Annotated in this window: 47 protein-coding genes and 1 pseudogene (2 of these 48 only partly in view); 11 read left to right on the forward strand and 37 right to left on the reverse strand. The window is 62.5% G+C overall.

Going from position 1 to position 57,671, the window contains the following annotated elements:
- The 4 genes from capA to AB7M23_RS19615 form a co-directional block, all read left to right on the forward strand.
- Positions 1 to 1,708 carry the 3' portion of a caprolactamase subunit alpha gene (capA, locus tag AB7M23_RS19600; RefSeq protein WP_454241769.1) on the forward strand. It extends 383 nt beyond the left edge of the window, so 1,708 of the gene's 2,091 nt are visible here — the last part of the coding sequence; its start codon lies beyond the left edge, outside the window; its stop codon occupies positions 1,706 to 1,708.
- 95 nt (positions 1,709 to 1,803) lie between these two features.
- The gene (locus tag AB7M23_RS19605; protein WP_065762027.1) at positions 1,804 to 2,769 is read left to right on the forward strand and encodes an AraC-like ligand-binding domain-containing protein; all 966 of its coding nucleotides are present in this window, start codon (positions 1,804 to 1,806) and stop codon (positions 2,767 to 2,769) included.
- Between the two features lie 267 nt (positions 2,770 to 3,036).
- A complete protein-coding gene (locus tag AB7M23_RS19610) occupies positions 3,037 to 3,786 on the forward strand; it encodes an electron transfer flavoprotein subunit beta/FixA family protein (protein ID WP_454241770.1) in 750 nt (249 codons plus the stop codon).
- Entirely contained in the window at positions 3,786 to 4,727 is a 942-nt protein-coding gene (locus AB7M23_RS19615) for an electron transfer flavoprotein subunit alpha/FixB family protein (protein WP_454241771.1), read from the forward strand. Before AB7M23_RS19610 ends, AB7M23_RS19615 begins: the two co-directional genes overlap by 1 nt.
- A 431-nt stretch (positions 4,728 to 5,158) precedes the next feature.
- On the opposite strand, the gene AB7M23_RS19620 is transcribed toward AB7M23_RS19615, so the two are convergent.
- The 18 genes and pseudogenes from AB7M23_RS19620 to AB7M23_RS19705 all read right to left on the reverse strand — a co-directional run bounded on the left by AB7M23_RS19620 (position 5,159) and on the right by AB7M23_RS19705 (position 25,111).
- A complete protein-coding gene (locus tag AB7M23_RS19620) occupies positions 5,159 to 6,199 on the reverse strand; it encodes a Rieske 2Fe-2S domain-containing protein (RefSeq protein ID WP_099775128.1) in 1,041 nt (346 codons plus the stop codon).
- A gap of 216 nt (positions 6,200 to 6,415) precedes the next feature.
- On the reverse strand, positions 6,416 to 7,828 hold the full coding sequence (locus AB7M23_RS19625) for a DUF1329 domain-containing protein (RefSeq protein WP_454241772.1): 1,413 nt from the start codon (positions 7,826 to 7,828) through the stop codon (positions 6,416 to 6,418).
- Between the two features lie 101 nt (positions 7,829 to 7,929).
- Positions 7,930 to 9,139, reverse strand: a pseudogene (locus AB7M23_RS19630) (LuxR C-terminal-related transcriptional regulator).
- Between the two features lie 84 nt (positions 9,140 to 9,223).
- Complete coding sequence (locus tag AB7M23_RS19635) at positions 9,224 to 11,635, reverse strand: efflux RND transporter permease subunit (RefSeq protein WP_454241773.1); 2,412 nt, start codon at positions 11,633 to 11,635, stop codon at positions 9,224 to 9,226.
- Between the two features lie 8 nt (positions 11,636 to 11,643).
- Positions 11,644 to 12,618, reverse strand: a complete 975-nt coding sequence (locus tag AB7M23_RS19640) for a WD40/YVTN/BNR-like repeat-containing protein (RefSeq protein WP_454241774.1) — start codon at positions 12,616 to 12,618, stop codon at positions 11,644 to 11,646.
- A 147-nt stretch (positions 12,619 to 12,765) separates the two neighbouring features.
- Positions 12,766 to 13,974, reverse strand: a complete 1,209-nt coding sequence (locus AB7M23_RS19645; RefSeq protein WP_454241775.1) for an acetyl-CoA C-acyltransferase — start codon at positions 13,972 to 13,974, stop codon at positions 12,766 to 12,768.
- A gap of 8 nt (positions 13,975 to 13,982) precedes the next feature.
- On the reverse strand, positions 13,983 to 14,453 hold the full coding sequence (locus AB7M23_RS19650; protein WP_099775131.1) for a MaoC family dehydratase: 471 nt from the start codon (positions 14,451 to 14,453) through the stop codon (positions 13,983 to 13,985).
- A 10-nt stretch (positions 14,454 to 14,463) separates the two neighbouring features.
- Positions 14,464 to 15,249, reverse strand: coding sequence for an SDR family oxidoreductase (locus AB7M23_RS19655; RefSeq protein WP_454241776.1), 786 nt, complete (start codon positions 15,247 to 15,249; stop codon positions 14,464 to 14,466).
- Between the two features lie 125 nt (positions 15,250 to 15,374).
- Positions 15,375 to 16,253 carry an SDR family oxidoreductase gene (locus tag AB7M23_RS19660; RefSeq protein ID WP_454241777.1) on the reverse strand — a complete coding sequence of 293 codons (879 nt, stop codon included), beginning with the start codon at positions 16,251 to 16,253 and terminating at the stop codon, positions 15,375 to 15,377.
- 69 nt (positions 16,254 to 16,322) lie between these two features.
- A complete protein-coding gene (locus tag AB7M23_RS19665; protein ID WP_099775134.1) occupies positions 16,323 to 17,474 on the reverse strand; it encodes an acetyl-CoA C-acetyltransferase in 1,152 nt (383 codons plus the stop codon).
- A 3-nt stretch (positions 17,475 to 17,477) separates the two neighbouring features.
- Positions 17,478 to 18,536, reverse strand: coding sequence for an acyl-CoA dehydrogenase family protein (locus AB7M23_RS19670; RefSeq protein WP_099775135.1), 1,059 nt, complete (start codon positions 18,534 to 18,536; stop codon positions 17,478 to 17,480).
- A gap of 10 nt (positions 18,537 to 18,546) precedes the next feature.
- Positions 18,547 to 19,710, reverse strand: coding sequence for an acyl-CoA dehydrogenase family protein (locus tag AB7M23_RS19675; protein WP_099775136.1), 1,164 nt, complete (start codon positions 19,708 to 19,710; stop codon positions 18,547 to 18,549).
- Positions 19,711 to 19,719: 9 nt separating this feature from the next.
- Entirely contained in the window at positions 19,720 to 20,472 is a 753-nt protein-coding gene (locus AB7M23_RS19680) for an enoyl-CoA hydratase family protein (protein ID WP_065761509.1), read from the reverse strand.
- Complete coding sequence (locus AB7M23_RS19685) at positions 20,469 to 21,593, reverse strand: NAD(P)H-dependent flavin oxidoreductase (protein ID WP_099775137.1); 1,125 nt, start codon at positions 21,591 to 21,593, stop codon at positions 20,469 to 20,471. Before AB7M23_RS19685 ends, AB7M23_RS19680 begins: the two co-directional genes overlap by 4 nt.
- Positions 21,590 to 22,507, reverse strand: coding sequence for an enoyl-CoA hydratase (locus AB7M23_RS19690; protein WP_102051472.1), 918 nt, complete (start codon positions 22,505 to 22,507; stop codon positions 21,590 to 21,592). Before AB7M23_RS19690 ends, AB7M23_RS19685 begins: the two co-directional genes overlap by 4 nt.
- 16 nt (positions 22,508 to 22,523) lie before the next feature.
- The gene (locus tag AB7M23_RS19695) at positions 22,524 to 23,321 is read right to left on the reverse strand and encodes a CoA-transferase subunit beta (protein WP_065761512.1); all 798 of its coding nucleotides are present in this window, start codon (positions 23,319 to 23,321) and stop codon (positions 22,524 to 22,526) included.
- A gap of 12 nt (positions 23,322 to 23,333) precedes the next feature.
- The gene (locus AB7M23_RS19700) at positions 23,334 to 24,209 is read right to left on the reverse strand and encodes a CoA transferase subunit A (RefSeq protein ID WP_454241778.1); all 876 of its coding nucleotides are present in this window, start codon (positions 24,207 to 24,209) and stop codon (positions 23,334 to 23,336) included.
- Between the two features lie 11 nt (positions 24,210 to 24,220).
- Positions 24,221 to 25,111 carry a VOC family protein gene (locus tag AB7M23_RS19705; RefSeq protein ID WP_065761514.1) on the reverse strand — a complete coding sequence of 297 codons (891 nt, stop codon included), beginning with the start codon at positions 25,109 to 25,111 and terminating at the stop codon, positions 24,221 to 24,223.
- Between the two features lie 202 nt (positions 25,112 to 25,313).
- On the opposite strand from AB7M23_RS19705, the gene AB7M23_RS19710 reads away from it, so the two are divergent.
- Together AB7M23_RS19710 and AB7M23_RS19715 are read left to right on the forward strand one after the other, a co-directional pair.
- A complete protein-coding gene (locus AB7M23_RS19710) occupies positions 25,314 to 26,486 on the forward strand; it encodes an acyl-CoA dehydrogenase family protein (RefSeq protein WP_454241779.1) in 1,173 nt (390 codons plus the stop codon).
- On the forward strand, positions 26,483 to 27,676 hold the full coding sequence (locus AB7M23_RS19715; protein ID WP_454241780.1) for an acyl-CoA dehydrogenase family protein: 1,194 nt from the start codon (positions 26,483 to 26,485) through the stop codon (positions 27,674 to 27,676). Before AB7M23_RS19710 ends, AB7M23_RS19715 begins: the two co-directional genes overlap by 4 nt.
- 882 nt (positions 27,677 to 28,558) lie before the next feature.
- Here AB7M23_RS19715 and AB7M23_RS19720 read toward each other — a convergent pair.
- From AB7M23_RS19720 to AB7M23_RS19730, 3 genes are read right to left on the reverse strand one after another with little or no spacing between them, the layout of a single operon-like run.
- Positions 28,559 to 29,194, reverse strand: coding sequence for a nuclear transport factor 2 family protein (locus tag AB7M23_RS19720; RefSeq protein ID WP_371918199.1), 636 nt, complete (start codon positions 29,192 to 29,194; stop codon positions 28,559 to 28,561).
- The gene (locus AB7M23_RS19725) at positions 29,194 to 29,967 is read right to left on the reverse strand and encodes an SDR family NAD(P)-dependent oxidoreductase (RefSeq protein WP_330523402.1); all 774 of its coding nucleotides are present in this window, start codon (positions 29,965 to 29,967) and stop codon (positions 29,194 to 29,196) included. The genes AB7M23_RS19720 and AB7M23_RS19725 overlap by 1 nt, the downstream gene beginning before the upstream one ends.
- A gap of 14 nt (positions 29,968 to 29,981) precedes the next feature.
- On the reverse strand, positions 29,982 to 30,716 hold the full coding sequence (locus tag AB7M23_RS19730; protein WP_454241781.1) for an SDR family NAD(P)-dependent oxidoreductase: 735 nt from the start codon (positions 30,714 to 30,716) through the stop codon (positions 29,982 to 29,984).
- Positions 30,717 to 30,985: 269 nt separating this feature from the next.
- Between AB7M23_RS19730 and AB7M23_RS19735 the strand changes: the two genes are divergently transcribed.
- Positions 30,986 to 31,819 (forward strand): alpha/beta fold hydrolase, encoded by an 834-nt coding sequence (locus AB7M23_RS19735; RefSeq protein WP_454241782.1) that lies wholly within the window; start codon positions 30,986 to 30,988, stop codon positions 31,817 to 31,819.
- Positions 31,820 to 31,928: 109 nt separating this feature from the next.
- Here AB7M23_RS19735 and AB7M23_RS19740 read toward each other — a convergent pair whose 3' ends face one another.
- The 5 genes from AB7M23_RS19740 to AB7M23_RS19760 all read right to left on the reverse strand — a co-directional run bounded on the left by AB7M23_RS19740 (position 31,929) and on the right by AB7M23_RS19760 (position 38,918).
- Positions 31,929 to 33,161 carry an NADH:flavin oxidoreductase gene (locus tag AB7M23_RS19740; protein WP_102051889.1) on the reverse strand — a complete coding sequence of 411 codons (1,233 nt, stop codon included), beginning with the start codon at positions 33,159 to 33,161 and terminating at the stop codon, positions 31,929 to 31,931.
- Between the two features lie 79 nt (positions 33,162 to 33,240).
- Positions 33,241 to 34,902: a DUF1302 domain-containing protein gene (locus AB7M23_RS19745; protein ID WP_454241783.1), complete on the reverse strand. Its 1,662-nt coding sequence runs from the start codon at positions 34,900 to 34,902 to the stop codon at positions 33,241 to 33,243.
- A 99-nt stretch (positions 34,903 to 35,001) separates the two neighbouring features.
- Positions 35,002 to 36,609 (reverse strand): FadD3 family acyl-CoA ligase, encoded by a 1,608-nt coding sequence (locus AB7M23_RS19750; protein WP_454241784.1) that lies wholly within the window; start codon positions 36,607 to 36,609, stop codon positions 35,002 to 35,004.
- A 20-nt stretch (positions 36,610 to 36,629) separates the two neighbouring features.
- The gene (locus tag AB7M23_RS19755; RefSeq protein ID WP_454241785.1) at positions 36,630 to 37,652 is read right to left on the reverse strand and encodes a 2Fe-2S iron-sulfur cluster-binding protein; all 1,023 of its coding nucleotides are present in this window, start codon (positions 37,650 to 37,652) and stop codon (positions 36,630 to 36,632) included.
- Between the two features lie 78 nt (positions 37,653 to 37,730).
- A complete protein-coding gene (locus AB7M23_RS19760; RefSeq protein ID WP_102051892.1) occupies positions 37,731 to 38,918 on the reverse strand; it encodes an acyl-CoA dehydrogenase family protein in 1,188 nt (395 codons plus the stop codon).
- A 226-nt stretch (positions 38,919 to 39,144) separates the two neighbouring features.
- Here AB7M23_RS19760 and AB7M23_RS19765 point away from each other — a divergent pair, with 226 nt between their 5' ends.
- The 4 genes from AB7M23_RS19765 to dmpG all read left to right on the forward strand — a co-directional run bounded on the left by AB7M23_RS19765 (position 39,145) and on the right by dmpG (position 42,794).
- Entirely contained in the window at positions 39,145 to 39,918 is a 774-nt protein-coding gene (locus AB7M23_RS19765) for a glucose 1-dehydrogenase (RefSeq protein ID WP_065761214.1), read from the forward strand.
- A gap of 77 nt (positions 39,919 to 39,995) precedes the next feature.
- Positions 39,996 to 40,787, forward strand: coding sequence for a fumarylacetoacetate hydrolase family protein (locus tag AB7M23_RS19770; RefSeq protein ID WP_454241786.1), 792 nt, complete (start codon positions 39,996 to 39,998; stop codon positions 40,785 to 40,787).
- A 38-nt stretch (positions 40,788 to 40,825) separates the two neighbouring features.
- Positions 40,826 to 41,755 (forward strand): acetaldehyde dehydrogenase (acetylating), encoded by a 930-nt coding sequence (locus AB7M23_RS19775; RefSeq protein ID WP_065761216.1) that lies wholly within the window; start codon positions 40,826 to 40,828, stop codon positions 41,753 to 41,755.
- A gap of 10 nt (positions 41,756 to 41,765) precedes the next feature.
- Entirely contained in the window at positions 41,766 to 42,794 is a 1,029-nt protein-coding gene (gene dmpG, locus AB7M23_RS19780; RefSeq protein WP_454241787.1) for a 4-hydroxy-2-oxovalerate aldolase, read from the forward strand.
- Between the two features lie 89 nt (positions 42,795 to 42,883).
- Here the strand turns inward: dmpG and AB7M23_RS19785 are convergent, their stop codons facing one another.
- The 11 genes from AB7M23_RS19785 to AB7M23_RS19835 form a co-directional block, all read right to left on the reverse strand.
- A complete protein-coding gene (locus AB7M23_RS19785) occupies positions 42,884 to 43,717 on the reverse strand; it encodes an SDR family NAD(P)-dependent oxidoreductase (RefSeq protein WP_065761218.1) in 834 nt (277 codons plus the stop codon).
- Between the two features lie 11 nt (positions 43,718 to 43,728).
- Positions 43,729 to 44,496, reverse strand: coding sequence for an SDR family oxidoreductase (locus AB7M23_RS19790; RefSeq protein WP_065761219.1), 768 nt, complete (start codon positions 44,494 to 44,496; stop codon positions 43,729 to 43,731).
- A 133-nt stretch (positions 44,497 to 44,629) separates the two neighbouring features.
- On the reverse strand, positions 44,630 to 45,862 hold the full coding sequence (locus AB7M23_RS19795; protein ID WP_454241788.1) for a helix-turn-helix transcriptional regulator: 1,233 nt from the start codon (positions 45,860 to 45,862) through the stop codon (positions 44,630 to 44,632).
- A gap of 266 nt (positions 45,863 to 46,128) precedes the next feature.
- Positions 46,129 to 48,504 carry an efflux RND transporter permease subunit gene (locus AB7M23_RS19800; protein ID WP_454241789.1) on the reverse strand — a complete coding sequence of 792 codons (2,376 nt, stop codon included), beginning with the start codon at positions 48,502 to 48,504 and terminating at the stop codon, positions 46,129 to 46,131.
- A gap of 10 nt (positions 48,505 to 48,514) precedes the next feature.
- Positions 48,515 to 49,486, reverse strand: a complete 972-nt coding sequence (locus AB7M23_RS19805) for a WD40/YVTN/BNR-like repeat-containing protein (RefSeq protein ID WP_454241790.1) — start codon at positions 49,484 to 49,486, stop codon at positions 48,515 to 48,517.
- Between the two features lie 255 nt (positions 49,487 to 49,741).
- Positions 49,742 to 50,689 (reverse strand): bifunctional OB-fold nucleic acid binding domain-containing protein/MaoC family dehydratase, encoded by a 948-nt coding sequence (locus AB7M23_RS19810; RefSeq protein WP_330523390.1) that lies wholly within the window; start codon positions 50,687 to 50,689, stop codon positions 49,742 to 49,744.
- A 5-nt stretch (positions 50,690 to 50,694) separates the two neighbouring features.
- Positions 50,695 to 51,906 carry a thiolase family protein gene (locus AB7M23_RS19815; protein WP_454241791.1) on the reverse strand — a complete coding sequence of 404 codons (1,212 nt, stop codon included), beginning with the start codon at positions 51,904 to 51,906 and terminating at the stop codon, positions 50,695 to 50,697.
- Between the two features lie 108 nt (positions 51,907 to 52,014).
- A complete protein-coding gene (locus AB7M23_RS19820; RefSeq protein WP_102051897.1) occupies positions 52,015 to 53,682 on the reverse strand; it encodes a DUF1302 domain-containing protein in 1,668 nt (555 codons plus the stop codon).
- Positions 53,683 to 53,749: 67 nt separating this feature from the next.
- Entirely contained in the window at positions 53,750 to 54,835 is a 1,086-nt protein-coding gene (locus AB7M23_RS19825; protein ID WP_454241792.1) for an MBL fold metallo-hydrolase, read from the reverse strand.
- Positions 54,828 to 56,681 carry a long-chain-acyl-CoA synthetase gene (locus tag AB7M23_RS19830; RefSeq protein ID WP_102051899.1) on the reverse strand — a complete coding sequence of 618 codons (1,854 nt, stop codon included), beginning with the start codon at positions 56,679 to 56,681 and terminating at the stop codon, positions 54,828 to 54,830. Before AB7M23_RS19830 ends, AB7M23_RS19825 begins: the two co-directional genes overlap by 8 nt.
- Positions 56,678 to 57,671, reverse strand: the 3' portion of a protein-coding gene (locus AB7M23_RS19835; RefSeq protein WP_454241793.1) for an alkene reductase. It continues 92 nt past the right edge of the window; only the last 994 of its 1,086 coding nucleotides appear in the window; its start codon lies beyond the right edge, outside the window; it ends in the stop codon at positions 56,678 to 56,680. Before AB7M23_RS19835 ends, AB7M23_RS19830 begins: the two co-directional genes overlap by 4 nt.

A 57,671-nucleotide genomic window follows, 5' to 3' on the forward strand; every position in this document is an offset into this window, starting at 1 on the left:
GCGCCGCCCTGTCGGTGGCCGCATCCTCAGCGACGGCAGCGAGTACAGCCCGCTTGACGAAAACGCCATCCGGGAAGCCATCGACTACTTCCGCGAACAGGACGTCAAGGCCGTGGCCATCTCGTTCGTCTGGTCGGTGCGCAACCCCAGCCATGAACAACGCGCTGCAGCCATGGTCCGTGACGCCCTGCCCGGCGTGTTCGTGTGCACCGGCAACGAGGTGTTCCCACAGATTCGCGAATACACCCGTACCTCGACCACCGTGGTCAACGCTTACCTGAGCCCGGTCATGGGCCGTTACATCGAACGGATCGATGCGCTGTTCGAAGAGCTCGGTGCGCAACAACCCACCCGCTACTTCCAGTCCAATGGCGGCCTGGCGCCGGGTGTCGTGATGCGCGAGCGCGCGGTCAATGCGATCAACTCAGGCCCGGCGTCCGCCCCACAAGCCGGGCTGTGCGTGGCGGCGCCGTTCGGCATCGACAACGTGATCACCGTGGACATGGGCGGCACCTCGTTCGATATCACGCTGAGCAAGTCCGGGCGAACCAACTTCAGCAAAGACACCGACTTCCTGCGTTACCGTATTGGCGTACCGATGATCCAGGTCGAAACGCTGGGCGCTGGCGGCGGCTCGATTGCCTACCTGGATGACTTTGGCATGTTGCAGGTTGGCCCGCGCAGTGCCGGTGCCAACCCTGGCCCGGTCTGTTATGGCAAAGGTGGCGTCGAACCCACCGTCACCGACGCCAACCTGGCACTCGGCTACCTGGCCGACGGTGCGCTGCTGGGCGGCAGCATTCGCCTGAACCGGCAAGCGGCGATTGATGCCATTCGCCACAAGATCGCTGAACCGCTGGGCATCAGCGTCGAGCGTGCGGCCATCGGTATCATTACCCTGGTCAACCTGAACATGGTCAGCGGCATCCGCCGGGTATCGGTCGAACGCGGCTACGACCCCCGTGACTTTGCCCTGATCGGCGCCGGTGGCGCAGCGGGCATGCACGTCATGCGCCTGGCCGAGGAAATCGGCAGCAAGGTGGTACTGATCCCTAAAGTCGCCTCCGGCCTGTGCGCGTTCGGGCAGATCCTCTCGGACATCCGTTACGATCAGTTGAGCACCCTGCCCATGCGCCTGGACGACGACCTGGTCGACCTGCCACTGCTCAACCAAACCCTGCGCACCCTGCGCGAGCGCGGCCTGAACAACCTGCGCGATGATGGCTTCAGTGCGGGCAATGCGGTCGAATGCCTGTACAACCTGGAAATCCGCTACCTGGGCCAGGTTCACGAGTGCAGTGTCGAACTGGACTGCGATCAGCTGGATCATGAGCGCCTTCAAGCCTTGCGCACGGCGTTCCATGAGCGACACAAGGCACTCTTCTCCTACAGCGAGCCGGACAGCCCGGCAGAGCTGGTCAACCTGGAGTGCTCGGTGATCGCCCGCCTGCAGCGCCCACCCATGCCGGAACTGCCCGTGCAGGCCAACCTCGATCCGGCCAGCCCGATCGCTCACCGGGCCATGCTCTTCGACGCGCAAGACGCCTGGCAGGAAACCCCCGTGTACAACGGTGATCGACTGCAGGCCGGGCACACGGTTCAAGGCCCCTGCGTGATCGAGGAAGCGACGACCAACATCGTCGTGCCACCGGGCTGGCAAGCCACACTGGCGCCTTCGGCTACCTACCGGCTGACGCCCAGTGATTGACCTTAGCTAAGCATTGGCAAATTATGGCAAAGCAACGGTGCCGGGGCTTACTCCCCGGCACCGTCCTCACAATAAAAAAGACACGAGGATCGGCCATGGCAATCACACTCAGCAGCCGCTATTGGCCCGACAACGAACGCCAGGCACGTTGGGCCGCGGCGATCGGCAGTACCTATTTCCCGCTGTCACTGAATTTCGATCCCGGCGCACGTTTCAGTGGCAACCTGCAAGTGTGGGAAACCCAAAGCACCGCGTTGACCCTGTCACGGCTGCGCTCCACCCAAATGGGCTACTCGCGCAGCAAGGCCCAGGTCAGCGAAGACCGCGAGGCGTGCTACCTGGTCACGGTACCGCGCCGCAGCGAGGTGCACTTCGAGCAGGATGGCCGCGTACTGCACTGCCAGCCTGGCGGGTTTATCTTTGAGCGCGGTGATGCGCCCTACCGCTTTCACTACGCCAGCGACAACGACCTGTGGGTGTTCAAGCTTCCCGAACGCGCCCTGCATGGCCAACTGCGCGGCGCCGAGCGCTATACCCGCCTGTGCTTCGATGCCAAGCGCGGGCTGGGGAGAATCTTCGTCGACCAACTGGCAATGTGCGCGGCACGCTTCGATGAATGCGACGATACCGCCCGCCATATGCTGCTGGAGCAAGCGCTCTCAACCTTGCTGATGGCGCTACGCGATGACCAGCGGGTACTCAACAGCGAAAGTTCAAGCCTGGCTGCCCTGCATTTGCAGCGTATTGAACACTACGTCGAGCAACAGTTGGGCAACCCGGATCTCGCCCCGCAAATGATCGCTGACGCCTGCAAGCTGTCGGTGCGTTATCTGCACAAACTGTTCACGGCCACCCCCTACAGCCTCAGCGAGTGGATCCGCCTACGGCGTCTTGAAGCGGTGCACAGAGACCTGCATGACCCTTACTGCCACTTGTCCATCGGCGAACTGGCAATGCGCTGGGGCTTCAGTGATCAGGCTCAATTTGCCCGCAGCTTCCGCCAACGCTTCGGTTGCACCGCCAAGGAAGTACGCGCCGCCGCCAGCGGGCACCCTCACTGAAAAAGGCCACGCCGCCTGCTGGCGGCGGCATTGCGCCAGAAAACAAGGCCTGACCTGATCCGAACGGACGATTCGGACACCGCAGGGGCGTCGGTATCGTAAACGGCGCCACGGCAGTACGGCTGCGGCCCTGAAACACACTAACGAACGCCTGCCCGACGCACTCTGTCGGCACCACCCACCGCGATCTGATTCGCGATCCACGCGGGGCGGCCCACTGCTGCCGTCACTGCCCGCTATCACGATGCACCACCTTTGGAGAGCGCTATGAAAGTGCTGGTAAGCGTCAAACGAGTGGTCGATTACAACGTCAAGGTTCGCGTCAAGGCGGACAACTCCGGCGTCGACCTGACTAACGTGAAAATGGCCCTGAACCCCTTCTGCGAGATCGCTGTGGAAGAGGCCGTACGCCTGAAGGAAAAAGGCGTGGCGACCGAGATCGTCGTCGTTACCATCGGCCCGAGCACGGCTCAGGAGCAACTGCGCACCGCGCTGGCGCTGGGCGCCGACCGTGCGATCCTGGTCGAAGCCGATGAAGCGCTCAATTCCCTGGCCGTGGCCAAACTGCTCAAGGCGGTTGTCGACAAGGAGCAGCCACAGCTGGTGATCCTTGGCAAACAAGCCATCGACAGCGACAACAACCAGACCGGCCAGATGCTGGCAGCGCTGAGCGGTTTCGCCCAGGGCACCTTCGCCTCCAAGGTTGACGTGACAGGCGACAAGCTCAACGTGACCCGTGAAGTCGATGGCGGCCTGCAGACCGTTGCACTGAGCCTGCCCGCTATCGTCACCACCGACCTGCGTCTGAACGAGCCGCGCTACGCGTCCTTGCCGAACATCATGAAGGCCAAGAAGAAGCCGCTGGAAACCGTCACCCCGAGCGCCCTGGGCGTATCCACTGTCTCTACCCAACAGATCCTGCGCGTCGACGCTCCAGCTAACCGAAGCGCCGGCATCAAGGTCAAATCGGTGGCTGAACTGGTCGAGAAACTGAAAACTGAAGCGAAGGTGATCTGATGGCTATCCTGGTTATCGCTGAACACGAAAACGGTGCCGTTGCCCCGGCTACCCTGAACACTGTTGCCGCTGCTGCGAAAATCGGTGGTGATATTCACGTACTGGTTGCTGGCCAAGGCGTTGGCGCCGTAGCGCAGGCCGCTGCGAACATCGCTGGCGTCAGCAAGGTGCTGGTTGCCGACAACGCTGCCTACGCGCACCAGTTGCCAGAGAACGTTGCGCCGCTGGTTACGCAGCTCATCCAGGAGCAGGGCAAGGCCTACAGTCACGTGCTGGCACCTGCGACCTCCAACGGCAAGAACATCCTGCCGCGGGTTGCCGCACTGCTGGATGTTGACCAGATCTCCGAGATCATCTCGGTTGAGTCGGCCGACACCTTCAAGCGTCCGATCTACGCGGGCAACGCCATTGCCACCGTGCAGTCGAGCGCTGCGGTCAAGGTCATCACCGTGCGTGCTACCGGCTTTGACGCCGTTGCTGCAGAAGGCGGTTCGGCGGCTGTGGAAGCGGTTGCCGCTACCCACGACGCGGGCAAGTCGGCGTTTGTCGGTGAAGAGCTGGCCAAGTCCGATCGTCCCGAGCTGACCGCTGCCAAGATCGTCGTTTCCGGCGGCCGTGGCATGCAGAACGGTGACAACTTCAAGCACCTGTATGCGCTGGCCGACAAGCTGGGCGCTGCGGTCGGTGCTTCCCGTGCCGCCGTCGACGCCGGTTTCGTACCCAACGACATGCAAGTCGGCCAGACCGGCAAGATCGTTGCGCCGCAGCTGTATATCGCTGTCGGTATCTCCGGTGCCATCCAGCACCTGGCGGGTATGAAAGATTCCAAGGTGATCGTTGCGATCAACAAGGATGAGGAAGCGCCGATCTTCCAGGTGGCCGACTATGGCCTGGTGGCGGATTTGTTCGAGGCCGTCCCGGAACTGGAAAACCTGCTGTAGGTTCACGCACAAACGCTGTTTACAGACGAAAAAAGGCTCGGAGAAACTTGACTCCGAGCCGAACAGCGCCGGGCCCTGCCCGTGCTGTTTGCATCAGCCAGATGCCGTGCGAACGTTGGCGTTAGCGCACGTTCGGCCAGCCCTGGAAGCTTGGCGTCACCCCAACGCAGGCCGGGGACGTCTTGCAGGCCCAGGGACTGTGCGCTTCCGGTGGCACCGAGACAAGCACGGTGAACACCAGGAAAAGCAGGATCAACAGAGGAACGGAATAGGCTAGAAGGCTTTTTATTTTCATTGTCGGCTTTCTCGTGACCTTTGATTCGGACCTACGTCGTTACAACGTGACGAAGTACAGGTTCACCCTCCCTGGCCGGAGCCCGTCAAACGGCAAGCACGCATTGCCCGCTCGCCGTTCACGGCCCCGCTACAACTCAGCGCTCGTCGACAGTGACGATCTCACGACGCTCGGCCATGCTCGCGGGCACCAGGTCTTCATCGGTGAAGAACTGCTGGTACCACTCGCGCAGCTGGTACACCGGGCCGTCGTTTTCCGCCAGTACCGGCTTGTCGATACGGATCTTGTGCTTCCAGATGTCCACGTCCTGGTAGAACGAGGCGCGGTTACCCATGACATAGGCCTTGGCCACTTCGAGGTTCTGCTCCTCGCTCCAGCCCGGTATCCGCTTGACCATGCAACCAAAGCGCAGCTCAAAGCTGTCCGGGGTCACGGGCACGTGGCTGTTGAGCAGAATGGCATGCACTCGAACGTCACCGAACATCGAGCTCAGGTGAGTGAAGTGGGTAGCAGGACCGTAGTAGGCCGACGGCGCGATCAAGTCACCGCCCAGGCGCTCGGAATCGCCATGGAAAATCTGCCGGCCGATATGCCCTTCAAAGACGTTGGCGAAATATTTGGTCGGGGTGCCATGCACAGGCCCGAAGTGCTGGGCGTCCACCAGGTTGTCGACCAACTCGCGCGGGTTGGTTTCGATCAGCATGGTGTCGATGTTCCAGTCGTGAATCCACTCGGGATCGTCCATCTCGGCCAGGTGCGGGATGATCACGCCGTCTTTCGGCGGACGCCCCTCAGGGTTGTTCCAGACGAACAGCAGGTTGTTCTCCTCGCAGGTCAGCCAACTGCGGGTCTTGGCCTTGGGCGGAATACGCTTGCAGTAAGGGATTTCGACGCACTTGCCGGTGGTGTCGTACTTCCAATGGTGGAAGGGGCACACCACGGTATCGTTCTCGATGGTGCCCTGGGACAGGTCGGCGCCCATGTGCGGGCAATGGGCGTCAAGAATGCTGATCGCGCCCTCGCTGTTAGCAAACGCCACCAGACGGGTGCCAAAGATATTCAGGGTGTGCAGCTTGCCATCGCGGTAATCGTCGGCCACGCCCAGGCAGTGCCAGCCACGGGCATAACGGTGAGTACGCTGGGCGTTCTCGATCGAGAGTTCAGCGAGTTTCGTCATTGTTGTTGTTCCTCTGTTGGAAACTCTGGGGGAGCAATACCCCCTGAAAAAACAGGGTGAATCCATGGCAGACATCATTGAGCAGCCTGAGCAAGGTGCTCATCCTCCAATTGGACTAGATCAAGCGAGATCGACTCTCAACACGCCACCCCATGATGGATTCGCCCCTGTCACCACACTGCAGGCGAAGCGCCTGAACGGCGCCCCACTCAAGCACTACTGACCGAAGCGACGTGCGGCCTCCGGGCCAAAGTCGCGCGGGCTGAAGCCTGGCTTGTTCAGTTGATAGCCGTTGCGCTGCTCGTTGATCAGGTTGAAGGCCAGGTAGCTGCCCGCGTTGAGGTCGTGGTAAAGCCCCACACCCGCTTGCTGTGCCTGGCTTTCGTAGGCATAGAAGTAGTTGACCATCGAGGTACGCCACAGCTCGCCACGGTTGTCGTAGTTGTCCGCAAGCATCGGGAACCAGGTGTCTTCATCGATGTACAACTTGCGCTTGCCATACAGATGGCGGTAACCCGGCTTGAGGGTGCCTTCCAGCTCCCACACGCGGTGGCGCTCGTAGCGCATGGCCTGCGGGTTGATGTGGCCTGGGGTGAGCAGGTCGGCGTACTTCAGGTTAGAGGCGTGCAGCCGGTAGGCGTTGTAGGGGATGTACATCTCGCGCTTGCCGACGATCTTCCAGTCATAGCGTTGCCCCGAACCGTTGAACAGGCGTACCTCGTCGACGGTGATCGAACCACCACTGCCCGGGAACGACATGTCGAAGCCATACCCCGGCGACTGCCGCACGCGGCGGGTGCCCGGGTCGTAGCGCCAGCTCTGGCGGGGTTCGGTCTTGTCGTTCCAGAATTCGGTACCGGTGTTGATCTCGCCCTTGTCACGCTGCGGCAGCAAGGTTTCGTTCAAGTAGAACGAGGAGTTGCCAACGGTGTCACCGATCTTGCCCGGCTCCAGTGCCGGCGCCAGGTTGCGTGAATGCACGCGACCCCAGTTGATGTTGCCGTCCTTGAGCACGTAGGCGTTGTCGGAGGTGTATTCCTCGGTCCAGGCACGCAGGGTGAAGGTCGAGGCGTTCTTCAGCAGTTCCAGGCCACTGCGGGGTACCGGGAACGGCGTACCGCCGGTTTTGCCGACCACACCCTCTCCGTCATCGACCAGGCGGGCAACGCTGGCGTTCTCGCGGGTCGCCTGGCACACCGAGTCGGGGACGCGGAAGTCCCGGTGCGACGGATAGACCGGCATGTTGAAGGTTGCGGGGTAAAGCTTGAACAAGGCTTTCTGCCCGTCGGACAAGTAGTCACTGTATTGCGCCAGGTTGGCTGCGGTGATCACGAACAGCGGTTTTTCGTCCGGGTAAGGGTCAACCGGGTGGTTGCCAGTACCCTTGAAGTCGACATGCGGCGGAACCCCCAGCCACTTGCCACTGTACGGCGGGATGCTGCCGTCGGCGTTACCGCTCTTGTCAGCCCCCAAACAGGTCAGATCCTTGCCCAGGCGTGCCAGATCTTCCGGCGCCGCACTGGCCGTGCCAATCACACTGCACCCCAGCAACAGCGCTAACGTCCACCTATGCGTGACATTGGCAGTCCGCGAAACAGAACAACGAGAGGCCAGATTACTGCCGGTCATTTCTTATTCTCCTTGGTTACCGATAGCGGTCCCTCAGTATCAGCAGCCAATGGAGCCAGGAGCATCGTCCGCACGGACTAACGCATTTTTACGGCGACACGCTAGCCAACGCTTACCGCCACCGGTAACGCGCCCGGCTTACCCAGTGCAACAACGCTGTTGAGCATGATCCGCACCAGTTCGGTCTGGCGCCGCACACCGGTCTTGGAGAAAATCGAGCGCAGGTGCGCCCGTGCCGTATTGCGGCGGATGTTCAGGGTCTCGGAGGCTTCCTCCAACGACAGGCCGTTGGCCAGCTCCAGCGCCAGCGCCGTCTCTGCCGGCGTGAGGTTGTAGAGCTGCGAGGTCACTGCATTGCTGACCAGCGATTTGCTCACGGCATCACGCACATACACCATGACCGTGGGCTTGCCCTTGCCCTCGACCAGTTCCTGTGACGGGATCAGTTCCACCACGACCCCCAGGCTGACCTGCCCGGATGGCCGGGAGATCGACATCGCCTCGGCTCCTTGCAACACATCGCCGCCTTGCCTGGCCCGCAGGAACGCATTGCGCACCAGCCGCAGTAGCTCTCGGTTATCGCTCGGGTAGGTGGCCTCCAGCCGGCCCACCGACCACTTTGAGGCCGTCATTACTGTCGAGGATCTCCCGCGCCACCGGGTTCAGTTGCAGTACGTTGCCGCCCTCGTCGAGCACAATCGTCGCCACCGACAAGCGGCTGATGGTCTGCGAGTACAGGCTACCCAGCGACTCGCTGCGGTCCAGCAATGAGTGCATGTGCAAGGCGCGACGCAAATGCGGCAGCAACATCGCGCACATGGCCCGTTCGGCGGCCGAAAAACGCGGGTGGTCCTTGGGCCGGTTGATGCGGAAACGCAAGGTGCCGCCATCGGGCATGCCGATGTCGGCGCCTAGCATCTGGTAGCAGCCGTAGGGCTCGCAAAACAGCAGGTAGAACGATGAACTGACCCACTCGGCATCGCTCATCAGGTCATCAATGGTGAACACCTGATCCGTGGGCAGGTTGTTGAACAACGTGGACTTGGCGTAGTACGCGTAATGGTTGATCCCACCCTCCCCCAGTTCGATATCGCCGGCGACCATCATCGGCGACAGGAACGGCTCATCCATCACCCGCAGGATCAGCGTGACGAAATTGGCCTGGAACAATGTCCGGATCTGCTGCAGCGATTCGGTCATGTGGCGGGTATCCAGGGCCGAATCGTACATATTGCCGATGATCTGTTCGTATTCGGCCAACTCAAGCCCCATTTCCGCCAGGACCTGAGTATTGGGCACGCTAGTTTGCATAGACACTCCCCAAGCGCAGGCCCTGTGGTGGTCTGAACCACCAGGGCCTGCATGATTTTTTATTGTGATGGGTTAGCTGCGCGCTTAACGACCTGCGAGCACACCGGAGAACGGCGGCGACGCCTTGGTGCCGAGTGAAGCGGCTTTCACAGCAACCAGTGGCCGGCCACGATTGAACCAGGCCGCAAGCGCGGGCAACAGGAAGATGGCGCCAAAGACATTCACCAGGAACATGAACGCCAGCAAAATGCCCATGTCGGCCTGCAGCTTGAGGGGGGCAAAGGCCCAGGTACCAACCCCGATCGACATGGTCAGGGCGGTGAACACCGCTGCCGTGCCACGCTGGCACATGGCGCGATAAAAGGCATGACGCAGGTCCCGGCCCTCAGCCATTTCATGCTGGATGCGCTCATACAAGTAAATGCCGTAGTCCACCCCGACCCCGACGCCCAGCGCCATCACCGGCAAGGTGGCGACTTTCAGGCCAATACCGAGCATGGCCATCAGCGCATTGCAAAGAATCGCCACGATGCCCATCGGCACTAGAATGCACAGCACTGCGCGCAACGAACGGAAGGTCAGCAGGCAGAAAAACGCCACCGAGCAGAACAACGCCGCGAGCATCCACACTTCGGCACGTTTCACCGCTTCGTTGGAGGCTGCCATGACCCCGATGTTGCCGCCAGCCAGCTTGAACTCAACCCCAGGGGCCCGGATACCGGCGATAATCCGCTTGGCCTCATTGACCACATGGAACACCGTCGCGCCCTCATGGTCATTGAGGAACACCAGGATCTGCATGCGCTTGCAACCATCGGTGACCAGCCCGGAATCCGGTGAATAGGCCATCGAACCCTGCTGCAAGCCGCGCGACGAACCCGGGATGGCCGACCAGCGCGGGTTCCCTTCGTTATTGCCGGCAATCATTTCCTTGCCCATGCCGGCAACGCTCTGCACCGACTGCACGCCCGCGACATTGCGCATCTGGAAGTCAAAGGCCTCGACCGCACGCATGACACCCGGGTTCAGGCAGGCTTCGTCGATACCCTGGGTCTGCAGGAAGACCGCCAGCACATCCAGGCCGATCGAGTAGCTGTCGATAATGCGCTGGTTGTCCTGGTTGTAGCGCGAGTCGGCGCGCAGCTCAGGGGCACCCGGGCCAATGTCGCCGACCGCCAGTTCCCGCGCCTTGAACACGCCGAAGCCGAGCAACACCAGGCTGATGGCGAACACCACCAGTGCCGGACGCGGCTCAGCCAGCGCCGACAACCGCCACCACAATGGGTGGCGAGCTTCGTCATGCGTCGGTCGTGCTGCACGCGCAGACGATCCCAGGGACAAATGAGAAATGATCAGTGGCAACATCATCTTGTTGGTGATGATCATCAACATTACGCCCATGCAGGCAGTCACCCCCAATTCATGCACGATGGGGATATCGATCAGCATGATCACCGCAAAACCCAGGGCATTCATCAGCAGCGCCAGGGACCCTGGAATGAAGATCTTGCAGAACGCCGAGCGCGCCGCCTGCAGCGAGGAACTGCCGGCCAGCACGTCCTGCTTCCAGGCGTTGGTCATCTGTACCGCATGGGACACGCCAATGGAGAAGATCAGGAACGGCACCAGCACGGACATCGGGTCGATGCCCAGCCCCAACAGTGGCAGCAGCCCGAGCAACCAGACCACGGGCAACAGCGCTACGATCAGGGCCACGACGGTCAATGACAAGGAACGCGAGTAAGCCCAGAGCAGCAATGCGGTGATGATGAACGCCACGACAAAGAACAGCATGACGGTATTGAGCCCTTCGACCACATCTCCGACCAACTTGGCGAACCCCACCACGTTGATCTCGATGGTCGGGCTGTTGTATTTGGCCCGGATCTCTTCGAGGCGCTTGGCGATTTCGACATAGGACACCGGCTGCCCGGTTTTCGGGTCGGTGTCCTGCAAGTCGGCCCGCACCATGGCCGAGCGCTGATCGTTGGCCAGCAGCCGGCCAACCTGCCCGGCGCGGGCGGCATTGCTGCGGACCTTCTGCAGGTCCTCATCGGTACCGGCGTATTGCGGCGGTACCACCAGGTCACCGACATACCCTTCTTCGGTGATCTCGACATAGCGCACGTTCGGGGTAAACAGCGAGGTCACACTCGGGCGGCTGACCCCGGAAATGAAGAACACGTCATCGGTAACCTGCTGCAGCACCCGAAGAAACTCCGGGTTATAGATGTCACCCTCGCCCTTCCAGTGCACGTTCACCAGCAACCGGTTGGCGCCCGTGAACACCCGACTGAAGTCCAGGAAGCTCAACATGTACTCGTGGCGTACCGGAATCTGTTTGTTGAACCCGGGGTCCAGCCGCACCTGGGTTGCGCTATAGCCCAGGGCCACCGTCACCAGCATGAACAGCCCCAGCCACCAGCGTCGATGGTTCAGCAATACGTCCGCGCAGTCTTGCACGCGGCGTTCGATCCAACCTGTAGTCTGTGTCATATGCCTTCTCACTGTGCAACGGCGGCAAGACCACCGTCTGCGCCCTGAAATACCCCACGCTCCCCGGCCACCAGCAAACGACGGGGGTTGAGCACCACCGCCGAGGTCAAGGTGCCCAAGCCAGCCCGTTGAGCGCTGTCGACCAACGCGCCGTCGGCATCCAGTCGGATCAGCCGGCTACCGGCACCGACCAGCACCAGGCCAGCGTGCTGGGGCAACAACGCATGGCCATAAATTGGCTGGCTGCTGCCAATATCGACCTGGCTCCAGCTGTCCCCGAAATCGGTACTGATAAAGACATGCCCGCGCATGCCGTACGCCAGCCAGCGGGAGGCCGACAAGCGCACCACGCCAAACAGCGAGCCGTTGTAGAACGGCGTCAGGCTCTGCCAGTCTTGCCCGCCATTACTGGATCGCAGCACCAGCCCCTGCTCGCCCACCAGCATCTGCCGGCCATCAGCGCCGCCGTCCAGGCCATTGAAATGCGCGCCCTCGCCCGGCATGTCACGGGGCGTCCAGTGTTCGCCGGCATCACTCGACTCCAGGTACTTGCCGTAGCTGCCATAGGCGACCACGTGCTTGCCGTCGCCACTCCACACACCCAGTAACGGCTCACCCAGCTGTGCGTCATAGCGCATCTCCTGCCAGGTCTTGCCGCTGTCGCTTGAACGCAGGATCCAGCCATCATGGCCAACCGCGACCAGTACCTCGGGGCTCAGGGCAATGACCCCGGTGAGGGTCGCCTCACGCCCGGCAGCCACCTGGCTGGTTTGCCAGGACAGGCCGCTGTCGGTGCTGGTCAGAATCGTGCCACGCTCGCCCACCGCGATCAGTTGCGAACCATTGGCCAGCAAGGCGTTGACCTGAACCCGGTCGGCATTGATCCGGGTGATCGCCAACGGTGTGGGGTTACGCGGCGAGAAGGCAAAGGCCACCGCAGCGATGATGATGGCGCTCATGGCGTATCCAATCAGCTGGCGCATACTGGACTCCATGGCGAAACGCAGGGGCACGGGACGGGCATCATGGGGCGATCCTCTTGATTTTGTTTGAAGGATCATCAGACCGCCCCGCCCGTGCTACATCGTCCAAACGGCCTAGTCAGAGCGCTCGGCCGGGTTCGTTGGCGATCACGGCAGCTCGAACAAGCCGGCAGCACCCATGCCGCCACCAATGCACATGGCCACGACCACGTAACGCACGCCGCGACGGCGGCCTTCGAGCAAGGCGTGACCGACCATACGAGCGCCCGACATGCCGAACGGATGGCCAATGGCAATGGCCCCGCCATTGACGTTCAAGCGCTCGGCCGGGATGCCCAGCGCGTCCCGGCAATGCAACACCTGGCAAGCAAAGGCCTCGTTGATTTCCCACAAGCCAATGTCCGCCACGCTCAGGCCAAAGCGCTTGAGCAAGCGAGGGATCGCCACCACCGGGCCAATGCCCATTTCTTCGGGTGCGCAACCGCCGACGGCGATCCCGCGATAGATGCCCAGCGGCGTAAGCCCACGGTGCCGGGCTTGCGCACGGCTCATCAACAGGCTTGCCGAGGCGCCGTCAGAGAACTGCGAGGCGTTGCCCGCGGTAATAAACTCGCCCTGTGCGACCCATTTGCCGTCTTTCCAGACCGGCTTGAGCGCCGTCAGGTCCTCCAGACGGGTACCTGGCCTGTTGCACTCATCGCGCTCGACCAACACCCGGGTATGCCCGCTAGGTTGGCCCGCCTCGTCGAAACACAGTTTGTCGACCGTCAGGCCGACGATTTCATCGTCGAACAGCCCGTCACGCTGCGCGGCCGCAGTGCGCAGTTGACTCTGCAAGGCATACTCATCCTGCGCAGCCCGGCTGATGCCATAGCGACGCGAAACAATTTCGGCCGTTTCCAGCATTGGAATGTAAGCACTGGGCATCACCTCCAGCACCGCCTCGGACTGGGCACGGTAGGTGTTCTTGTGCTTGGTCTGGGTCAGGGACAGCGACTCGACGCCGCCAGCAATGGCAATACTCATCTCGCCGGTCATGATGCCCTTGGCGGCGACACCAATACTCATCAGGCCTGATGCGCACATGCGGTCCAGGGCCATGCCAGGCACAGTGTCCGGCAAACCACCGGTATAGGCACACAGACGACCGATGTTGTAGGCCTGGGTGCCCTGCTGCACGGCAGCGCCCATGATTACATCCTCTACCGCCTCAGCTTCGATACCGGCCCGTTCGACCACGGCACGTACCACATGGCCGCCCAGCACAGGGGCCTCGGTGTCGTTGAACGATCCACGGAAAGACTTGGCCAGCGCAGTACGCGCGGTGGCGACAATCACAACTTCATTCAGGTCCATGAACAGGCTCACTCGGCAATAGGGTTGAAGGTGTAACGGCTGATGGTGTCCACCACGCAGCCAGGGCGCGCTTCGCCCTCGATTTCCACGGTGATGCGCACCACCAGTTGCACGGCTTCGCCAAGTTGCTCGGCGCGCACAATGACGCCATGCCCGCGTACACGCGAACCGACCTTGACCGGCGCGGGAAAGCGCACCCGGTCACTGCCATAGTTGACGCCCATCGCCATGTTTTCGAGGGTGAGCAACTGCGGCATGAACAGGTTCGCCAGTGCCTGGGTCAGGTAGCCGTGGGCGATACAAACGCCGAAAGGGCCGCTGGCGGCACGCACGGGATCGACATGAATCCACTGGTGATCGCCCGTGGCTTCGGCAAACAGGTTGATCCGCTCCTGGCTGATGCTCAGCCATTCGGTGTAGCCAAGATCGAGGCCCTCGGCCTCGAGCAACGCCTGGGCGCTGCTGAAGGTATGACTCATCACGGACTCCTCAGGCCTGCTGCGAACTGACGGACAACACTTCGCCAACCATGTAGGAGGCGTAGTCGCTGGCCAGGAACATCATCACGTTGGCCACTTCCCAGACTTCTGCCGCACGACCAAAGGCCTCGCGGTCCGCAAGACGGGCAAGCAGCTCCTCGCTGGAGGCTTTCTTGAGAAAGTCGTGCAGGGCAATCGAAGGCGAGACAGCGTTGATCCGAACCCCGAATTCCGCAGCCTCCAGGGCGCTGCAACGGGTCAGGGCCATCACCCCGGCCTTGGCGGCGGCGTAATGCGCCTGATCTTTCTGGGCGCGCCAGCCCAGTACCGAAGCGTTGTTGACGATGGCACCAGCACCACGCCGCTGCATGTGCGGGAGCATGGCGCGGGTCATGCGGAAGGTGCCGGTAAGCGTCACGTCGAGTACCCGCGACCATTCCTCGTCGCTCATGTCGACCAGCCGCTTCTGGCCACCGAGGCCGGCGTTGTTGATCAGCACATCGACACCACCCAGCAGGGTTTCGGCGCTGTCGACCAAGGCCTGAACCTCTTCCTCTACCGTGACATTGCACAGTTGGCCGTAAATGGCCTGTAAACCCGTCTCGGCCTTGAGCCGCTCCACCGCCTCTTCCAGGCGGCGCGGGTGCACATCCGAAATCATCAATGCCCGGCAGCCCTCTTCGGCGCTGCGGCGGGCCGCCGAATAACCGATACCCGCACCCGCAGCGGCGGTAATCAGTACGGACTTGCCGGCCAGCAGTTGATGGCCGGGTACATAAGGGGGAGCTTGTTTCACAGCGATTACCTCCGAAGAAATCAATACGCTGTCAGGTATAAAGCGCCGCCCCGGCGGGCACATCGTCAAAACGGGGTATGGCCGCATGAAGCGGCCATTTCAGGGCCGCTTCAACGGCCCCCGATTCAACTGCCCCAGACACGCTGGGCCGCAGGCGCTTCAGCAAGAATCGCATCGACGACGGGGCCAATTTCCTCGACCTGCCAAAGCCCGCCCTTGTCACGGGTGGTGCCGGTGCGCCAGCCATCGCCGAGGGAGATTCGCCCGCCCTGGCTCTCGAAGACCTGCCCCGTGACATGGGACGATTCAAGGCTGCCGAGCCAGACCACCAGCGGGGCGACGTTTTCCGGCGCCCAGGCATCGAAGCTGCCGTCCTCGGGCTTTTTCACCACGTCGGGCATGGCGCTCTCGGTCATGGACGTCCGTGCCGCCGGTGCCAGGGCGTTGGCGGTGACCCCATATCGAGCCAGCTCAGCGGCCTGCACCAGGGTCAGTGCGGCGATTCCCCCTTTGGCTGCGGAATAGTTCGACTGCCCGATCGAGCCCTGCAGGCCGGCACCGGAGCTGGTGTTGATGATCCGCCCAGCGACCGGGGTTCCCGCCTTGGCCTGGTCGCGCCAACGACGCCCCAACAGGTTTGCCAGGCAATAATGCCCCTTGAGGTGAACACGCATCACCGTGTCCCAGTCCTCTTCCGAGAGGCTGATAAACATTCGGTCGCGCAACACCCCGGCATTGTTGACCAGTACATGCACCTCACCGAAGGCCGCCAACGCGGCGTCGACGATACGCTGAGCGGTGTCCAGGGTTGTAATGTCGTCGCTGTTGGCGATGGCCTGGCCGCCACTGGCGCGGATCTCGCCAGCAACATCCTGCGCCGCGTCGGCACGGATATCGTTAACCACCACATTGGCGCCTTGCGCGGCGAACGCCAACGCGTAGGCGCGACCAAGCCCACCGCCAGCACCGGTAATGATCACGGTGCGGTCTGTGCAAATAGCCATGTTTGACTCCTTTGACTGCAAGGCCGCCCGCCCTGAGGGCGGCGGCACGGATTGATTGAGGGAACGGGACTACAGGCGCTCGATGATGGTGACGTTGGCCTGGCCACCGCCTTCGCACATGGTTTGCAGGCCATAACGGCCACCGCTGCACTCCAGTTCGTGCAGCAAGGTGGTCATCAACCGTGCTCCGGTGGCGCCCAGTGGATGGCCAAGGGCGATGGCGCCGCCGTTGACGTTGGTCTGCGCCGGGTCGTAATCCAGCTCCTTGGCCCAAGCCATGACCACCGACGCAAAGGCCTCGTTGATCTCCACCCGGTCGATATCAGCCATGCGCATGCCGGCCTTTTTCAGGGCGTGGCGCGTCGCCGCAATCGGGGCGGTCAAATGCCAGATCGGGTCATCACCCAACACCGTGAGGTGATGAATACGTGCCCGTGGCGTCAGGTCGTAGCGCTTGAGGGCGGCCTCCGACACCACCAGCAAGGCGGCCGAGGCATCACAGGTCTGGCTGGAGACGGCAGCGGTGATCGAAGGAAACTGCGGGTCTACCGGTTGCAGCTCGGCCATTTTTTCCAGGCTGGTCAGGCGCGGTGTTTCATCATGCTGCAGCCCCTGGCAGGCGACGATCTCGCGGGCAAAGCGCCCACTCTCGATGGCCGCCAAGGCGCGGTGATGGCTCTGCAGGGCGAACACTTCCATCTGCTCGCGGCTGATCTGCCAATGGTCGGCGATACGCTGCGCGGCGTAGAACTGGTTGACCGGCTGGTTGGCGAAACGCGAGCGCCAGCCTTCGCTACCGGAGAACGGGTCAGCAAAACCCAGCGCCTGCCCGGCCAGCATCGCCGAGGAAATCGGGATGCGCGTCATGGTTTGCACACCACCCACGGCAACAACGTCCTGGGTGCCACTCATCACCGCCTGCGCGGCAAAATGCAGCGCCTGCTGCGACGAACCGCACTGGCGATCGACCGTGGTACCCGGCACGTTCAGCGGCAACCCGGCAGCCAGCCAACTGGTGCGGGCGATATCCCCGGCCTGTGAGCCGATGGTATCGACGCAGCCAAAAATCACATCGTCATAGTCTTCGCCGGGAATGACGTTGCGCGCCACCAGTGCCTTGAGCACGTGGGCACCCAGATCAATCGCGTGAACCTCCGACAGCGCCCCTTTGCGCTTGCCGGTCGGGCTGCGCAGCGCATCGACAATATAGGCTTGTGCCATGAATCACTCCTCGAAGGTATGCCCTGGCCCGAGTCGGGCGCCGTCGGCGAACAGGTAGTCGCTGACACGCGACTTGTGGAAGGCACGGTCACCCCAGGATGCGTCGAGCGACCAGGCGCGTTTCATGAACATCTGCAAATCGACTTCCCAGGTGTACCCCATGGCGCCATGCACCTGGATACCCTTGCGCGCCGCCAGCCAGCTCGCTTCACAACAGGCCAGGCGCGCCTGGGAGACCCAGAGGCTGGCATTGCGCTCACCCCGGGCCAGGCCATGGGCGGCACGGTAGAGCACCGGTTTGGCCTGTTCGATTTGCCGGGCCACATCAGCCAGGTGGTGCTTGACCGCCTGAAAGCTGCCGATCGGTTTGCCGAACTGCTTGCGCTGGGCCACGTAGTCAACCGACAGGTCGAGCATGCGTTGCGCCAAGCCCAGCAGTTGCCCGGCCACCGACAACGCGCCACGGTCGAGCAACTGGGCCTGCAAGGCGCGCCCTTGCTCTGCGCTGGCGATCAATGTTGCCGGGCTGGGGTTCCAGGTCACCCGACCCAGGCGCCGCGAGGCATCGATACTCGGGTTGGCCTCGACATCAACCTCCGCCCGCGGCACGACATGAATGTCATCCCCATCAAGCAAGATCAGAACCTCGGCCAGTTGCGCATCGCTGACCAGCGGGTTGACCGGGTGACCGATGGCCAGGCGCAAGGTGCCCTCGGCGATACGGGGCAGCAGGCGAGCACGCGCCGGATGCGCTGGCGCCAGGCCTGCAAGCAGGCCCGTGGCGACATAAGCGGTGTCGGCCATGGAGTCGGGAATGGCGTAGTAGCCCAACTCCTGGGTCATCAAGGCCCACGCCACGTCATCCATGCCCAGGCCACCTTCAGCTTCGGGCACCGACAGTGCAGTAAGGCCCTGGGCGGCGATCTTGTTACGCAGGTCGGGCGAGCGCCCGGCATCGGTTTCCCAGATTTCGCGGAGCATTTCCGGCGCAGCTTCGGTCATCAGAAAACGGCTGATGGCTTCGCGAAACGTAAGCTGGTCATCGGTAAAAGTGAAGTCCATGGCCTGTTCCTTACTTCGGCAAGCCGAGCATCCGCTCGGCAATGATGTTGCGCTGGATTTCGTTGGTACCGGCATAGATCGGCCCGGACTGGGCGAACAGGAAACCCTCCAGCCAGCCCGCCGCATCGCCAGCGACAGGTGCAGTGGCCAGCAGCTCACCGCGCGCGCCGAGAATGCGCATGGCGGTCTCGTGCATCTTCAGGTCCAGTTCCGACCAGATGATCTTGTTGATGCTCGACTCGGCACCAATCGCCTCTCCCCGGCTCAGCCGACCGACGGTGTGGTACGCAGACAATGCGTAGGCCTCGGCGCCCATCCAGGTCTCAAGCACGGCATCACGCAGGCCGGGGTCGCGGTCGGCGCTTTCGCGGTTGGCCTTGTACAGTTCGACCAGCTTGCGGGCGGTGTGCTGGAAACGTGCCGGTGAACGCAGCAGCAACCCGCGCTCAAAACCGGCAGTGGCCATCGCTACATGCCAGCCTTGCCCCTCGGCACCAATACGGTTGCCGACCGGCACCCGCACGTCGTCGAAAAACACTTCGGCGAACGCGTCCTTGCCATTCAGGGCCTTGATCGGGCGAATACTCACCCCCGGCGCATTCAGCGGCACCATCAGGAACGACAGGCCGTGGTGCCGGGTGGAGCCCGGTTCGCTGCGGAACAGTCCGAACAGCCAGTCGGCAAAGATCGCCCGGGTAGACCAGGTTTTCTGACCGTTGATGACGTAGTGTTCACCCTCAAGTACCGCCTTGCTGGTGATCGCCGCCATATCAGAACCGGCATTAGGCTCCGACCAGCCCTGGGCCCACATGTCAGCACTGGCCGCCATACGCGGCAGAAAGCGTTGTTTCTGCTCGGTGGTGCCGAACTCCATCAGCGTGGGGCCCAGCAGTAACTGGCCGTTCTGGTTGACGCGCATCGGCGCCCCGGCACCGTAGTACTCTTCCTCGAAGATCAGCCACTCGATAAGGTCGCAACCACGGCCCCCCAGTTCAGAGGGCCACATCACCATCGACCAGCGACTGTCAAACAGCTTCGCCTCCCAGGCGCGGTGCTGCTCAAAGCCTTCGCGGGTGTCGTAGCTGGCCAGCGGTTCACGCGGCAGATTGTCTGCCAACCACGCGCGGACTTCGGCGCGGAAGGCTTTTTGTTTTGGCGTGTAAGTCAGTTCCATGGCGTTCTCTCAGAACTTGGCGTCGCGTTTTTCGACAAAGGCCCGACGGGTCTCCGCCGAATCGGGGCTGCTGTAGGCCTGTAAAGTGAAGCCCTGCTCCCAGCGGTATTTGTCTTCCAGGTTGCCGTCTTCGATACCGTTCAAGGCCTCCTTGGCAATGCGGATCATCCCCGGGCTTTTCGCCGCGATGCGCGCAGCGATTTCCAGTGCGGTTTCACGCAGTTGATCCTTCGGCACTACCTGTTCGATAAAGCCGTATTGCTGAGCCTCGATGGCACCAATCGAGGCGCCGGTAAAGAACAGGTAACGGACCTTCTGCACCGGAAACAGCCGCTGCAAATGCGCGCCGCCGCCCATGGCGCCGCGATCGACCTCCGGCAACGCAAAGGTTGCGCATTCGGAGGCCACGACAATATCGGCCGCGCCGGTAATGCCGATGCCACCACCGAGCACGAAACCGTGCACAGCGACGATCACCGGCACCGGGTTGCGGTGTACGGCCTTGAAGGTCGCGTAGTTGCCCGCGTTGACCTCGACAATGCGCTCCGGGTGAGCGTCCAGTTCCTTGATATCCACCCCGGCGCAGAACCCCCGGCCTTCGGCGCGGATGACGATGACGCGCACCTCGGGGTTGGCTCCGAGCGCTTCGATCTGCTTGGCCAATGCCAGCCACTCCTGGCTGTCGAGTGCATTGACCGGTGGTTTGGCGATCACAAGTTCCGCGATCCCCTGATTGAGCTGCGTGGTAAAGGCCTGGTTCACAGGGGTTCTCCAATGCTGGCGGGATGATGGGGTTGGCACGGCTCGGCGGTGGGCTGGCAACGGGCCAGGAGCGCGTCGAGGCACTGTTCGGCTTCATCGGCGATGCCTTCGATCACCTGGCGGCAACTCAGCAGCTCATCGATGGCCGCAGCCACTTGGCCGCTGGGCAAGATGCCTTCGTCCGGGTGCCCATCGACCATCGAACGCTGCAGCAGCACCGGCTGGTTGGCAGCCATGACCACCTGCGACAAGGCGGACGGGTCTTCGCGCAGCGACCGGAAGAACACCCCGGCCATATGCGCCAGGCTCATGCCAGTCTGCTGTTTCCACTGCCAGGCACTGCCCAGGGCAATGCGCAACCGGCCAAAAGGCCCGGCCCGCTCCAACTCATTGATAAACCGGTTTTCGATCATTCGGTGGCGCATGCCGTCCACCGCAGTGGTAACCCGCACCTGCTGTGGATCGGCCACCTTCAGGTAACGCTCAAGCGTCGCACGCGGGGTTGGCGACTCGCGGGTCATCAGAAACCGCGTACCCATGGCAATCCCGCTGGCACCTGCCGCCAGCACCGAGGCCAGGCCGCGCCCGGTGGCATAGCCGCCAGCGGCAATCACCGGTACGTTGACCGCCGCCAAGACTTGCGGCAACAGGATCGAACTGGGCACGCCGCCGGTGTGGCCACCGCCCTCGCCGCCCTGAATAGTGATGAGGTCGGCACCCAGTTCCACCGCCTTCAGCGCATGCTTGAGCGCACCAACCGTCGGGATGCACAGCACCTTGGCCGCCTTGAAACGGGCGATGGTCTGTTTGTCCGGCCCACGGCCATAACTGACGGCACGCAAGCGGTACTGGATGGCCAGGTCAACGCATTGCGCAGCGTTGTCCTGAAACATGTGGAAATTGAGCCCGAAGTTGCTGCCACCGGTGGCGTCGATCACCTTGCGGATCTCGCCTTCGAGCTCATCCGCGGGAATGGTCGCGCCCGCCAGGAAACCGAAACCGCCGGCCTGAGTGGTGGCGATCACCAGGTTGGCGTCGGCGACCCAGCCCATGGCGGTTTGCACGATCGGGTAACGACAGCCCAGGGCCTCGGTCAGCGGTGTGTTCAACCAGCGACTCATACGGATTTATCCTCGGCTGTGGCCGCCCGCTTGTTGGCCTGGGCCATGCCTTTGGCATCGAAGCCGCCGAGCTTGTCGCCGGAGAGCAATTCGTTGTGGGCATGGGCGAAGTGGTGCCAGGCAAACGCCGCGTCCATGGCAGTGCGCTTGCCTTGAAGGTCCTCGACATGGTTGATGGCCTGCTTGGTCAAGGCCAGGCCCATGCGCGGTTGTCGGGCAATACCGGCGGCCAGCGCGTAGGTCGCCTGTTCCAGTTCCTCGCCCGGCACCAGCCGATTGACCATGCCCATCTGATAAGCCCGTGCGGCGCTCATGCGGTCACCGCAGAACAGGAATTCCTTGGCGATGCGCGGGTTCAACTCGTACGGATGGGCGAAATACTCAACGCCCGGAATGCCCATGCGCACCACCGGGTCCTGGAAGAACGCGTCCTCACTGGCGACAATCAGGTCGCAGACCCACGCCAGCATCAGCCCACCGGCCACACAGGCGCCCTGGACCATGGCAATGGTCGGCTTGGGCAGGTCACGCCAACGGCGGCACATGCCCAGATAGACTTCCTGTTCTCGGGCGTACAATTGCTCCCCGCCCGGCTTGTTGGTGTGGTCCCACCACAGGTGCGCCCGCTCGAACGGTTTGTTGATATCCCGCCCTGGGGTACCAATATCGTGCCCTGCCGAAAAATGCTTGCCGTTGCCGCGCAAGACGATGACCTTGACGCTGTCGTCGTCGACCGCCTGGCGAAAGGCGGCGTCCAGCGCATAGGTCATCTGCGAGTTTTGTGCATTGTTGAAGGTCGGTCGGTTCAGTGTCAGCGTGGCAATACCCTCAGCCACGCCGTACAGCACCGGTGCATCTGTCTCATAGACCGCCTGGTCTTCGCGGACGACGAATTCACTGTCGCGGCTGTGCATGTTCGCTGTCCTCGCCTCAGGCCGTACGGATACCGGCCGGGTTGCCCTTGATCGCCGAGGCCCGGTAATCGTGGGGGTCAAGTCGGCGGATCAGCGCCAACTGTTCAGCGCTGGGGTGCGCGGTTTCCTGCAGGTGCGCAGACTTGAGCAACGGGAAGCCGGTCTTGTCCTGAACCTCGTCGAAACTCACCCCGGGGTGCAGGGTGCGCACTTGGGCGGCACGTTGCGGGCCGTCGAAATCCAGGGTGCAGAGGTCCGTGACCACCCGGCGAATGTCCATCAGGTCGCGGCGAACCCCCTCAGGCCAGCGCTCGGCCTTGAAGCCGACGCCCGAGACCATATCCACTTCACCACTGACGAACACCCGTGTGTTGTGGTTGGGCACAAAGAACGAATTGAGGTGGTTGATGCTGTTACCCGGCAAGCCGCGCACCCCCAGAATCGCGGTCTTCGGCTTTTGGTAGTCGCCGACGCACGACAGGTTGGTCTGGCCCCAACGGTCGATCTGGGTTGGCCCGATCATCGCGTGACGGCGGCCGCCCCAGACGCATTCGAACACACGCTCAAACGACAGATAGCCCGAGTAGCGCGGCACGAAATCGCCACGCGGCCCAAGCGGGATCGGCTCTTCGACCAGGAAGGCCTCGCTGTCGGTCATCAGCAGTTCAGGGCTGTGGGTCAGCTTGGCCAGGCTTGCGCCCAAACGGGGGATCACGCCCAGGCCCGAGGCGATCACCTCGCCATTACCGCGCCAGGCTTCGGCTGCGGCGACAATCATCAATTCCGCGAGGGTGAAATCACAGGTTGCAGACATTGTTCATACCCCTCAGAACACGGGTAGGGGCAAGGCGCCCATGCGTACGGCACCGCCGTTCTGCGCTTGATAGGCCTGCTCGCCACCCGCCACGTAAGTCTCGACATAGGCGTGCCAGCCGTTTTCTTCCTGGCTGCTGGCGACATAGCGCTTGAGATGTTCCAGGTCCCAGCCGTAATCCGACGGGCAGGAGGTCGGGTGCGCACCCAGCGGCGCATGCACCACACCGCTCACCAGATAACGCTCGAAGGTATTGAAACGGGCCAGTTCGGCACTCAGCTCAAGGCGCTCTTCAAGCGTTTCGCACGAGACAAAGCACTGCGCGGCGGCACGGGCGAACAGGTGATCGAAATACGGGTCTGGCCCGGTCACAAGGCAGTTGCCCAGGCGGTCCGCGACGTTGACATGCAGGAACGCCACATCGAGGTTCAACGCGGGCATCGCCAACAGCACTTCACCATCGGCATAGGGCGACTGAATCGTCTTGAGTTCCGGGTTGAGACGGGTCACATCGGTGGCCAGCCCGCATCGGGTCGGCAGGAACGGCAAACGCATGCCGGCAGCGCGCAGCCCCCACTGGAACATCCCTTCATCCAGTTCAAGCAGTTCCAGCTCACCGGCTTCACGGGCCTTGCGGTAGTAAGGTTCGAGCGGAATAGCGTCGAGGGTGGCGAAACCGAACACCAGCTTGCGCACCTTGCCCGCCGCACAGAGCATGCCCACTTCGGGGCCGCCGTAGGCAACCACGGTCAGGTCCTTGACTGGCGAACGGAGAATCTCGCGGACAATCGCCATCGGCTTGCGCCGCGGCCCCCATCCACCGAAACCGATGGTCATGCCGTCACGCAATTGAGCAACCGCATCGGCCGCTGTCAGTTGTTTGTTCATGTGCAGGTTCCTTACTGTTGGCCGACCGAAAAGTCGTGCCCCCAAATGCTCACGCGGGTGAATTCGAATGCCGAGTGCTCGGCCCAATCGACTTGCAACCCGCCGTAGCCGTATTCCAGGTCAAAGCCGGACGGCGTCTTCATGTAGAAACTGGTCATGCGGTCGTTCAGGTGCTGCCCCAACGTCGCCGACAGGCGCACGTCATGTGCCAGCAGGCGGTCATGGGCACGGCCAACCTCGGTCATCGAGTCAACCTCGACCATCACGTGCACACAGCCCGACGGCACCGGGTACTCGGCCAGCGCCAGGCTGTGGTGCCGGGCATTGCGGCAATGCAGGAAGTGGATACGGATCGGCGCGGCCGCCGGATCAGGACGGAAGTTGAAAATGTCCGACAGGCCAAAGCCGAGGACGTCCTTGGCGAACGCCAGCGTTGCGTCGAAGTTCGGTGCCGGCAGCACGGTGTGCCCCAGCCCCATGTCGCCGGTAACGAAACGCGGCACCCCCTGGGGCGAGACGAACGGCTGGCAGTCGGAGCGATGCCCCCAGCTCAACTCATGACGGTTGCCGGACGGGTCGACCAGCGTCGCCAGTGCCTGCACGCCACGCTGCTCGACCTGCGCGGCACTGCCCAGTTCCCACTCAACGCCGGCCTGGGTCAGGTGCTGAAGTGCATCACTGAACGCCTGCTCGGAACCCAACTCCCAACCGGAGGCCAGATAACGCGCTTCGCTGCCCTCGACGATCAGCATGCGGAACGGCCGCTCGTCCATTTTCACGTACAGGCCGCCACCTGGCGCCGGATGGACCTGCATACCGAGGACGTCCTCGGCGTAACGCTGCCACTGGCTGAGGTTCTCGATCTGCGAGACGAAATAGCTCAAACCGCGAATGTCGATCATGCCTATGTTCCTCAATGGCTGAGTTCATTGCCTGATGAACATTGTGCAAACCCACGGCGCTGCCTTCATCGTCCGTTGAGACTACGCAACTTGGCCATTCCAGGGCCCTTGGGTAGATGGCGGACTAGTCCGTTTCAATGATTCGGCTAAAAGCCCCACAACCCTAGACTCGGGCATCCATCCGCCCAGCAGAGACAGCCCCATGGAGTTCGCCTTTACTCAAGAACACGAGATGATTCGGGACAGCGCGATACGCTTTCTGACACAAGTCAGCGACTCGCATGCGGTACGCGCCGCCATGAGCCGCCCTGACGGCTACGACCCAGCCGTCTGGCAACGCATCGGCCAGGAGCTGTACTGGCCCGCCCTGATGGTGCCCGAAGCCTTGGGCGGCATGGGCCTGGGCTTTGTCGAGCTGGCGATCCTGCTCGAACAAAGCGGCCGCTACCTGCTCTGCTCACCGCTGTTTGCCACCACCTGCCTGGCGACCCCAGCCCTGCTGCTGGGCGACAACGCCGCATTGCAGGCCACCTGGCTCAGCGCCATTGCGGCCGGCACGACCACTGCCAGCCTGGCCTTCGCCAGTGGCCCGGGCCTGGACGCCAACAGCGTGCAGACCGAGGCCCGCCCCTGCACCGGCGGTTTTCGCCTCACAGGTACCTATACCCAAGTGATCGATGGGGCCCAGGCCGACCTGCTGATCGTCGCGGCGCGTACCCCTGGCAGTCAGGGCGAACACGGCATCAGCCTGTTCGCACTGCCTGCGGATACCGCGGGCGTCGTGTGCCAGGCACTGCCGACGCTGGATCAAACCCGGCGCCTGGCACGGATCGAACTGCACGCGGTAGAGGTGAGCGACGCCCAGTTGCTGAGCGCAACCGGCCAAGGCTGGCCGTTGCTGCGTGACACCTTGCAGATCGCCGCCATCGGCCTGGCTGCCGAACAGACCGGCGGCGCGCAACAGGCCCTCGACCTGACCTTGGCCTACACCGCCGAACGCCGGCAGTTCAGCCGCAGCATCGCCAGCTTCCAGGCCATCAAGCACCGCTGCGCCGACATGATGCTGCAGGTCGAATGCGCCCGCTCGGCAGCCTACTACGCCGCTTGCGTAGCCCAGGAGCGCCTTGATCCAGCGGGCGATGCCGCCGTCTCGAGCGAGCTCGATGCAGCCGCCGCAACGGCCAAGATCCACGCTAGCGAAGCGTTCTTCCACTGCGCCGCCGAGTCCATTCAGCTGCACGGCGGCGTTGGCTTCACCTGGGAATATGACCCGCACCTGTACTTCAAGCGGGCCCGTGCCAGCGAGCAGTTGCTGGGCACACCCGCATTCCACCGCGAGCGCCTGGCCGCGCATCTATTTGGAGAGCAACCATGAAAATCGGTTTCAACAACGAAGATGAAGCGTTCCGTCGACAGGTTGCCCAGTGGATGACCGAACACCTGACAGGCGACTTCGCACCCCTGCGTTTTCGCGGCGGCCCTGGCGACGAGCACAGCTTTCCTGCCGAACGCAAAGCCTGGGAGCGAACACTGGCCGCTGGCGGCTGGATCGGTGTGGGCTGGGCCAAGGAGCACGGTGGGCGCGGTCTGAGCATCAGCCAGCAGGTCATTTTCCATGAAGAATACGCGCGCGCCGGCGGTCCTGGACGCATGGGCCACATCGGCGAAGGCCTGGTCGGGCCGACACTCGCCGCGTTCGGTACCCCAGCCCAGCAGCAGCGGTTGCTGCCGGGCATCCTCAACGGTACTGAATTCTGGTGCCAGGGCTATTCCGAGCCCGGTGCCGGCTCTGACCTGGCAAACGTGCAAACCCGCGCCCGGCTTGATGCCGCCGGCGAGCACTGGCTGATCAGTGGCCAGAAAGTCTGGACCTCACTGGCCCACGAGGCCGATTGGTGCTTCGTCCTGGCCCGAACCGAGCCGGGCAGCAGCGGGCATCATGGGCTGTCGTTCCTGCTGGTGCCGATGGCCCAGGAGCAAATCCGTGTGCAGCCTATCCAGCAACTGACCGGTACCAGTGAATTCAATGAAGTGTTCTTCGACCAGGCCAGCACCTCGGCTGACAACCTGATCGGACAACCCGGTGATGGCTGGAAAATCGCCATGGCCCTGCTGGGTTTCGAACGCGGGGTATCGACGCTGGGTCAGCAGATGCAGTTCCAGAACGAACTTGACGAGATCATCCGCATTGCCCGTGACAACGGCGCCTCCCGCGACCCGTTGCTGCGACAACGCATTGCCCAGGCCTGGGCCGGGCTCAAGGTGCTGCGCTACAACTCGCTACGGATGCTGTCCGGGCCGCAGGACGGCAGCCTGAGCCGCGAGGCCATGATCTATAAACTGGCCTGGTCGTCCTGGCATGCCGACCTGGGCAAGCTGGCCATGGACGTGCTGGGCAGCGAGGGGGAGATTCTCGAAGGTGCGCCTTACCAATTGAGCCGGTTGCAGTCGCTGTTTCTGTTCACCCGTTCCGACACGATCTATGGTGGCAGCAACGAGATCCAGCGCAATGTCATCGCTGAACGGGCCCTGGGGATGCCACGCGAAGCGCGTGTGCGTGGTTGATACACAGGTTCTGGGGCAGTGCATACGTGGCGCCTGCATCGCGGGCAAGCCCGGCTCCTACAGGGATCTGCGAAGAGCACTGCTTTTCTGTTGGAGCTGGCTTGCCTGCGATGGCGTCAGCGCGGTGTCAGTACGTGCGCGGCGTCTGCATCGCGGGCAAGCCCGGCTCCTACAGGGATCCGCGCAGGGCACTGCTTTTTCTGTTGGAGCAGGCTTGCCTGCGATGGCCTTGGCGGGGTGTCAGTACGTGCGCGGCGCCTGCATCGCGGGCAAGCCCGGCTCCTACAGGGATCTGCGCAGGGCACTGCTTTTCTGTTGGAGCAGGCTTGCCTGCGATGGCGTCAGCGCGGTGTCAGTACGTGCGCGGCGCCTGAATCGCGGGCAAGCCCGGCTCCTACAGAGATCTGCGCAGGGCACTGCTTTTCTGTTGGAGCAGGCTTGCCTGCGATGGCGTCAGCGCGGTGTCAGTACGTGCGCGGCGTCTGCATCGCGGGCAAGCCCAGCTCCTACAGAGATCTGCGCAGAGCACTGCCTTTCTGTTGGAGAAGCTTGCCTGCGATGGCGTCGGCGGGGTGTCAGTACGTGCGTGGCGACTGCATCGCGGGCAAGCCCGGCTCCTAAAGGGATACGCGCAGAACACTGTTTTTTCTGTTGGAGCAGGCTTGCCTGCGATGGCGTCAACGCGGTGTCAGTGAATACGCGGCGCCTGCATCGCGGGCAAGCCCGGCTCCTACAGGGATCTGCGCAGGGCACTGCCTTTTCTGTTGGAGCAGGCTTGCCTGCGATGGCGTCGACGCGGTGTCAGTGAATACGTGGCGCCTGCATCGCGGGCAAGCCAACGCTCACAGGAGTGAGAGCAGGCTTACCTGCGAAAAACGTCACCTACCGAACACGAATCTTGGGATCACCCGCACCCCGTCGCAGGTTCGCCAGAAACCCTTCCAGCGGTGCCGGTTCGGCAATGTGTGGCAATGCGTCTTTATCCGGGCGCTGTGCCCAGAACGCATCCCATGACGGGAACAACTCGTGAAAACTCCCCGCGTAAGGCTCACGCCCCGGCCAGCGCATTTTCAAGCCACCAATCGGTGGTTTGTTCAAGTCGGTGGCATACCAGTAACACGGTAAACGCCGACGGAAGCACCAGCGGCCGTCTATACGCTCATAGTCATCCCAATACAGCATCTGCATGATGACCCACTCAGGGCCGGTCTCATGCTCGTTCTTGGAGTAGACCACGCCAGTGGCATGGTCCGGATCGCTGAACTCGATGATGTGCTGCCCCAGGTGATGAGACGTGCCGTGAAACTGTTTGCGCATGGTTTCGTCCAACCAGGCCTTGAGGTGCGCGCGCCCGCTCTTGTCACGACCAACCCGAACATCCGGTGCGAAGCAGTTGGCCATGGCGTCCATGTCGCGCATGTCCAACGCCAACGCGTACTTGCCGGCCAGTTGGCGAATGGCATCCAGCGATTCCAGACGGTCGATCCGTTCAAGCAGTGAGGTCGAATCCATGTTCATCAATCCAGCACCGTGTACAGGTCGGAACTACGCCCGCCGTCCACTGCCAGGCTCGCACCAGTGATGTACGACGCCTCATCGCTGGCCAGGAAGAGAATGGCGTTGGCCAGTTCCACCGGCAGGCCGACGCGTTTCATGGGGATGACTTTTTCGGTGTTGCTGCGGGTTTTGTCGTCGCTGAGCATGCCGGCGGTCGCTGGGGTATCGACCACGCCCGGGATGATCACGTTGCAGCGGATGTTGTTGGGTGCGCCTTCACTGGCAGCGGCACGGCTGAAGTTGATCACCGCCGCTTTGGCCGCTGAGTAGCCCGCCATCCAGGCCGTACCGAACAGGCCGCAGATGGAGGCAATATTGACGATGGCACCACCGCCCTGTGCCTTCATCAATTGCATGGCGGTACGGGTACCCCAGAAGGTGCCGTCCACGGTGGTGGCGAAGTTGGCGTGCCAGTCTGCCGTAGACATCGTGTCGATGCCGCCCCAGGTGTAGGCCATCGCGTTGTTGACCAGGATATCCAGGCGACCATGACGTTGCGCTGCAGCTTCAAGTGCGCCGACATAGGCCTGCTCATCACTCACATCCGCAACGGCGATTTCAGCGCGACCACCCAGCCCTAGGATCTTCTCCTGGACGCCTTGCAACGGTTCGGCACGTCGGCCACACAACACCACGGTGGCGCCCTCCTCGGCGAACCGCAACGCAGTGGCTTCACCGATACCGGAACCTGCGCCGGTGACAAAGGCAATTTTTCCTTCCAGACGCTTGCTCATAGGTCACTCCTCTCTCAGATAAAGGCCATGCCGCCGTTGACCGCAATGTTCTGCCCTGTCATGAAGCTGGCGTCTTCGCTGGCCAGGAATACCGCGACACGGGCGATTTCGTCGGTTTCGCACATGCGTCCCAACGGTACGTTCTGGAGCAGCGCCTGCATGTGTTCGTCGGGAATGCCGGCCATCATCGGTGTGTTGGTCGGGCCGGGTACCAGGGTGTTGACACGAATGCCACTGGCAGCAAGGTCGCGGGCGATCGAGCGGGTCAGGCCCATGACGCCGGCTTTCGACGCGCAGTAGTGGCCAGGCCCTTCACCGGTCAGTGCGGCCGTACTGGAGAGGTTGATGATGGCGCCCTTGCGAGCCCCCTTGACCATCAACCTGGCACCTTCGCGGCAGCACAGGAAGGTCCCGCCCAGGTTGACATTGATCACCCGCGCCCAGCTTTCGTCCGGCGTGTCGAGGAAGCTGTCGAGGGCACCGACACCGGCATTGTTGACGAGGATGTCGAGGCCACCAAAGTGTTGTTCGGTCTGCCCCATGGCATCGGCAACCGATCCACTGTCGGCAACGTTGCAGGCCAAGGCCAGCACACTGTCACCGAGGTCTGCGAGGCTTTCAGCCAAGGCTGGCAGGTTGAGATCAACCGCCACCACCTTCGCCCCTTCGGCGACGAACCGACGCACGATGGCCTGGCCCATACCTTGTCCTGCGCCTGTCACGAAGGCCACTTTATTCAGCAACTTCATTGCGTTCTCCTGGATTGACGAGCATCGCAACCCGCTGCAGGTGCAGCGAGCCAGTCACCTGCATGATTAGCTGCCACCCCGATACGAACATCGTCCGATAGGACTAACGGCACGCCGATCGGCGTGGTCTGAACGGACGATGCCATCAGGACCACGGCAGCCCAGGATCTGTTCTGCGCAAACCGGGCCGGGCATCAGCATCCCCTTCAGGCATCAATGTGGCCCGGCCGGTAAGCGCCTCATGAACCCGCAGACTCTGGAGAACCCCCATGAATCAAGCCGTAGACCTGCCATTGCCTACAGGCCATTACGCGACCCTGCCCAACGGCCTGCGCCTGCACTACCTGGACGAAGGCAGCGGCCCGGTGGTGCTGTGGCTGCATGGCAGCGGACCGGGCGCCAGTGGTTTCAGCAATTTCAAAGGTAACTACCCGGCATTCGTCGAGGCCGGTTACCGCAACATCCTGCTGGACTTACCGGGTTTCGGGCGTTCGGACAAACCCGACGATGTGCAGTACAACCTGGACTTCTTCGTCGACTGTGTGGGCACTTTCCTGACGGAAATCGGCGTAGAACGCTGCACGATGCTGGGCAATTCCCTGGGGGGTGCGATTGCCCTGGGGCTGGCACTGCGTTATCCATCACTGACAGAGCGCCTGATTCTGCTGGCACCCGGTGGCGTCGAAGAACGCGAGACCTACTTCCAGATGCAAGGCATCGTGCGCATGGTCAACCTGTTCAACGCAGGTCCCATAGGCCTGGAAGAAATGCGCAGCATGATGCGCCTGCAACTGTTCGATGACTCGATCCTGCCAGAGAGCCTGCTGCTGGAACGCGTAGCGGTCGCGGTGACGCAACCGAAGAACCTGTTCAGCACCATGATGGTGCCCAACATGGAAGCCCGCCTGGGCGAGATCAGGTGCCCGATCCTGGGCTTCTGGGGCAGCAACGACAACTTCAACCCGGTCAGCGGTGTCCAGCGCATTATCGACGGAGCCGAAAACGCCCGTTTCATTGTGCTCAACCGCTGCGGGCATTGGGTGCAGGTCGAACATCCCGAGCTGTTCAACCGCAGCTGCATCGACTTCCTGCAGCACGGCTGAGCCTGGGAACAGGGGCTACACCCGCTGTAGCCTCGCCGAGATGCACCCAGGATGCGCTGACCTACAAGGGCTCACGCATCCTGGCGGTGCCTGGGTAGAACAAGCCGCCCTACTGGGCCGCTGCCGGTTGCCGGTTCAGCTCGGCATCGCCGGGCTTGCCCAGTACGCACGAGGTGCCGCCTGGCGTGTACATCATGGCCACGCAGCGGTTGCAGGCGGTGCAGATCGAGTTCTTGCTCGCCCCGCTGGCCAGTTTGTTGACGTAGTCTTGCTCCGCCAACAACACCCGCCCCATGGCGATCAGGTCAAAGCCCTCGGCCATGATCCGCTCGATACTGTTGAGGCTCTTCGCACCGCCCAGATAGGCCAGCGGCATCTTCACCGCGGCACGCACCTTGCGAGCATGCTCAAGCAGGTAAAGCTCTCGGAACTCCACCTTGGGATCGGTCAGTCGCTGAATGGCCATCGCCAGGGCGATCACCGGGTTTTTCTGCTGGACGCGATTCTCCTTGGGAAACGAGGAGCCAAACATGGTGGTAATCGACTCGGCGTTCATGCCGGCACTGAGCACCAGCAGGTGCGCGCCCTCCTGTTCCAGCATGCGGGCAATCTGGGCACCATCCTCGGCGCTGTTACCGCTGCGTACACCTTCGGTAATGCTGTACTTGCAAATCACGGCCATGTCCCGACCAACCGCATCGAGTACCGCTCGCAGCACACGACGCGGAAAACGCAGACGGTTTTCCAGGCTGCCGCCGTATTGGTCACGACGCTTGTTGTACAGCGGCGAAATGAACTGGCTGAGCAGGTAGCCGTGCCCCATGTGAATTTCCACGGCGTCGAATCCGGCCTGCCGGGCCAGCCGCGCACCGCGAGCGAAATCCTGCACAACCTGCTGCATATCGCCCTCATTCATCGCTTGTTTGAGGAACATGCCGCTCATCATGCCGATCTTGTTGAAACCGCCACTGGCGGACAGCGGACGCGGGGTGGAGCGTTCACGAATAAAGGTAAAACAGCCTCCATGGGTGATCTGCGCACTGGCCAGCCCACCTTCGCGGTGTACCGCATCGGTCAACGCCTTGAAGTGCGGCAGGCTCTCAGGCGCCAGGATCAGTTGGTTGGGCAGCGTGCGACCATCGCGGCTCACGGCACAATAGGCCACGGTGGTCAGCGCTGTGCCGCCATTGGCCAGGGCGGCATGCAGTTTGACCAATTGCTTGGAGGGCACGCCCTGGGCACTCATGCCCTCATTGGTCGCCGCCTTGATGAATCGGTTTTTTAACGTCAGCGGGCCAATGGTAATGGGGCTGAACGGTGACGGTGTCGGATGAAGGTTCATGGCAGACCCTTTTTTGGCAGCAGATTATCGGAGAATACCGGCCACGCCTGCCTAGGCGCTGGGCATGGCCGGTAGTGCATCAGAAGGTGTACTTGGCGTTGAACGACAGGTAGTCGCGGTCAGCCAACAGGCGCCCTTGGGCGACATCCGGCGAACTCAGGTAAGCGACATAGGTCAGGCCCACCTGGAAGTTGCCCAGGTACTTGAAGTCGCCGCCAACGGTGAGGCGCTTTTCATCACGGCCCAGGCCCTGGTAGGCACTGCCGTCGACGTTCTGCGTCCAGACCACCTTGGTGGTCAGGTCCAGGCCATCGCTGATTGCCGGATAATCCATGTAGGCCCCCACGCCAAGCAGGGTCGAACCGCGGGTCTGGGTGTTGGATTCAAACTGGTTGAATGTCCCGTCGATACCGGGACCGCCACCGCTGACCACCAACGTGTCGACCCCTTCGATACGCTGATGCACCACTTCGCCGAGGAAGGTGGTCTGCTGGGCCAGGAAGCTTGGGCCCAGGATGTAGGTAGCGTTGAGGTTGGCCTGCCAGAGCTGCCCGGTCGTCGGTGCACCATTGTTCAGATAAACCGAGGCACCATCGCGGTAACTCAAGTCACCGGCATACTGTACCGAGTCACCGATCTTGGAGCTGAAGCTGATCCCCGTCAGCTCGACATCCTCGAAATAGCCCAACCGGTAGGCCGGCGCAACAGCCGTGTTCGAGCGCTCGCCGATGCTCTTGAGCGAGGAGTACTGGGTACTGCCGCTGAAGTCGAAAAAGATCGACCCGACCCGCTCGTGGTAGCGGTAATGGAAGAGCCCCACTTCGGTGTTTTCGGTGAGCCGGTAGCGCGCGCCAAGGCCCCACTGGCCACTGTCGCGGGCATCGACTTCACCGGCATAGTTGACGCCGGTAAAGGTCTTGTCCGGCAGGCTGTTGATCACCCCCGCGTTGAGCCGGAAGAACTCGGCGCCCGGGCCGAAGTAGTCGCTGCCGAAGTAGTCACCCACCGGGTTGAGCTGGGTCTTCTCCCACTCGTACTGATAGTAACCGACCAGTGCCAGGTCTTCGTTGAGCGACCAGGACGCGGACACCTGCCCCACCGGCAGGTAGGAGTCCTTGGCTTCGGTGCCTGGCACGTTGAACTTGGTAGCGTCCACCGGCGCCTGCCCCTGGCTGATGTTCGGCCAGAACAGGCTTTCACCCCAGGCCACCAGGTGGCGACCGGCCTTGACCGACAGGTACTGGCTGTCGGCGACATCGAAGTTGCCGTAGACATAGGCATCGAGCAGGCGCGCCTTGCTCCCGCTCAGCCGACGGGTGTCTTCACTGAAGCCGTTGGCCCGACCGATCTTGTTCACGGTGTCCGGCGAATCGTTGTCGTTGCGCTCGTGGTAGACGTCATCGTAGAAATGACTGCCGCGCAGCACTGCGCCGAGATTGTCGTGCTTGAGCAGCAGCTCACCAAACAGGCTGACCCGGTTGTTGATCATCGAGCCGCGGTCGAAGTTGCGCGTACCGTCGTCATTGTTCAGGTCGTTGAGGTATTGCTGGGCAGGCTTGGCGGTACGTACCGACGCGGTGTAGTTGACGGTCAGCGACGAGTCCAGCGTGGTGTTTTCGCCCAACTCGATGGTGGGCCCGGCGCTGGCCGTACCGCTGGCCAGCGCAACGGCCACGGCCAGCAGGCAGTGCCGGCGAGTACCGTTAGCCGCGTTGAGCGCCGCAGGGTTAAACGTAGACATGCTCCTCTCCTTTCTTGTTGTTTTCCGGTTTGCGGGCCCAGTCTGAAAAACTGCCTGGGCCTGCGCATCGTCCGTTTGGTTATGTCAGCCTGTTGCCCTTCAGCCTGGATTGATCGCAGCGCGCAGTTCGTTCTTGGCAACCTTGTTCGAGGGGTTGAGTGGCAGCGCATCGAAGAAGCGCACCAGACGGGGCACCTTGTAGTTGGCCATCCGTTCACGGCTCCAACTGATCAACGCGCTTTCGTCCAGCGTCTGGCCTTCACGCAACACCACACAGGCACACCCCACTTCACCCATGCGTGCGTCCGCAACGCCGATGACGGCAACCTGGGCAATGGCCGGGTGGGCGATCAATGCGGCTTCGATTTCCGCCGGGTAGCAGTTGAAGCCACCCACGATGTACATGTCTTTCAGGCGGTCGGTGATGATCAGGTTGCCCGCTTCATCCAGGCGCCCGACGTCGCCGGTGTGCAGCCAGCCGTCAGCATCGATGGCTTCGGCGGTGGCCTCGGGGTTCTCGAAATAGCCCTGCATGACATGAAAGCCGCGCAAGCAGATTTCACCGGTTTCGCCATTGGCCAAGGCGTGGTTGTGCGGGTCGCGGATGCTGACTTCGGTACCGGCAATCGGCCGCCCGCTGGTGCCGGCGATCACCTGCGCCGAATCCTGCGGGTCGCACAGGGTCGCCAGGCCGCCGCATTCGGTCAGCCCGTAGGCGGTGGTCACCACGCTGAAACCCAACTCGTTGCGCATGCGCTCGATCAGGCTCGGCGGGATACTGGCCGAGCCGGTTACGGCAATCCGCAAGCTGGACAGGTCGGTTTCGGCCAAGCGTGGGTGGGCCAGCAGTGAGAGGTAAAGGGTCGGGGCACCGGGCAAGACGCTGATGCGCTCATTGGCAATACGCTGGAACACCGCATCAGCATCGAACACCGCATGCGGCAGGATGGTTGCCCCGGCAATCAGGCAGGTCAACCAACCAGCCTTGTAGCCAAAGGCATGAAAGAACGGGTTGACGATCAGGTAGCGGTCACCCGGCACCAGGCCAATCACCTTGACGTACTCGCTGAATGCCCGCAGGTTCTGCCCATGGCCGCTCATTACGCCCTTGGGTTTGCCCGTGGTACCCGAGGTGAAGAGCAGATCGCACATCGCCTGCGGCTCAATGGCCAGCGCACGACGTCGCGCCGCCTCGGTGTCGTAGGTGGCAGCCCCCAGCAGAAACTGCTGGAAGCTCAGATCGCCCGAGCGCAGCGGCGTGTCACTGGCCAACACCACCAGATGCTCAAGGCTGGCGGGTCGGTAGGGTTCAAGCATCGCCGGGTAATCGACGTCGAGAAAGCGCTGCTGAACGAACAGCACCCGGCAGCCACTGCGCGCCAGTACATCGGCCGCCTCGGTGCCTTTCATGCGGGTGTTGATCGGCACCAGCACCGCACCGGCACAGTGGATACCCAAAGCCGCCAGGATCCAGTCTCGGCTGTTCGGTGCCCATATGCCGACCCGGTCACCGGCCTGAATGCCCAGCGCCATCAGGCCACGGGTGATGGTCAGCGCCTGATTGGGCAGTTCGGCGTAGTCCGTGCACTGGCCATTCTCTTCAATGGCGGTATGCCCAGCGAACCGCTCGGCGCTGGAGAACAGTAATTGGGCAATGGTGGTCGGCGCGTCGAGCACCGGCGGGGAACACTTCAGGCTCTGATTCATCGTAGGCTCGGTCATCTGCATCATTCGGGAAAGCGGATACGCAGGTGCGCGCTGGTCGGCACGGCCTGGCAGGCGAGGATCCAGCCCTCGGCCAACTCGTTGTCATCCAGGGCATCGTTGTGCAGCAGTTCGACGTCGCCGCTTTCCAGGGTGCACATGCACGAGGCGCAGCCACCGACACGGCACGCACTCGGCGGGTTCAGGCCGGCGCGTTGCATCGCTGCCAGCAGGGTTTCGCCGCTGTCGCAGGCCAGGTTGTGCTCCTCACCGTCCAGGCGAACGGCAAGTTGCGCGGCTACGGCAGCCTCACTGCTGGTGACCACTGGCAACTCACCCTCGCCCGGCAACGACACGAAGCGTTCTACATGCACCCTGGCATCGGGCATGCCCAGACTTTTCAGGGCGCTGACCGCAGCGTCCATGAACGGGCCTGGGCCGCAGATGAACGCCTGCGCATCGATGAACGGCCGGGCCAGTTCGGCCAGTTGCCCGACCACCGGAATGCCCTGTACCGAATCCAGCCAATGGACGATTTGCAGGCGCTGTGGATGAGCACTGGCCAGAAACCTGAGCTCATCGCGAAAAATCACCGAGCCTTCGTCGCGGTTCGCATAAATCAGCAGGATCCGCCCCTGCCCCGCCAGTAATGCCGAACGCAGAATTGACAGCACCGGTGTGACGCCGCTACCGCCACCAAAGAGCAGCAGGTCGCTGTCGAGGTTACGCGGCACGAACACGCCTGCTGGCGGCAGCACCTGCAAGGTCTGCCCCTCCTGCAGCTCAGTGCAGAGCCAGTTCGAGGCGCGGCCCTCATGCACGCGCTTGACCGTCACACGTAACGGCTCATCCAGCATCGGCGTACTGGACAATGAGTAACAGCGGGGCAACCAGCCATCTTCAAACGGGACACGCAGCGTCAGGAATTGACCGGGGCGATAACGAAAGCGTTCGGCCAGGTGCTCGGGTACGTCGAACACCAGAGAGCGCGCGTCGGCCGTTTCCTCGATCACCCGCGCCACGCGCAGGGCAAGATAATCATTCATAGGTCAGGTACTCATTAACACCCGCCTGCAGGAGACAGGCGGGTGTAGACGCGATGGCGTTAGAACGGCCGGGCAGCCTCAGACGTATGGGTCCGGGTTGGGCAAGCCCAATTGCACCGCACCGAAGGCGCGACCGTAGGCCATGAAGTTGTTGGCGATGTGCCCACGGGCCTGGTGCAGGTCACGGAACAGCCGGGCAACCGGGTTGGTGTTGTACAGACCGGACGCTGCCATGCTGCGCAGCAGGTCATTCACCTTGTCGGCACAGACGTTGGTCACGTAGGCGGACTGGTAGCGATACAACAAGCGGGTTTCGGTGTCCGGGTATTCGCCGGCCCTGGCCAGGCTCATGAGGTGCTCGTAGTTGCGCTCCAGCACCAGCTTCAGGCTGTCGACGGTAATCGTCGCTTCGGCCACCGCGGTTTGCGCCACGGGGTCATCCGCCGTGCGTGCACCATGCTTGCCGATGTGCTTGGCGGCATTGGCGCGGAACTCATTGATCGCCCCTTGCAGCGCGCCGATGGCCGAGGTCGAGACCGCGCGGGAGAACACCTGGGCAAACGGAATCGCATAGATCGGGTTGGTGTTGACCAGACGCCCTGGCGTGGCCTCGATGGTGCAGTTGTTGGTGCGCTGAACCCGGTGCGCAGGCACAAACACATCCTCGACCAGAATGTCGTGGCTGCCGGTACCGCGCAGCCCGAGTACATCCCAGTTGCGCTGAATGCGGTAGTCGCTGCGTGGCAGCAGGAAGGTGCCGTGCTCCGCCGCAACATCACCCTCGGCGGGCAGGATGCCACCCAGCAGCACCCACTGGCAGTGCTCGCTGCCACTGGAAAAGCTCCACTGGCCGCTGATGCGATAACCACCCTCGACCACTGTCACCTTGGCCGACGGCATATAGGTCGAGGAAATCAGGGCATCATGATCGTTGCCCCAGACCTCACGCTGGGCTTCGACAGGGTAGCGCGCCAACTGCCACGGGTGGACCCCCATCACACCGTAGATCCAGGCCGTGGACATGCAGCCTTCGGCAAGAATCATCTGGATTTCAAAGAAGGTTCGCGGGTCGACTTCATAGCCTCCGAACGCACGCGGCTGCAAGGCACGCAGCAGCCCGGCCGATTGCAATTCGGCAATGCTTTCGTCCGGGACCTTCAAGTCGCGGTCAGCCTGCGCCGTACGCTCCTTGAGTGCCGGCACAAGGCGCCGCGCACGTTCGATCAGTTCGATTTCGTCCTGGGTCCTTTCTCGCATGCTTTGCATCACTCAATTCTCCCAATCTCGCTGCGCCGGTGCGCGAGCCGTGATTGATCATCGGGGCGAGTGACGGATCGTTCATCGTCAAAGCGGACTAGGACACCCGCTGCCGCAAAGGGCGCGGGTCACCTGCGTTAGTCCATTGAGACGATGCAGCCGCGAGTCAGTCTCGGGATATTCGATACATTGAAAACCGGTTCAACCCAACCCCTACCTTGAGGAAGGACAGCCCATGAGTATCCTGCAGCGTTTCCACCTGGACGGTAGCGTCGCCATCGTCACCGGCAGTGGCCGAGGCATTGGCCGCGCCATCGCGCTGGCCTATGCCGAAGCGGGTGCCGATGTCGTCTGCTCCGCGCGCTCGCTTGAGGATGTGCAACGCGTTGCCGAGGAAGTGCGCGCCTTGGGCCGACGCGCCCTGGCCATCGCCTGCGATGTCAACGACAGCGAGCAGCGCAAGGCGCTGGTCAGCCAGAGCCATGAGCAGATGGGGCGCATCACTCATCTGGTAAACAACGTCGGTGGTGGCGGCCCCAACGATCCACTGAGCATGAGCCCGGAACAGTTCGACGAGATCCTGCGTTTCAACGTGTCCACCGCCTACGCCTTCTGCCAACTGTGCGTGCCACTGATGCGTGAGGCCGGTGGCGGCAACATCGTCAACATCAGTTCGGTAGCCGCCCGCTACTCACAGCGGCACTTCAGCGCGTACGGCGCCGCCAAGGCCGCCCTGAGCCACTTGACCCGCTTGCTGGCACAGGATTTTGCTCCGCTGGTGCGGGTCAATGCCGTCGCGCCCGGCCCCACCCTGACCGAAGCGCTGAACGGCGTGATGCCGGCGGCCATGCGTCAGACCATGGAAGCCAATACCCCGCTCAAATGCCTGGGCAGCCCGGAAGATATCGCCGCCGCGGCCCTGTACCTGGCCAGCCCCGCCTCGGCCTGGGTCAGCGGAAAAATCATCGATGTCGACGGCGGCGCGGACTCCACGGTCTGGCCCGGCTGAACATCGCCCTTTTTTGGCCGGCGCCCTGAGCCCGTTGGGCCCGGCCCTTTTATTTCCTTCATACAGAGCACCCCGTCATGGACGCCCACTTGATCAACGCACTCGGTGACGAACTGTTCAACGCCCTGCGCACACGCCAGACGCTCGCCCCCCTGACCCGCCGCTACCCGCACATCACCCTTGAGCAGGCCTACCGGGTTTCCCTGCATTTTTTGCAACGCCGCGAAGCCCTCGGTGAGCGTGTCATCGGTAAGAAAATCGGTGTCACCAGCCGCGCGGTACAAGAAATGCTCGATGTCCACCAGCCGGACTTCGGCTTCCTCACCGATGCCATGCAGGTCGACGACGGCAGCGATGTCAGCCTGGCCCGCTACAACCTGATTCAGCCGCGCGCCGAAGGCGAAATCGCCTTTGTTCTCGGCGAAGACCTCCAAGGCCCAGGTATCAGCGCCGAAGACGTGCTGGCGGCAAGCCAATACGTGGTGCCGTGCTTCGAGATTGTCGACTCGCGCATCGACAACTGGCAGATCCGTATTCAGGACACCGTGGCCGACAACGCCTCCTGCGGCGTGTTTGCCCTCGGCCCACAGCGCATAGACCCTCGCGGGCTGGACCTGGCCCGGGTCGAAATGCAGCTGTCCAAGAACGGCCAACCGGCGGGCAGCGGCCTGGGTTCGGCGGTGCAAGGCCATCCGTGTGCGGCGGTGGCCTGGCTGGCCAACACCCTGGGTGAGCTCGGCATCCCGTTTCGCCGGGGCGAAATCATCCTTTCGGGAGCTTTGGCACCGCTCGTTCCGGTTGTGGCGGGCGACCGCATCAGCCTTTCCATGAGTGGCCTGGGCCAGACCAGCCTGCGCTTCGTGCCCTGAGTGAACCCTACGCAATCCCTCCCCTGGAGCCATAGACAATGAGCAAGAAGATTAAATGCGCGCTGATCGGGCCGGGCAACATCGGCACCGACCTGCTGTACAAACTGATGCGCAGCGAGGTGCTTGAGCCGGTCTGGATGGTCGGTATCGATGCCACCTCCGAGGGCCTCGCACGGGCACGTGAGCTGGGCCTGAAAACCACCGCTGACGGGGTCGACGGCTTGTTGCCCCACGTTATCGAAGACCAGGTACAGATCGCCTTCGACGCCACATCCGCCTATGTTCACGAGCAGAACTCACGCAAGCTCAATGCGCTGGGGGTGTTGATGATCGACCTGACCCCTGCCGCCATCGGTCCCTACTGCGTACCACCGGTCAACCTCAAGACCAACCTCGGCCTGGGCGTGATGAACGTCAACATGGTCACCTGCGGTGGCCAGGCCACCATTCCGCTGGTCGCGGCAGTATCCAGCGTGCAGCCGGTGGAATACGCCGAAATCATCGCAACCGCGGCCTCCAAATCGGTCGGCCCGGGCACGCGCAAGAACATCGACGAGTTCACCCGCACCACATCCAGCGCGGTCGAACAGGTCGGCGGTGCGAAAAAGGGCAAGGCGATCATCATCATCAACCCCGCCGAACCACCGCTGATCATGCGCGACACCGTGCATTGCCTGACCGAAACGGAACCCGATCAGGCAGCCATCACCGCCGCTATCGAGGCAATGATCCTGCAGGTGCAGCGCTATGTCCCCGGCTACAAGTTGGTAAATGGCCCGGTGTTCGAGGGCAACCGCGTCTCGGTGTTCATGGAAGTCGAAGGCCTGGGAGACTACCTGCCCAAGTACGCCGGCAACCTCGACATCATGACCGCCGCCGCAGCGCGTACCGCCGAAATGTTCGCCGAAGAAATCCTCAAGGGCGAACTGGTCCTGCACGCCACCCACGCACAACCCGCCCTTGCCTGAGGAATCGACCATGGATCTTCGCGGTAAACACATCACCGTTCATGACATGTGCCTGCGCGATGGCATGCACCCCAAGCGTCATCAGATCAGCCTGCAACAGATGAAAGACATTGCCTGCGGCCTGGATGCAGCTGGCGTCCCGCTGATCGAAGTCACCCACGGCGACGGCCTGGGCGGCAGCTCGGTCAACTACGGCTTTCCCGCGCACAGCGACGAGGCCTACCTGTCGGCCGTCATCCCGCTGATGAAACGGGCCAAGGTCTCGGCCCTGCTGCTGCCAGGGATCGGCACCGTCGACCACCTGAAGATGGCCCATGAGCTGGGCGTCAACACCATTCGCGTAGCCACCCACTGCACGGAAGCAGACGTCAGCGAGCAGCATATTTCCCACGCCCGCAGCCTGGGCATGGACACGGTCGGTTTCCTGATGATGGCCCACATGAACAGCCCGGAAGGCCTGGTCAAGCAGGGCAAGCTGATGGAAAGCTACGGCGCCAACTGCATCTACCTGACCGACTCGGCAGGCTACTTGCTGCCCCATGACGTCAGCACCCGGGTAGCGGCAATGCGTGCGGCACTGAAACCGGAAACCGAGATCGGCTTCCATGGCCACCACAACCTGTCGATGGGCGTGTCCAACTCGATCGCCGCCATCGCCGCCGGGGCCACCCGCATTGACGCCGCCTGTGCCGGCCTCGGCGCAGGCGCCGGCAATACACCCATGGAAGTACTGGTCGCGGTCTGCGACCGCATGGGCATCGAGACGGGTGTCAGTGTGTTCGGCATCCAGGACGTGGCCGAAGACCTGGTCGTACCTATCATGGACTTCCCGATCCGCAGCGACCGCGATGCACTGACCATGGGCTATGCCGGGGTCTATGGCTCGTTCCTGCTGTTTGCCAAGCGAGCCGAGAAGAAGTACGGCGTCTCGGCGCGGGAAATCCTCGTCGAAATGGGCCGTCGCGGCATGGTGGGTGGCCAGGAGGACATGATCGAGGACACCGCCATGACCCTCGCCCGGCAACGCCGCCAGGCCTGAGTCACTGGGTATCGGCTGATCCTGCACCTACGTTATTGGCGACCTGAGTCGCCAATAACTTCACATCAAGGTGTCAATACATCAAGCGTTCAACGCCAGTCGGCAACGATGCCATGCTCCAGTGCAAACGGCTGCGCAGCGATGGTTCGACGCTGGTAACGAGGCGCCTGTTCTGCCGTCGCCAACCAGAGCATCACCTCGGCAGGAACCTGCGGCGGCGCACTGCCGGCACGCAAGGCGATCACGCCCTTGTCACCAATGGTCGCCTTGAGCGCGTCGGTCGTCACCACTCCCGGGTTGAGGGTGTAAGCACACACACCGGCTTCCCCCAGCTCTACCGAGAGGATCCCTGAAAGGCGCGATACCGCCGCCTTGCCAGCGCCGTAGGCATACCCCCACCCGCCCTTGCCGGCCGCCACGGGCGGGTCACTCTCGCCGGCCCCGGAGGTAACGTTGATCACCACGCCAGTGCCCTGCTCGGCCATGTGCTCGACCACTGCCCGGGTCAACAGGAACGGCGTCAGGATGTAGCCCTTGTACATCCGCTCCAGCGTTTCCGGCTGCAGGCTCATGAAGCCCGCATTAAGGTCACTGCCCTGGTAGATCGCGTTGTTGATCAGTACATCGATCCGCCCATACTCGGCCAGCACCGCCTCACAGGCGCCGATGGCCGAGGCACTGTCGAGCAGGTCCATGGGCACGACCAGTACCCGCCGTCCCAGTGCCCGGATCGCTTCGGCGGTGCCGTTGAGGCTGCCGGGAAGCGGCGCGCCTGCAGCGTCGCGCAGGGCGTGCGGGTGCTGCTCACCTTCGTCGAGGGTGCGCGCACTGATCGCCAGGTCGAAGCCGGCCCGCGCGAACGCCAATGCCGCTTCGCGACCGATGCCACGGCTGGCGCCGGTAATGAATGCCACCTTGCTCATGAGAAGTCCTTTTAGAAACGCTGCGGGCGAACCATGGCGTCCATGCCGCCATCGATGAACACCACGCTGCCATGGATGAACGCGGCTTGCCTGGACTGCAGGAAGGCCACCAGTGCGGCAATTTCCTGCGGATGCCCGGCACGGCCCAAGGGCGCAACGAACTCCCGTACCGCCTTGCCGAAACGTGCATCGTCGAGCGATGCCTGATGCAGCGGGGTTTCCACCGCCCCCGGTGCCACCACATTCAAGCGAATACCCTTGCTCGCCCAACTGGAAGAGGTACGCCGGGCATGGTGGGTGATTGCATACTTGGAGCAGGCATAGGCCACATGGGGCTGACCAAGGGCATTGGCCAGTTCCAGTGCATTGGCTTCATCACCGGCGAGCATCGCCTCGGTCATCGCCTGCTGATCGGCACCGGTCTGGGTCGCGGCCACCGAGCCGATCACCAGCGCAGCCGGGCTATCCCCCTTGGCCAAAGCCCCGGCCAAGCCACTCAGCAACTGGCTGACGCCGAAGTAGTTGACCGCCAGGATCAACCCGCAGGACGGGGCCGTTACCCCGACACCCGCACAACAGACCAGACCGTCGAGTACCCCGTCGCTGAGCTCGAGTACCTGGGCAATGGCGGCCTCGCGGCCTTGGGGCGTTGAAAGGTCGGCGATCACCTCGGCATTGCTGCGGTCGATTCCGATGACACGATGTCCGGCGGCGCGTAACGCAGTGCTCACCGCGGCACCGATTCCCGAAGCGCTGCCGCTGATAGCTGTAACTGGCATAGGTATTCTCCGTGATAGGTTCGGGCAGTATTCAGAGACCGACCACGAGGCTGCATCGTCTGTGCGGACTAAGGGTGTTCAGGCTCGTGGTGGCGCCGGGCGACTGCCTGCCGCCCGGAAACAGAATGGCGACTCACGCCTGACGGGCAGCTACCGCCAGCTGTGGCGGTGGAACCTTGAGTTTTTCAACAGCCTTGAGGGCGACCTTGGGCTTGCCCAGCGCCACGACACTGTTGAGCATGATGCGCACCAGTTCGGTCTGCCGGCGCACGCCGGTCTTGGAGAAAATCGAACGCAGATGGGCACGCGCGGTATTGCGCCGGATGTTCAGCACCTCGGCCGCTTCCTCCAGGGACAAACCGTTGGCCAACTCCATTGCCAGGGCAGTCTCGGCCCTGGTCAGGTTGAACAACTGCTTGGTCACCACTTCGCTGGCCAGCGACTTGCTCGCGGCGTCGCGGATATACACCAGCGCGGCGGGCTTACCCTTCTCTTCCGCCCAGTCCAGCGAGGGAATCGACTCGACCACCAGGCCCAGGTTGACCAGCCCGGACGGCCGCGTGACAGACATCGCTTCGGCGCTCTTGGGGGCATCCGGGGAAAATGCGGCACGAATCAGCCGTTGCAGCTCGCGATTGTCACTTGGGTAGCTGGCCTCAAGGCGACCGCCGACCAATTTCAGCCCATCGGCGTTGGCGAGGATGTCCTGGGCGACCGGGTTGACCCGCAGCACACTGCCGCTTTCATCCAGTACCAGGGTTGCCACCGACAGCCGACTGATTGCCTGGGAATACAGCTCGCTCAGCGACTCGCTGCGGTCCAGCAAGTTATGCACCTGTAGCGCCCGCCGCAGGTGTGGCAAGAACACGCCGCACAACGCGCGTTCGTTGGCCGAGAAGTTGGGTGCGTGCTTGGGACGGGTAATGCGAAAGCGCAACTTGCCGCCGTCCGGGGTGGAAATATCGGCCCCCATCACGTGGTACACCCCTTGCGGGCCGCAGAACATCTTGAAGTAGGCACTGTGCTCCCATTCCGCGGACGTCATGACGTCGTCGACCGTGAACACGTAGTCCAGCGGCTGGTTGGCAAACGGGGTATTGGTCTGGGGGTAGGTCATGTAGCTGACGTCGCCGGCCCCTTCGATGTCGCCGGCGATGATCATCACACCCATGTCCGGTTGGTCCGGCACCCGCAGGATCAGTGTGACGTAGTTGGCGTCGTAGAGCGTACGGAAGCTCTTGAGAGCACGCGCCATCAACTTTGGGTCGAGGGCTCCTTCATAGACTTCACCAACCAGGCGGTCGTATTCGCTCAGGTCAAGGCCGACGCTGGCCAAAACCTCATGGGTCAAGACAGCACTTACCATAGTCTTCTCCGCGCACGGGTAAGGCACGATGACCTTCCCTTGTTATTTTTATAATTTCGGCTTGAGGGCAGCACGCCCCCTTTTTGACTACACGCGACTTGCACAGGCCTGCAACAGGGCCCGCGCCACAGTCTCCCTGTCCACTACGTACTCCACAATAGGTGTTGACCTTTTATTTTTAGTTACTAAATATCTAAATGCCATCGCGGGCAAGCCCGCTCCAACAGAGCCCGCGCCAGCCCGCTCCTACAAGACCTTTTGCCGGCTCACTGGACCTGGGCCACGGGACTTTCCGTGGCCACCAACCGGCGCCCACGGTTGAACCAGGCCGCCAGCGCCGGTAGCAGGAATATGGCCCCCAAGACGTTCACCAGGAACATGAAGGACAACAGCACGCCCATGTCTGCCTGAAACTTCAGCGGCGCAAACGCCCAGGTGCACACACCAATCGACATGGTCAAGGCTGTGAACACCGCAGCCGTGCCCCGTTGGCACATCGCCTCGTAGAACGCCTCGCGCAGGTTCGCACCACCGGCCATTTCGTGTTGGATACGTTCATACAGGTAGATCCCGTAATCGACACCCACCCCCACACCCAACGCCATCACCGGCAAGGTCGCGACTTTCAGGCCAATGCCCAGCATCGCCATCAGCGCGTTGCAGAGGATCGCTACAATCGCCAGGGGGACGAGAATGCACAGCACGGCGCGAACCGAGAGGAAGGTCAGCCAGCAGAACAGCGCCACCGAACCAAAGAGTGCCGCCAACATGATGATCTCCGCCCGTTTCACCGCCTCATTGGATGCCGCCATCACACCCACGTTTCCGCCCGCCAGGAGAAACGCCACCTGCGGGGTGCGAACCTCGGCGATGATGCGCTTGGCTTCATTGATCGCATGGGCCACCGTGGCCCCTTCGTGGTCGGCCAGGAACACCAGGATCTGCATTTGCTGGCAGCCGTCGGTCACCAACCCGTCGTCCGGCATGTAGGCCCGTGCGCCCTGGCTCAGGCCGCGTGCTGAACCAGGGATCGCTGCCCAGCGCGGGTTGCCTTCGTTGTTACCGGCAATGACCCGTTTGCCCATGCCGGCGACGCTCTGGACCGACTGCACACCGGTGACAGCGCGCATGCGGAAATCGAAGGCTTCTACCGCACGCATCACTTCCGGCGACAAGCACCCTTCTTCGATGCCCTGGACTTCGACAAACACTGACATTACGTCGAGACCGATCGAATAGCTGTCGACAATCTTGCGGTTGTCCTGGTTGTAGCGCGAGTCGGCTCTGAGCTCCGGCGCGCCCGCACCGATATCGCCCACCGCGAGGTCACGTGCCTTGTAGGCGCCGGCCACCAGCAGCAACAGGCTGATGGCGAACACACTCAGTGCAGGTCCCGGCTCGGCCAGCGCAGACAACCGCCACCACAGCCGATGCCTGCCGGCCTGACGGTTTTGCGCCCGTCGCAGCAACCCGGGCTCCAGCCGCAGGTAGGAGATGATCACCGGCAGCATCAGCTTGTTAGTGATGATCATCAGCATCACGCCGATACAGGCGGTCACACCCAGTTCATGCACGATCGGGATATCGATCAACATGATCACCGCAAAACCCAGGGCATTCATCAACAGCGCCAGGGAGCCGGGAATGAAGATTTTGCAAAATGCCGAATGCGCGGCCCGCAACGAATCGCTACCCGCCACCACATCCTGCTTCCAGGCATTGGTCATCTGCACGGCATGGGACACACCGATGGAGAAAATCAGGAACGGCACCAGGATCGACATCGGATCAATGCCAAGCCCCAACAGCGGCAACAGGCCAAGCAACCAGACCACCGGCAGCAACGCCACCACCAATGCAACCACCGTCAGGCGCAAAGAGCGCGAATACAGCCAGAGCAGCAGCCCGGTAATGACGAAGGCGATCACAAAGAAGCCGATGACCGTGTTCAACCCCTCGACCACATCACCGACCAGCTTGGCGAAACCGACAATGTTGATTTCGATCTGCTCATTGCTGTACTTGTCGCGGAGCTCTTCAAGACGGCGGGCAACCTCGGCATATTTCACCGGTTCGCCGGTCTGTGGGTCGATATCCTGCAGGTCGGCACGCACCATGGCCGACTTCAGGTCGTTGGCCAACAAGCGCCCGATCTGCCCGGACGCGGCGGCATTGCTGCGTACCTGAGCCAGGTCCTGTTCGGTGCCGCTGAAGCGTGGCGGTACGACCACATCACCGAAAAAACCCTCCTCGGTGATTTCGATGTAGCGTACGTTGGTGGTGAACAACGAGGTGACGCTGGCGCGACTGACCCCGGAGATGAAGAACACATCGTCGGTCACCTTGCGCAAGGTGTCGAGGAACACCGGGTTATAGATATCCCCCTCGCCTTTCCAATGCACGCTGACTAGGAAACGGTTGGCACCGGTGAAATACTGGCTGAACTTCAGGAAGTTGACCATGTACGCGTGTCGCACCGGAATCTGCTTGTTGAAGCCGGGGTCCAGTTGCGTGTGGGTAGCGCTGTAACCCAGGCCTGCGGTCACCAGCACAAACAGCACTAACAACCCCTTGCGCCATGCCATCAGCCGATCCGCGACCGCTTCGACGCTGTGCGTCACCCAGCTTTTAGCTTGTTTCATTGCCCGCCTCTCATTTACCTAGGGCGGCAACGCTGCCACCAGAACCCTGGAGTAACCCGCGCTCACCACCGACCAGCAGACGCGAACCGACCATCGTCGCCGAGGTCAAGGTGCCGAGGCCGGCCAAGCGACTGACACCAACCAGCGCACCCCGAGCATCCAGCCGAACGACCGAGCTGCCAGCTCCGACGATCACCAGGCCAGAGTGGTCGGGCAACAGCACATGCCCGTAGAGCGGCAGTTGGTTACCGACGTTGACCTGTGCCCAGCTATCACCGAAGTCGTGGCTGACGAATACATGGCCGCGCATGCCATAGGTCACCCAATGCTCTGGGCTCAGGCGCACGATGCCGAACAACGAACCGCTGTAAAATGCAGGCAGGGTCTGCCAATGCTTGCCGCCATCGCGGGTACGCAGCACCAGGCCTTGCTCGCCGACCAACATCCTTCGGCCATCAGGGCCGCCGTCCATGCTGTTGAGGTGCGCGCTGTCGACATCAAGTGCCAGCTTGCGCCAACTCAGCCCGGCATCATCGGACTGATAGAACTTACCGAAGCTGCCGAACGCCAGGACACTCTCGTCACCGGCCGCCCAGACACCCAGCAGCGGCTCGCCCAATTCATTGTCGTAGCGCATTTCCTGCCAGTGGCTACCGGCATCCTCGGAGCGCAGGATCCAACCGTCGTGCCCGACCGCCAGTAGGCGTTGCTCACCCAGTGCCACCAAGGCAGTCAGCGCGACATCACGTTGCCGGTCGACACTGGCCTGCTGCCAACTCACACCCTGGTCGTCGCTGAACAGGATGCTGCCGCGTTCGCCCACGGCCACGACACGTGTCCCCAGGCTGAGCAAACCGTTGATTTGAACCCGGTCCGAACGCAGCGCGACTTGTGCTTGCTCGGGCTCGGTTTTGGGGGAAAAGGTAAACAGGATGGTCAGCCCGACAACCAGGCAGACCAGGTATCCGATCACTGAGCGCATGAGGGACGCTCCTGTTCGTGACACGCGTGCAAAGTGGGGGTCATTGGGCCAGTCCTCTTGTTCTTGTATGGCGCCACGCCTTGGGTCGCAGCGAGCTAAGTGGGCATTGCCTAGGGGGGATACTCAGGTGTAGGGCCGTTTGAAACATCGTCCAAACGGCTTAAAAATGGCGTGAATGGCGTATGTCGGAAATGCGCGGCAAAGGCGCACGGCAATGCCGCCCACAGCCTTGCCGTGGGCGCAAGACGGGCACGATCAGGCCCGGTAGAGAATCACCAGATCGTTGATGACCGACGGCCGTTCATGACCGACGACATGGGTGTTGAGCTCCAATGTCAGTTGGGTGCCTCTGGCAAGCAGTTCGACCTGCTTGACCCGCGCCCGCGAATGGATACGCGAACCCGCTGGCACGGGTGCCGGGAAGCGCAAACGGTCGGAGCCATAGTTGATCTGGGTAGTGAACCCTGTGATCTCGAAACCCAGCGCCAGCTTCATCCGCGACTGCAACACCTGCACCAAGGCGCCGTGGGCGATGGTGCCGCCGAACGGACTCTGCAGACGAGCACGCTCAGGGTCGGTATGGATCCAGTAGTCGTCGCCAGACAACTGCGCAAAGGCATCGATCAGGGCCTGATCCACCACGATGCTGTTGCTCCAGTCACTGAACTGTTCACTGACCAGCGCCTGCAGACTCGCGGCATCGTTGAAATCGATCTTGCGTGGCTCGGGTTGCGAGTGCGTCGGTGTCGGTTCGCTGTCAACGGCGGGCAAGCGTTCAAGGCTGGCAGCCTCCTTGTCCAGGCCGGTGAAGCGCAACAAGCGATTGCCCTTGGCGTCGACCTCGGCAAACACCGGTTTCAAACGCATGCCGATGTGTATTTCGTCTTCAGCCAGGCCGACCAGGTTGGTGTTGATGCGCACACCTTCGGCCAACTCGACAACCGCCAGTTTCTGCGGCATTTCATCCATGAAATCGGGCAAGGTGGGAATGCGCGTCAGCGTGTAACTGTACAGCGTCGCGCTGCCCTCGACCTCGCGCCAGGCCAGGTCATGGGCCATGCAGGCGGGACAATGCCGACGCGGGTAGAAAATCCAGTGCGCACAGGCTGTGCATTGCTGAATCAGTAAGCGCCGGGCCTTCAGGCCTTCCCAGAACGGTGCGGAAATTTCCGTCGGTACAGGCATCGGTTTATTGTTGGACATGGTGCTTATGCTCCCTGAAGTATCAATGCGCCCTGCTCACTCATCACGCCGCCGGTACCGGAGACATAGACGCTGTCACAGCGTCCAAGCTGACGTTCGCCGGCCGAACCGGCGATTTGCGTCACCGCCTCGATCACCTGGGACATGCCGCCGGCCGAACCGGCCTGACCGAAACTGAGCTGCCCGCCGTGGGTATTCATCGGAAAATCACCCCGCCAGGTCAGGTCATGCTCACGCACAAACGCCATGCCCTCGCCCTTGCCACAGAAACCTGCATCCTCAAGGGTCAGTAACGCGGTGATGGTGTAGCAGTCGTAAATCTGCGCGGCGTCGACATCGGTCGGCTTGAGCCCGGCCATCTCGAAGGCCCGTCGCGACGCCGGCCCAATCGGCGTGTGAATCATGTCTGCCGCATAGGACGGCGACTTGAAGGCCAGGTGTTCGCCAAAACCGGTAATGAACGCGGGCCGCTTGCGCGCCCGTGCCGCGACTTCCTTGGAAGCGATGATCATTGCCGCACCGCCGGCCACGGGCATGACGATTTCCAGTATGTGCAGGGGATCGGCAACCATTTTGCTCGCCAGCACCTGCTCAATGGTCAACGGCTGGCCATAGAACATGGCCTGCGGGTTGGCCTGGGCGTTGGTGCGCTGATCCACGGCGATCTTGGCCATCGCCACCGGGTCGTAGCCGTACTGGGCGGCATACCGCTGGGCGATCATGGCGTAACCGGTGTTCTGGCCCATGTGCCCGTAGGGCAGGTCGAATTCAGCCTCCGGCGCACCGAACGCCGTGCTGTGGCCACCAAAGCGCATGGCCCTGGCCATCCAGCTCGGGTCTTCATCCGGGCCCAGCGGTGCCATGCGTGCAGGCAGTACGCACAGTACCGCCTGGCACAACCCCAGTTCGATGGCGGCGGCGGCGCGCCAGACCATACCCACTGAGGTACAGCCGCCAAGGTCCACCACTTCGGCAAAATTCAGCCGCAACCCCAGGTACTCGGCGGCCATTGCCGGGACGAACACCGACGCCTCATGAAACTGCGGGCCGTTGATCACCAGCCCGTCAAGGTCTTCAGCCCTGAGCCCCGCATCGCGCAGAGCCTGGGCCGCCAGGTCGGCGACTTGTTCAAGGTGAAACATCTTCGGCGCAGTCGCGTACTTCTCCGGTTTGTACTGCGCGGTACCAATAATGGCCGCATGCCCTTTGAGCCCCATAGTGCCTCCACTCCGAAGCGCCGGGCTTCGGACATTTCCAAGTGATGGTTAAGGCCCGAGGCAGGCAACCTGCCCCGGACCTGAGTGGTCAAGACGAAACAGCCGGGATCAGAAGGTGTACTTCATCGAGAACGTGGCGTAGTCACGGTCGGCAAACGGCCGCTTGATCGCATCCGCTGCGCCCAGATAGCTGGTCACGTTCATGCCGACTTCCAGGTTGCCCAGGTACTTGAATGTGGTACCGATACTCATGCGGCGGTCGCCCTGAACGCCGGAAATGCTGCCGGCCATCGGGGTCGAGCCACTGAATACGTTGGAAAAGCGCACGGGCACTTCAAGGTCCCAGCCCTGGAAAACGCCCGGGTAGCTGAACGAGGCGCCCAGGGTGTAGGCGCTAGCCGATTTGGTGCGCCAGGCAGAACTGGTCTTGTAGGTGTAGTCATCCGACTCCCCAACCAACGGTGCCAGCGAAGGCAACAGGTTCACGCCTTGCAGATTGCCCGCGGCCGAAGTGGATTCGACGCTGTCGACCAGCACGTGAACAATCTCCGCCGTCAGGCTGGTCTGGCTGGCCCATGGCCGATCGCCGAGAATGCGGATCGCCGACAGTTGCATCTGTTGGCCCTTGCCCTTGGCCGGTACCGGCCCGAGGCCAGTGTTGACCATGACCGGCGCACCGTCGCGGTAGGACCACTCAGCACCGACCTGGGTATCACCCAGCTTGGTCGAGGCGCTGATACCGGTCAGCTTGATGTCTTCGAAATACTTCACCCGGTAGCCGTTGGGCGTGAAGGCATAGAGGCCGCCACCCACGGGCAACGGGTCATACCCCACCAGCGCAGTGGCCGGGTTTTTGTCGTGGTAGTTGACGTGAAACAGCGACAATTCAAGAGCCGGTACGGGGCGGTAGCGAACCTGTACCCCCCACTGCCCACCGTCGCGAGGCTCGTCGGTACCACGGTAGGCAACCTTGCCGCCTTGGGTGATGATGAATTCGCGGCCCGGGCCGACGACGTCACTGCCAGACAGGTAGCTGCCCACTGGCGGCAACTCGGTGCCTTTCCATTCGTACTGCACATAAGCGCCAAAGGTAAGGCTTGGATTCAACCGATAGGACCCGGAGAACTGCCCTACCGGCAACAGGATTTCCTTGACCTCAACGCCCGGCTGCGCCGCCTTCACCGCATCGGAGGGGTTCTGTACGCCGTTGACGCCGGGGTAGTAAAGGCTCTCGCCCCAGGACTCGATATGGCGGCCCGCCTTGACGTCGAGCATGGAGTCATTGTCAAAGCGCCAGCCACTGAATACGTAGGCATCCAGCAAACGCGTGCGACCACCACTGTAGTAACGGGTATCACTGGTAAATTCGTCATTACGCCCGGCCTTGTTGACGGTCGCGGGCGAATCGTTGTCGTTTTCCTGGTGGTAGACATCATCGTAGAAGGTACTGCCGCGCACGACGGCACCGTAGTTGTCCTTGCGCAGGATCATCTCACCCAGCGCACCCACACGGTTGGTGGTCAGGCTGCCGCGATCGAAGTTGCGGTTGGCATCGTCAGCGTTGACCCCAAGCAAGCGATCATTCTGATCGTTAAGGCGCACGCCCACGCCGTAGCTGGTGGTTACCGACCAGTCGAGGGTCGTGCCGTTATCAAACTCGATCGTCTCCCCCGACCATACCGGTGTCGAAACCAAAGCGATGGCCGCCGTCAGGCTGACTGCCTGAACACCGCGCGAACCAAGGCCAGTACAATTATTGTTGTTCTTATCGATCACACTGACTCTCCTCAAGGGCAACCGGTTGGCCGCCTGGAATGTTGAACATTGCCGCTGCACCGGCCGCTCAAAACACCACGAGCGGGGTGACAGCAGGTGCCCCCTGCGGGGAACGCCGATACTGGTGAAGCCCGCGGTGTTCCTCCCGCAACAGCGACCCTTCGGCCACGAGGTAGTTGGCATGCGCCAACGTTTCTCCCAGCGCCATCAGTTCGTCGAAACGACCTGAAAGCTTCGGGAACAACACAGCCATCAGTTCGAGCGCACTACGCGGCTCCTCACAGCTGGCCAACAGCAGCGCCAGGTGAGCCTGGTGATGGGCCTGTAACTGGTCCAGGCGCTGATGCAGGTTGAAGAACGGCCGTTCATGGGCCGGCAGAACCAGAACGCTGTCCGGCAAGTCACGCAAGCGCTCAAGGGAGGCCAGCCAGTCGCGCAGCGGATCGGCTTCCGGCTCAGTGGCATGCACGCCGACCGTCGGGGTGATGCGCGGCAACACCTGATCCCCGGAAATGAGCAGCCCATCCTCTTCAGCAAACAGGCAGGCATGTTCGGGCGAGTGCCCGCGGCCGACCACGACCTGCCAGAGGCGACCGCCGATGCGCAGGTGGCTGCCGTCGCGCAAGCGCCGGTAACTGTTGAAATGCGCGGGACGGAAATGCCCGTTCTGGATCACCTCGTACATCTGGGCGGCCTGCTCGCTGCTGAAACCGGCCTTGCGGTAGAACGCCAGGAAGTCCCAGCCGGGCGGCTGATCAGAGGGGACGCTGACGTACAACGACTGGTATTCACAGGCGGTCATGTACACCGGGCAGCGAAAGCGTTCGGCCAACCAGGCGGCGACACCGGCATGGTCGGAGTGATAATGCGTGCAGACCACCGCCAGCAGCGGCAGCCCCGCGCACGCCTCACTCAACACGCGCTCCCAGACCTCGCGGGTTTGCACGGTGTTCATGCCGGTATCCACCGCTACCCAGCCATCGCCATGACGCAGCAGATAGAGGTTGATATGGTCCAGACGAAACGGCAGCGGCATACGCAGCCAGAGCACCCCCGGCGTGACTTCACAGACCTGCCCGGCGGCCGGGGCCTGCGGCCACGGGTAGCGCAGGCCGCTGCGCAGCTCATGGCCGTTCGGGTCCAGATCAGCCATGATGCGCACCTGCGAACGGCGCCAGACCGACTCGCGCCAACACCTCTGGCGAATAGGGCTGGTAGGTTCGCGTGCTTTCATCACGAATGAACAACGGATCGCTGCAGGCAATCGGGCAATAGCCCTGGCGCTGCAAATCGACCTTGCGCAGCTTGAAGGTGCTGGTCAGGTCCGCCGCCGCGGTCACACGTACGAACACTGGCGCGGCGTAACGCGGCAGGCACGCTTCAGTGAGTGCGTACAAGGCCTCGGGCTGGAACACTTGCCCCGGCTGCATCAGCACTGCGGCCATGCCCGCACGCCCCTCATGCCCCGGTACCTGCACACCGTAGATATTGATCAGTTCAAGGCCCGGCAGATCCCCCAGGGCATCGGCGACTTCCTGGGTGGAGACGTTCTCGCTCTTCCAGCGGAAGGTGTCGCCGATACGGTCCACGAAATAGCAGTAGCCATCGGCGTCCTCGCGCAACAAGTCGCCCGAACTCCAGTAGGCATCACCTTCGCGAAAGACATTGCGGCGGATCTTGCTCTCGGTGGCCTCGGTCGAGGTATAGCCTTCGAAGCGCCCACCGCCGATATCCGGATGATCGACGATGAACCCCATGGCTTCACCCACTTCGCCGACCTCGCAGAGCTGATAGAAGCCATTCTCGTCGCGCGGATGACAGTCATTTTCGACATCGAAGCGCACCAGCCGCAGGTTGGTCTTGTTCCAGTCAGGTATACGCCCGCACGAACCGATATAGTTGTCGACATTGATCAGGTTGGTGTTGGCTTCGGTGGCACCCCAGCCCTCGAAAACCTGGATCGGTCCAAAACGTTCAATCCAGCGTTGCCACGACTCAGGTGTCAGGCCGGCACCGAGCATGCAGCGCAGGCTATGTTCGCGTTCACCCGGTACAACCGGCCGGTTGAGCAGGTAGCGGCAGATTTCGCCAATGTACTGGAAGACGCTGATACGGTGACGGGCGACATCGCTCCAGAACTCACGCACGCTGAACTTGCGGCGCACCACGATGCTCGCGCCGGCACGTAGCGCGGTCGAGGTCACCGAGGTGGCGGCGGCCCCGTGGTACAGCGGCAGGCAACAATAGAACACGTCGTCGCAGGTGGCCTGCAGCGTTACCTCCATTACATCGCCAGACGACATCCAGCGCATATGGCTGTAACGGGCGGCCTTGGGCAACCCGGTGGTACCCGAGGTAAAAATCAGCAAGGTCGGGGCCTGGGCCTCGATGTCCGCACGCACATCGCGGGGGAAGGCACTGCGTGGCGCACTGTCCAGGCGCGCAGCGAAATGCCCGTCGACCCCCTTGGGAAGCGCCTCGGGCCATGGGTTCTCTGGGTCGCGTACCAGCCAGTAGGGCAGCTCAGGCAGGCCCTCGGTAACCTGGACATTGGCCAGGCACTCTTCCCCGACCACCAGTGCCTTGGCCCCGGTGGTTTCCAGCGCATGCAACAGGGGCCGGCCATTGACCTGGGTGTTGATGAACGCAACCACCACCCCCAGCTTGACCAGGCCAAACCAGGTGCAGAAGAACGCCGGGCGGTTTTCCATCACGATGGCACAGACATCACCGGCGCGCAGGCCATTGGCGTAAAAGGTATGGGCCATCTGGTTGGCGCGCGCATCGACTTCGGCGTAGCTGAGGATTTCGTCGCCATAGATCAGAAACGCCCGGTCGGCATGACGGATGGCCTGCTGCTCGAGCCGATCGGCCAGGGTGTAGTGGTCACGGGGTTTGATCTGCGCGCTGGCTACCGAACGTCGATCCAGAATCGCCTGGGTCTGTTCACGGGGCACAGGGCAGCTCGGCAAGACGCTGGCCAGGTTACTCAAGCTCATGGCGTCACCTCCAGTGCATCGGCCTGATAGACGGGGTAGTCGGTATAGCCACGAGGGCCAGAGGTGTAGAGGGTCTTGCGGTCAAAGCCGGCCAACGGCAGGCCGTGCTTCAAGCGTTCGACCAGGTCGGGGTTGGCAATGAAGTGTCGGCCGAAGGAGACCGCTGCGCCCTCGCCTGCTTCCAGCGCGGCGCGGGCCGAAGCGCCATCAAAACCGTCGTTGAGAATCAGTCCATGGGCGCTATGCTCGCGCGCCAGGGCAAAGGCATCGAGCCCCGCCACCGGTGAACGCATGATGTGCAGGTAGGCCAGGCCCAGCGGGGCCACGGCGGCGCAGAGTGCGACAGCGGTGCCTGCCGCGTCGAGGTCGTCGATATCGTTATAGGGGTTGCCCGGGCACATCCGAAAGCCCACACGGCCAGCGCCAATCGCTGCGGCCATGGCCTCGATCACGTCCTTGGCAAACCGTACCCGGTTGCTCGCCGAACCGCCGTAGGCATCGGTACGCTGGTTGCTGCCCGAGGCCATGAACTGCATCGGCAGGTAGCCGCTGGTGCAATGCAACTCGACGCCATCGAAACCAGCTTCACGCGCATTCAACGCTGCCTGACGGTAGTCCTCGATCACCGCGGCGATGCCTTCCAGGGTCAACGCCTGCGGGCTATCGGTGTCCACCAGGCCAACGGCATCACTGAACACTTGAGTGCGTGCGCGCACCGCCGACGGGCCCACGGTAGCCGCACCGCCGGGTTTGTTGTAATGGCTGGCAGCGCGCCCCACATGCATCAGTTGCAGTACGATGCGACCGCCTTGGTCATGCACGGCACGGGTCACCTGGCGCCAGGCGGCAATCTGTTCGCCGGTGTAGATCGCCGGTGTACGGCAATAGCCCAGGCCACTGGCCGATGGCGCCGTACCCTCGGCAACAATCAACCCGGCGCTGGCACGCTGGCGGTAGTACTCGACCATGTCGGCACTTGGCACCGCACCG

The organism is Pseudomonas sp. HLS-6 TE3448, assembly GCF_053629555.1.

Excerpts from the sequence above, each read along its gene's own strand:
- AB7M23_RS19605 (WP_065762027.1), top strand. The coding sequence starts at position 1,804 with ATGGCAATCACACTCAGCAGCCGCTATTGGCCCGACAACGAACGCCAG.
- AB7M23_RS19610 (WP_454241770.1), top strand. The coding sequence starts at position 3,037 with ATGAAAGTGCTGGTAAGCGTCAAACGAGTGGTCGATTACAACGTCAAG.
- AB7M23_RS19615 (WP_454241771.1), top strand. The coding sequence starts at position 3,786 with ATGGCTATCCTGGTTATCGCTGAACACGAAAACGGTGCCGTTGCCCCG.
- AB7M23_RS19620 (WP_099775128.1), bottom strand. The coding sequence starts at position 6,199 with ATGACGAAACTCGCTGAACTCTCGATCGAGAACGCCCAGCGTACTCAC.
- AB7M23_RS19625 (WP_454241772.1), bottom strand. The coding sequence starts at position 7,828 with ATGACCGGCAGTAATCTGGCCTCTCGTTGTTCTGTTTCGCGGACTGCC.
- AB7M23_RS19635 (WP_454241773.1), bottom strand. The coding sequence starts at position 11,635 with ATGACACAGACTACAGGTTGGATCGAACGCCGCGTGCAAGACTGCGCG.
- AB7M23_RS19640 (WP_454241774.1), bottom strand. The coding sequence starts at position 12,618 with ATGCGCCAGCTGATTGGATACGCCATGAGCGCCATCATCATCGCTGCG.
- AB7M23_RS19645 (WP_454241775.1), bottom strand. The coding sequence starts at position 13,974 with ATGGACCTGAATGAAGTTGTGATTGTCGCCACCGCGCGTACTGCGCTG.
- AB7M23_RS19650 (WP_099775131.1), bottom strand. The coding sequence starts at position 14,453 with ATGAGTCATACCTTCAGCAGCGCCCAGGCGTTGCTCGAGGCCGAGGGC.
- AB7M23_RS19660 (WP_454241777.1), bottom strand. The coding sequence starts at position 16,253 with ATGGCTATTTGCACAGACCGCACCGTGATCATTACCGGTGCTGGCGGT.
- AB7M23_RS19665 (WP_099775134.1), bottom strand. The coding sequence starts at position 17,474 with ATGGCACAAGCCTATATTGTCGATGCGCTGCGCAGCCCGACCGGCAAG.
- AB7M23_RS19670 (WP_099775135.1), bottom strand. The coding sequence starts at position 18,536 with ATGGACTTCACTTTTACCGATGACCAGCTTACGTTTCGCGAAGCCATC.
- AB7M23_RS19675 (WP_099775136.1), bottom strand. The coding sequence starts at position 19,710 with ATGGAACTGACTTACACGCCAAAACAAAAAGCCTTCCGCGCCGAAGTC.
- AB7M23_RS19685 (WP_099775137.1), bottom strand. The coding sequence starts at position 21,593 with ATGAGTCGCTGGTTGAACACACCGCTGACCGAGGCCCTGGGCTGTCGT.
- AB7M23_RS19690 (WP_102051472.1), bottom strand. The coding sequence starts at position 22,507 with ATGCACAGCCGCGACAGTGAATTCGTCGTCCGCGAAGACCAGGCGGTC.
- AB7M23_RS19695 (WP_065761512.1), bottom strand. The coding sequence starts at position 23,321 with ATGTCTGCAACCTGTGATTTCACCCTCGCGGAATTGATGATTGTCGCC.
- AB7M23_RS19700 (WP_454241778.1), bottom strand. The coding sequence starts at position 24,209 with ATGAACAAACAACTGACAGCGGCCGATGCGGTTGCTCAATTGCGTGAC.
- AB7M23_RS19705 (WP_065761514.1), bottom strand. The coding sequence starts at position 25,111 with ATGATCGACATTCGCGGTTTGAGCTATTTCGTCTCGCAGATCGAGAAC.
- AB7M23_RS19710 (WP_454241779.1), top strand. The coding sequence starts at position 25,314 with ATGGAGTTCGCCTTTACTCAAGAACACGAGATGATTCGGGACAGCGCG.
- AB7M23_RS19715 (WP_454241780.1), top strand. The coding sequence starts at position 26,483 with ATGAAAATCGGTTTCAACAACGAAGATGAAGCGTTCCGTCGACAGGTT.
- AB7M23_RS19720 (WP_371918199.1), bottom strand. The coding sequence starts at position 29,194 with ATGAACATGGATTCGACCTCACTGCTTGAACGGATCGACCGTCTGGAA.
- AB7M23_RS19725 (WP_330523402.1), bottom strand. The coding sequence starts at position 29,967 with ATGAGCAAGCGTCTGGAAGGAAAAATTGCCTTTGTCACCGGCGCAGGT.
- AB7M23_RS19730 (WP_454241781.1), bottom strand. The coding sequence starts at position 30,716 with ATGAAGTTGCTGAATAAAGTGGCCTTCGTGACAGGCGCAGGACAAGGT.
- AB7M23_RS19735 (WP_454241782.1), top strand. The coding sequence starts at position 30,986 with ATGAATCAAGCCGTAGACCTGCCATTGCCTACAGGCCATTACGCGACC.
- AB7M23_RS19740 (WP_102051889.1), bottom strand. The coding sequence starts at position 33,161 with ATGAACCTTCATCCGACACCGTCACCGTTCAGCCCCATTACCATTGGC.
- AB7M23_RS19745 (WP_454241783.1), bottom strand. The coding sequence starts at position 34,902 with ATGTCTACGTTTAACCCTGCGGCGCTCAACGCGGCTAACGGTACTCGC.
- AB7M23_RS19750 (WP_454241784.1), bottom strand. The coding sequence starts at position 36,609 with ATGAATCAGAGCCTGAAGTGTTCCCCGCCGGTGCTCGACGCGCCGACC.
- AB7M23_RS19755 (WP_454241785.1), bottom strand. The coding sequence starts at position 37,652 with ATGAATGATTATCTTGCCCTGCGCGTGGCGCGGGTGATCGAGGAAACG.
- AB7M23_RS19760 (WP_102051892.1), bottom strand. The coding sequence starts at position 38,918 with ATGCAAAGCATGCGAGAAAGGACCCAGGACGAAATCGAACTGATCGAA.
- AB7M23_RS19765 (WP_065761214.1), top strand. The coding sequence starts at position 39,145 with ATGAGTATCCTGCAGCGTTTCCACCTGGACGGTAGCGTCGCCATCGTC.
- AB7M23_RS19770 (WP_454241786.1), top strand. The coding sequence starts at position 39,996 with ATGGACGCCCACTTGATCAACGCACTCGGTGACGAACTGTTCAACGCC.
- AB7M23_RS19775 (WP_065761216.1), top strand. The coding sequence starts at position 40,826 with ATGAGCAAGAAGATTAAATGCGCGCTGATCGGGCCGGGCAACATCGGC.
- dmpG (WP_454241787.1), top strand. The coding sequence starts at position 41,766 with ATGGATCTTCGCGGTAAACACATCACCGTTCATGACATGTGCCTGCGC.
- AB7M23_RS19785 (WP_065761218.1), bottom strand. The coding sequence starts at position 43,717 with ATGAGCAAGGTGGCATTCATTACCGGCGCCAGCCGTGGCATCGGTCGC.
- AB7M23_RS19790 (WP_065761219.1), bottom strand. The coding sequence starts at position 44,496 with ATGCCAGTTACAGCTATCAGCGGCAGCGCTTCGGGAATCGGTGCCGCG.
- AB7M23_RS19795 (WP_454241788.1), bottom strand. The coding sequence starts at position 45,862 with ATGGTAAGTGCTGTCTTGACCCATGAGGTTTTGGCCAGCGTCGGCCTT.
- AB7M23_RS19800 (WP_454241789.1), bottom strand. The coding sequence starts at position 48,504 with ATGAAACAAGCTAAAAGCTGGGTGACGCACAGCGTCGAAGCGGTCGCG.
- AB7M23_RS19805 (WP_454241790.1), bottom strand. The coding sequence starts at position 49,486 with ATGCGCTCAGTGATCGGATACCTGGTCTGCCTGGTTGTCGGGCTGACC.
- AB7M23_RS19810 (WP_330523390.1), bottom strand. The coding sequence starts at position 50,689 with ATGTCCAACAATAAACCGATGCCTGTACCGACGGAAATTTCCGCACCG.
- AB7M23_RS19815 (WP_454241791.1), bottom strand. The coding sequence starts at position 51,906 with ATGGGGCTCAAAGGGCATGCGGCCATTATTGGTACCGCGCAGTACAAA.
- AB7M23_RS19825 (WP_454241792.1), bottom strand. The coding sequence starts at position 54,835 with ATGGCTGATCTGGACCCGAACGGCCATGAGCTGCGCAGCGGCCTGCGC.
- AB7M23_RS19830 (WP_102051899.1), bottom strand. The coding sequence starts at position 56,681 with ATGAGCTTGAGTAACCTGGCCAGCGTCTTGCCGAGCTGCCCTGTGCCC.